Origin of the sequence: Nocardiopsis sp. JB363 (assembly GCF_900143625.1) — a bacterium.
Lineage (GTDB): Bacteria > Actinomycetota > Actinomycetes > Streptosporangiales > Streptosporangiaceae > Nocardiopsis.
Genome location: NZ_FRFF01000173.1, coordinates 1 through 52,743, shown reverse-complemented (window position 1 = coordinate 52,743; position 52,743 = coordinate 1). Strand labels below are relative to the sequence as shown.

54 protein-coding genes and 1 tRNA gene are annotated in these 52,743 nt (G+C 67.7%); 33 read left to right on the top strand and 22 right to left on the bottom strand.

Features of this window, described 5'->3' with window-relative positions; translation table 11 throughout:
- The coding region (locus tag BQ8420_RS32080) for a hypothetical protein (RefSeq protein WP_087102670.1) at nucleotides 1-686 on the top strand (686 nt) is incomplete at its 5' end.
- Nucleotides 687-735: 49 nt separating this feature from the next.
- Nucleotides 736-1,443, top strand: coding sequence for a hypothetical protein (locus tag BQ8420_RS27355; RefSeq protein WP_200816118.1), 708 nt, complete (start codon nucleotides 736-738; stop codon nucleotides 1,441-1,443).
- A 41-nt stretch (nucleotides 1,444-1,484) separates the two neighbouring features.
- On the opposite strand, the gene BQ8420_RS27350 is transcribed toward BQ8420_RS27355, so the two are convergent.
- From BQ8420_RS27350 to BQ8420_RS27340, 3 genes are all read right to left on the bottom strand, one after another.
- Entirely contained in the window at nucleotides 1,485-2,945 is a 1,461-nt protein-coding gene (locus BQ8420_RS27350; RefSeq protein ID WP_087102666.1) for an amidase, read from the bottom strand.
- Between the two features lie 77 nt (nucleotides 2,946-3,022).
- A complete protein-coding gene (locus BQ8420_RS27345; RefSeq protein WP_087102665.1) occupies nucleotides 3,023-3,274 on the bottom strand; it encodes a hypothetical protein in 252 nt (83 codons plus the stop codon).
- The gene (locus tag BQ8420_RS27340) at nucleotides 3,267-3,620 is read right to left on the bottom strand and encodes a hypothetical protein (protein ID WP_143847593.1); all 354 of its coding nucleotides are present in this window, start codon (nucleotides 3,618-3,620) and stop codon (nucleotides 3,267-3,269) included. Before BQ8420_RS27340 ends, BQ8420_RS27345 begins: the two co-directional genes overlap by 8 nt.
- 273 nt (nucleotides 3,621-3,893) lie before the next feature.
- Here BQ8420_RS27340 and BQ8420_RS27335 point away from each other — a divergent pair, with 273 nt between their 5' ends.
- Nucleotides 3,894-5,141: an amidohydrolase gene (locus BQ8420_RS27335; RefSeq protein WP_087102661.1), complete on the top strand. Its 1,248-nt coding sequence runs from the start codon at nucleotides 3,894-3,896 to the stop codon at nucleotides 5,139-5,141.
- 83 nt (nucleotides 5,142-5,224) lie between these two features.
- Here BQ8420_RS27335 and BQ8420_RS27330 read toward each other — a convergent pair whose 3' ends face one another.
- The 4 genes from BQ8420_RS27330 to BQ8420_RS27320 all read right to left on the bottom strand — a co-directional run bounded on the left by BQ8420_RS27330 (nucleotide 5,225) and on the right by BQ8420_RS27320 (nucleotide 9,744).
- The gene (locus tag BQ8420_RS27330) at nucleotides 5,225-6,289 is read right to left on the bottom strand and encodes a DUF6924 domain-containing protein (RefSeq protein WP_143847591.1); all 1,065 of its coding nucleotides are present in this window, start codon (nucleotides 6,287-6,289) and stop codon (nucleotides 5,225-5,227) included.
- A gap of 1,701 nt (nucleotides 6,290-7,990) precedes the next feature.
- A complete protein-coding gene (locus BQ8420_RS31675) occupies nucleotides 7,991-8,617 on the bottom strand; it encodes a hypothetical protein (RefSeq protein ID WP_143847589.1) in 627 nt (208 codons plus the stop codon).
- 52 nt (nucleotides 8,618-8,669) lie between these two features.
- The gene (locus BQ8420_RS27325) at nucleotides 8,670-9,239 is read right to left on the bottom strand and encodes a flavoprotein (RefSeq protein ID WP_200816117.1); all 570 of its coding nucleotides are present in this window, start codon (nucleotides 9,237-9,239) and stop codon (nucleotides 8,670-8,672) included.
- Between the two features lie 49 nt (nucleotides 9,240-9,288).
- Complete coding sequence (locus tag BQ8420_RS27320; protein WP_235006518.1) at nucleotides 9,289-9,744, bottom strand: NUDIX hydrolase; 456 nt, start codon at nucleotides 9,742-9,744, stop codon at nucleotides 9,289-9,291.
- Nucleotides 9,745-9,774: 30 nt separating this feature from the next.
- Here BQ8420_RS27320 and BQ8420_RS27315 point away from each other — a divergent pair, with 30 nt between their 5' ends.
- From BQ8420_RS27315 to BQ8420_RS27285, 7 genes are all read left to right on the top strand, one after another.
- A complete protein-coding gene (locus tag BQ8420_RS27315) occupies nucleotides 9,775-10,554 on the top strand; it encodes a GntR family transcriptional regulator (protein ID WP_087102654.1) in 780 nt (259 codons plus the stop codon).
- A 510-nt stretch (nucleotides 10,555-11,064) separates the two neighbouring features.
- Nucleotides 11,065-11,421 (top strand): hypothetical protein, encoded by a 357-nt coding sequence (locus BQ8420_RS32935; RefSeq protein WP_235006517.1) that lies wholly within the window; start codon nucleotides 11,065-11,067, stop codon nucleotides 11,419-11,421.
- Nucleotides 11,418-11,849, top strand: a complete 432-nt coding sequence (locus tag BQ8420_RS27305; RefSeq protein WP_235006516.1) for a hypothetical protein — start codon at nucleotides 11,418-11,420, stop codon at nucleotides 11,847-11,849. The genes BQ8420_RS32935 and BQ8420_RS27305 overlap by 4 nt, the downstream gene beginning before the upstream one ends.
- A 221-nt stretch (nucleotides 11,850-12,070) precedes the next feature.
- Nucleotides 12,071-12,811: a GntR family transcriptional regulator gene (locus tag BQ8420_RS27300; protein WP_087102650.1), complete on the top strand. Its 741-nt coding sequence runs from the start codon at nucleotides 12,071-12,073 to the stop codon at nucleotides 12,809-12,811.
- Nucleotides 12,812-12,924: 113 nt separating this feature from the next.
- Nucleotides 12,925-13,332: a plasmid replication, integration and excision activator gene (locus BQ8420_RS27295; protein ID WP_087102648.1), complete on the top strand. Its 408-nt coding sequence runs from the start codon at nucleotides 12,925-12,927 to the stop codon at nucleotides 13,330-13,332.
- Nucleotides 13,333-13,435: 103 nt separating this feature from the next.
- Nucleotides 13,436-13,687, top strand: coding sequence for a hypothetical protein (locus BQ8420_RS27290; protein WP_087102647.1), 252 nt, complete (start codon nucleotides 13,436-13,438; stop codon nucleotides 13,685-13,687).
- Complete coding sequence (locus BQ8420_RS27285; protein WP_087102645.1) at nucleotides 13,687-15,108, top strand: FtsK/SpoIIIE domain-containing protein; 1,422 nt, start codon at nucleotides 13,687-13,689, stop codon at nucleotides 15,106-15,108. The genes BQ8420_RS27290 and BQ8420_RS27285 overlap by 1 nt, the downstream gene beginning before the upstream one ends.
- Here BQ8420_RS27285 and BQ8420_RS27280 read toward each other — a convergent pair.
- Entirely contained in the window at nucleotides 15,069-15,305 is a 237-nt protein-coding gene (locus BQ8420_RS27280; protein WP_087102643.1) for a hypothetical protein, read from the bottom strand. The two genes, BQ8420_RS27285 and BQ8420_RS27280, sit on opposite strands and share 40 nt — an antisense overlap.
- An 86-nt stretch (nucleotides 15,306-15,391) precedes the next feature.
- Nucleotides 15,392-15,631 (bottom strand): hypothetical protein, encoded by a 240-nt coding sequence (locus tag BQ8420_RS27275; RefSeq protein ID WP_087102641.1) that lies wholly within the window; start codon nucleotides 15,629-15,631, stop codon nucleotides 15,392-15,394.
- A gap of 41 nt (nucleotides 15,632-15,672) precedes the next feature.
- Here BQ8420_RS27275 and BQ8420_RS27270 point away from each other — a divergent pair, with 41 nt between their 5' ends.
- The 3 genes from BQ8420_RS27270 to BQ8420_RS27260 are packed head-to-tail and all read left to right on the top strand — an operon-like array spanning nucleotide 15,673 to nucleotide 18,789.
- Nucleotides 15,673-17,358 carry a replication initiator gene (locus BQ8420_RS27270; RefSeq protein ID WP_087102639.1) on the top strand — a complete coding sequence of 562 codons (1,686 nt, stop codon included), beginning with the start codon at nucleotides 15,673-15,675 and terminating at the stop codon, nucleotides 17,356-17,358.
- A complete protein-coding gene (locus tag BQ8420_RS27265) occupies nucleotides 17,355-17,564 on the top strand; it encodes an AlpA family transcriptional regulator (RefSeq protein WP_036554814.1) in 210 nt (69 codons plus the stop codon). The genes BQ8420_RS27270 and BQ8420_RS27265 overlap by 4 nt, the downstream gene beginning before the upstream one ends.
- Nucleotides 17,565-17,589: 25 nt before the next feature.
- Nucleotides 17,590-18,789 carry a site-specific integrase gene (locus tag BQ8420_RS27260; RefSeq protein ID WP_087102637.1) on the top strand — a complete coding sequence of 400 codons (1,200 nt, stop codon included), beginning with the start codon at nucleotides 17,590-17,592 and terminating at the stop codon, nucleotides 18,787-18,789.
- Between the two features lie 115 nt (nucleotides 18,790-18,904).
- Here the strand turns inward: BQ8420_RS27260 and BQ8420_RS27255 are convergent.
- Together BQ8420_RS27255 and BQ8420_RS27250 are read right to left on the bottom strand one after the other, a co-directional pair.
- Nucleotides 18,905-18,978, bottom strand: a tRNA-Pro gene (locus BQ8420_RS27255).
- 75 nt (nucleotides 18,979-19,053) lie between these two features.
- Nucleotides 19,054-19,974 carry a metallophosphoesterase gene (locus BQ8420_RS27250; protein ID WP_087102634.1) on the bottom strand — a complete coding sequence of 307 codons (921 nt, stop codon included), beginning with the start codon at nucleotides 19,972-19,974 and terminating at the stop codon, nucleotides 19,054-19,056.
- A gap of 98 nt (nucleotides 19,975-20,072) precedes the next feature.
- Between BQ8420_RS27250 and BQ8420_RS27245 the strand changes: the two genes are divergently transcribed.
- A complete protein-coding gene (locus tag BQ8420_RS27245; RefSeq protein WP_087102632.1) occupies nucleotides 20,073-20,525 on the top strand; it encodes a GatB/YqeY domain-containing protein in 453 nt (150 codons plus the stop codon).
- A gap of 78 nt (nucleotides 20,526-20,603) precedes the next feature.
- On the opposite strand, the gene BQ8420_RS27240 is transcribed toward BQ8420_RS27245, so the two are convergent.
- Nucleotides 20,604-23,009 carry a penicillin-binding protein gene (locus tag BQ8420_RS27240; protein WP_087102630.1) on the bottom strand — a complete coding sequence of 802 codons (2,406 nt, stop codon included), beginning with the start codon at nucleotides 23,007-23,009 and terminating at the stop codon, nucleotides 20,604-20,606.
- Nucleotides 23,010-23,448: 439 nt separating this feature from the next.
- Between BQ8420_RS27240 and BQ8420_RS27235 the strand changes: the two genes are divergently transcribed.
- Nucleotides 23,449-23,760, top strand: coding sequence for a WhiB family transcriptional regulator (locus BQ8420_RS27235; RefSeq protein WP_087102628.1), 312 nt, complete (start codon nucleotides 23,449-23,451; stop codon nucleotides 23,758-23,760).
- A gap of 5 nt (nucleotides 23,761-23,765) precedes the next feature.
- Here the strand turns inward: BQ8420_RS27235 and BQ8420_RS27230 are convergent, their stop codons facing one another.
- Both BQ8420_RS27230 and BQ8420_RS27225 read right to left on the bottom strand, forming a co-directional pair.
- Nucleotides 23,766-24,938 (bottom strand): ArsA-related P-loop ATPase, encoded by a 1,173-nt coding sequence (locus BQ8420_RS27230; RefSeq protein WP_087102676.1) that lies wholly within the window; start codon nucleotides 24,936-24,938, stop codon nucleotides 23,766-23,768.
- Between the two features lie 32 nt (nucleotides 24,939-24,970).
- The gene (locus BQ8420_RS27225) at nucleotides 24,971-26,008 is read right to left on the bottom strand and encodes an ArsA-related P-loop ATPase (RefSeq protein ID WP_087102626.1); all 1,038 of its coding nucleotides are present in this window, start codon (nucleotides 26,006-26,008) and stop codon (nucleotides 24,971-24,973) included.
- A gap of 147 nt (nucleotides 26,009-26,155) precedes the next feature.
- Between BQ8420_RS27225 and BQ8420_RS27220 the strand changes: the two genes are divergently transcribed.
- The 4 genes from BQ8420_RS27220 (at nucleotide 26,156) to BQ8420_RS27205 (ending at nucleotide 28,680) form a co-directional block, all read left to right on the top strand.
- On the top strand, nucleotides 26,156-26,329 hold the full coding sequence (locus tag BQ8420_RS27220) for a DUF4177 domain-containing protein (protein ID WP_143847587.1): 174 nt from the start codon (nucleotides 26,156-26,158) through the stop codon (nucleotides 26,327-26,329).
- Nucleotides 26,330-26,791 carry a RidA family protein gene (locus BQ8420_RS27215; RefSeq protein WP_087102622.1) on the top strand — a complete coding sequence of 154 codons (462 nt, stop codon included), beginning with the start codon at nucleotides 26,330-26,332 and terminating at the stop codon, nucleotides 26,789-26,791.
- Nucleotides 26,792-26,869: 78 nt separating this feature from the next.
- Entirely contained in the window at nucleotides 26,870-27,709 is an 840-nt protein-coding gene (locus BQ8420_RS27210) for an NUDIX hydrolase (RefSeq protein ID WP_087102620.1), read from the top strand.
- A 164-nt stretch (nucleotides 27,710-27,873) separates the two neighbouring features.
- The gene (locus BQ8420_RS27205; RefSeq protein ID WP_087102618.1) at nucleotides 27,874-28,680 is read left to right on the top strand and encodes an MBL fold metallo-hydrolase; all 807 of its coding nucleotides are present in this window, start codon (nucleotides 27,874-27,876) and stop codon (nucleotides 28,678-28,680) included.
- A gap of 120 nt (nucleotides 28,681-28,800) precedes the next feature.
- Here BQ8420_RS27205 and BQ8420_RS27200 read toward each other — a convergent pair whose 3' ends face one another.
- Nucleotides 28,801-29,475: a Crp/Fnr family transcriptional regulator gene (locus BQ8420_RS27200; RefSeq protein WP_200816120.1), complete on the bottom strand. Its 675-nt coding sequence runs from the start codon at nucleotides 29,473-29,475 to the stop codon at nucleotides 28,801-28,803.
- A 288-nt stretch (nucleotides 29,476-29,763) separates the two neighbouring features.
- Here BQ8420_RS27200 and nth point away from each other — a divergent pair, with 288 nt between their 5' ends.
- The 3 genes from nth (at nucleotide 29,764) to BQ8420_RS27185 (ending at nucleotide 32,695) form a co-directional block, all read left to right on the top strand.
- Nucleotides 29,764-30,507, top strand: a complete 744-nt coding sequence (nth, locus tag BQ8420_RS27195) for an endonuclease III (protein ID WP_200816116.1) — start codon at nucleotides 29,764-29,766, stop codon at nucleotides 30,505-30,507.
- A 331-nt stretch (nucleotides 30,508-30,838) separates the two neighbouring features.
- Complete coding sequence (locus BQ8420_RS27190; RefSeq protein WP_087102614.1) at nucleotides 30,839-31,492, top strand: CoA pyrophosphatase; 654 nt, start codon at nucleotides 30,839-30,841, stop codon at nucleotides 31,490-31,492.
- 24 nt (nucleotides 31,493-31,516) lie between these two features.
- Entirely contained in the window at nucleotides 31,517-32,695 is a 1,179-nt protein-coding gene (locus BQ8420_RS27185) for a MarP family serine protease (RefSeq protein ID WP_087102612.1), read from the top strand.
- 175 nt (nucleotides 32,696-32,870) lie between these two features.
- On the opposite strand, the gene BQ8420_RS27180 is transcribed toward BQ8420_RS27185, so the two are convergent.
- Both BQ8420_RS27180 and BQ8420_RS27175 read right to left on the bottom strand, forming a co-directional pair.
- Complete coding sequence (locus tag BQ8420_RS27180; RefSeq protein WP_087102610.1) at nucleotides 32,871-33,425, bottom strand: ATP-binding protein; 555 nt, start codon at nucleotides 33,423-33,425, stop codon at nucleotides 32,871-32,873.
- Nucleotides 33,426-33,438: 13 nt separating this feature from the next.
- Nucleotides 33,439-33,786: an STAS domain-containing protein gene (locus BQ8420_RS27175; RefSeq protein ID WP_087102608.1), complete on the bottom strand. Its 348-nt coding sequence runs from the start codon at nucleotides 33,784-33,786 to the stop codon at nucleotides 33,439-33,441.
- Between the two features lie 235 nt (nucleotides 33,787-34,021).
- Here BQ8420_RS27175 and BQ8420_RS27170 point away from each other — a divergent pair, with 235 nt between their 5' ends.
- The 5 genes from BQ8420_RS27170 to BQ8420_RS32930 all read left to right on the top strand — a co-directional run bounded on the left by BQ8420_RS27170 (nucleotide 34,022) and on the right by BQ8420_RS32930 (nucleotide 38,349).
- Nucleotides 34,022-36,325 (top strand): DEAD/DEAH box helicase, encoded by a 2,304-nt coding sequence (locus tag BQ8420_RS27170; RefSeq protein WP_200816115.1) that lies wholly within the window; start codon nucleotides 34,022-34,024, stop codon nucleotides 36,323-36,325.
- A 198-nt stretch (nucleotides 36,326-36,523) separates the two neighbouring features.
- Complete coding sequence (locus BQ8420_RS27165) at nucleotides 36,524-36,688, top strand: DUF4244 domain-containing protein (protein ID WP_087102603.1); 165 nt, start codon at nucleotides 36,524-36,526, stop codon at nucleotides 36,686-36,688.
- The gene (locus tag BQ8420_RS27160; protein WP_143847585.1) at nucleotides 36,666-37,022 is read left to right on the top strand and encodes a TadE family type IV pilus minor pilin; all 357 of its coding nucleotides are present in this window, start codon (nucleotides 36,666-36,668) and stop codon (nucleotides 37,020-37,022) included. Before BQ8420_RS27165 ends, BQ8420_RS27160 begins: the two co-directional genes overlap by 23 nt.
- Complete coding sequence (locus tag BQ8420_RS27155) at nucleotides 37,019-37,378, top strand: Rv3654c family TadE-like protein (protein WP_087102599.1); 360 nt, start codon at nucleotides 37,019-37,021, stop codon at nucleotides 37,376-37,378. The genes BQ8420_RS27160 and BQ8420_RS27155 overlap by 4 nt, the downstream gene beginning before the upstream one ends.
- A complete protein-coding gene (locus BQ8420_RS32930) occupies nucleotides 37,375-38,349 on the top strand; it encodes a hypothetical protein (protein ID WP_160049460.1) in 975 nt (324 codons plus the stop codon). The genes BQ8420_RS27155 and BQ8420_RS32930 overlap by 4 nt, the downstream gene beginning before the upstream one ends.
- Nucleotides 38,350-38,610: 261 nt before the next feature.
- On the opposite strand, the gene BQ8420_RS27145 is transcribed toward BQ8420_RS32930, so the two are convergent.
- From BQ8420_RS27145 to BQ8420_RS27125, 5 genes are all read right to left on the bottom strand, one after another.
- Nucleotides 38,611-39,312, bottom strand: a complete 702-nt coding sequence (locus BQ8420_RS27145; protein WP_087102672.1) for a type II secretion system F family protein — start codon at nucleotides 39,310-39,312, stop codon at nucleotides 38,611-38,613.
- 180 nt (nucleotides 39,313-39,492) lie between these two features.
- A complete protein-coding gene (locus tag BQ8420_RS27140; RefSeq protein WP_087102594.1) occupies nucleotides 39,493-40,170 on the bottom strand; it encodes a type II secretion system F family protein in 678 nt (225 codons plus the stop codon).
- Nucleotides 40,158-41,462: a TadA family conjugal transfer-associated ATPase gene (locus BQ8420_RS27135; RefSeq protein ID WP_087102592.1), complete on the bottom strand. Its 1,305-nt coding sequence runs from the start codon at nucleotides 41,460-41,462 to the stop codon at nucleotides 40,158-40,160. The genes BQ8420_RS27140 and BQ8420_RS27135 overlap by 13 nt, the downstream gene beginning before the upstream one ends.
- Nucleotides 41,459-42,670, bottom strand: a complete 1,212-nt coding sequence (gene ssd, locus BQ8420_RS27130; protein ID WP_087102590.1) for a septum site-determining protein Ssd — start codon at nucleotides 42,668-42,670, stop codon at nucleotides 41,459-41,461. Before ssd ends, BQ8420_RS27135 begins: the two co-directional genes overlap by 4 nt.
- Before the next feature lie 1,014 nt (nucleotides 42,671-43,684).
- On the bottom strand, nucleotides 43,685-44,497 hold the full coding sequence (locus tag BQ8420_RS27125; protein WP_087102589.1) for an oxidoreductase: 813 nt from the start codon (nucleotides 44,495-44,497) through the stop codon (nucleotides 43,685-43,687).
- 206 nt (nucleotides 44,498-44,703) lie between these two features.
- Between BQ8420_RS27125 and acs the strand changes: the two genes are divergently transcribed.
- From acs to BQ8420_RS27095, 6 genes are all read left to right on the top strand, one after another.
- On the top strand, nucleotides 44,704-46,674 hold the full coding sequence (acs, locus tag BQ8420_RS27120) for an acetate--CoA ligase (protein ID WP_087102586.1): 1,971 nt from the start codon (nucleotides 44,704-44,706) through the stop codon (nucleotides 46,672-46,674).
- Nucleotides 46,675-46,867: 193 nt separating this feature from the next.
- Nucleotides 46,868-47,371, top strand: coding sequence for a phage holin family protein (locus BQ8420_RS27115; RefSeq protein ID WP_087102584.1), 504 nt, complete (start codon nucleotides 46,868-46,870; stop codon nucleotides 47,369-47,371).
- A gap of 10 nt (nucleotides 47,372-47,381) precedes the next feature.
- Entirely contained in the window at nucleotides 47,382-48,290 is a 909-nt protein-coding gene (locus BQ8420_RS27110; RefSeq protein ID WP_087102582.1) for an alpha/beta fold hydrolase, read from the top strand.
- Nucleotides 48,291-48,297: 7 nt separating this feature from the next.
- Nucleotides 48,298-48,801: a DUF309 domain-containing protein gene (locus BQ8420_RS27105; protein ID WP_087102580.1), complete on the top strand. Its 504-nt coding sequence runs from the start codon at nucleotides 48,298-48,300 to the stop codon at nucleotides 48,799-48,801.
- A gap of 539 nt (nucleotides 48,802-49,340) precedes the next feature.
- The gene (locus BQ8420_RS27100) at nucleotides 49,341-51,767 is read left to right on the top strand and encodes a sodium-translocating pyrophosphatase (protein ID WP_087102577.1); all 2,427 of its coding nucleotides are present in this window, start codon (nucleotides 49,341-49,343) and stop codon (nucleotides 51,765-51,767) included.
- Nucleotides 51,768-51,996: 229 nt separating this feature from the next.
- Nucleotides 51,997-52,470 (top strand): histidine phosphatase family protein, encoded by a 474-nt coding sequence (locus BQ8420_RS27095; protein WP_087102575.1) that lies wholly within the window; start codon nucleotides 51,997-51,999, stop codon nucleotides 52,468-52,470.
- The last annotated feature ends 273 nt before the right edge of the window (nucleotides 52,471-52,743 follow it).

Here is a 52,743-nt window from a genome sequence, read left to right as displayed (position 1 = left end):
GTGATGGCGACGGTCCACGCCGTTCGGCGCCGCGCGGCGGTCGCCGAACGGCGTGGACCGTCGCCATCACCGCGACCGTGACACTGGCGGTCGCCGGGATCCTCACCTGGACCGTGGTCTTCGCCTACGGGCCCTCCACCAGTATGAACACCGCTCGCGGACTGCCCGCCGACGACCCGTGCGCCCTCCTCGGAGAGGACACACTGTCCGACCTGGACGCCGAAACCTACTCGTGGTCCAACGGCGAGTACTCCAACGGGTGCGCCTGGGAGACCTCGATGGCGGGGGAGGACGAGGTGTACCTGTCCCTCCACCGCGGCGTCGCCTTCTCCGAAACCGACTCCGCGACGTTGGAGGCCGCCGGCGAGGAGCACGCTCCGCGCGATCCCGGCGAGCTCTACGAGACCGCCGTCGAGTCCGCGTCCGAGGTCTTCGTCGAACTGGGCGACGAGGGAACCTCCGAACACCAGGACCGGCCCCTCTCCTACGGCGACGAGAGCGTGCTCGTCGTCCACAACATCGACTACGGGTACTCCGACAGCGTGTCCCAACGTGTCTCCCTCATCGTTCGCGAGGGCGACGTGGTGAGCACCCTCTCCTTCCACGTGACCGGTGAATTCGCCGAGATCGACCTCAACGAGTCCGAAGGCCTGCTCACCGAGGCGGCCGACGATGTCTTCGGCTGAACGACCCTCCCCCTCCCTCTCGGACCACACCCAGAACAGGAGACCCGCCGTGTACGACGGACCACCGCAGGGGTTCCCACAGGCCGCGTCCGCTCCGATGCGACCCCGGCGATCGACCGGGCGGACCGTCGCGATCACCGTGGCGGCGACGCTCGGCGCGTACGTGTTGGTGGTCGGGGTCGCCGGAGCCGTGATCGTCGGCACCGGATCCGGGGCGTCCGGAGCGGGGAACGAGACCGAAGGTCTGCCCTCCGAGCCGTGTTCCGCGGGGGGCGGTTCCCAGCTCGGCGCCCTCTCCGCGAGCATGCCGAACGCGAACTTCGGTGAAGCCCGCTCCACCTGCCAATGGTGGGTCGAGTACTCGGACGGGACCCCGGGCGTGCTGTTCGTCCGGTACCGATTCGCCACGGACGACGACGAGAGACCACTCCGTGACGAGTCGGACGCCCAGGAGCTGTACGAGACCGAGTCCGAGAGACTGCTCGACGGTGACGACAGCGACTACTGGTCGGTGGAGGTCTCGGAGGCCCGTGAGCTCGAACTCGGGGACGAGTCCGTGGTGTCCCACTACCAGGAGGGGAGCGACGACATGGTCGGCAACGCCGATGTGCTGGTTCGGGTCGGTGACGTGCTGGTCTCTGTCGAGGCGTCCGAGGCGGTCGAGTCCCCGGAGCACCGGACGGGTCGGGTCGACTTCACCGAGGACGAGGAGACCCTGATCGCGATGGCCGAACACGCCGTCACGCTGGTGGAATGACTCGGCGGGGCGATCCGGTCGCCACCGAACGCGGTGGTCCCCTACTCCGCGGCGACGGTCGTCACCGGTCGGACCTCCTGGCCCTCACCGGACCTGATGTCGGGCCTCTGGTCCACGCAGCGCGTACGGTCCTCGAACGCCTTGGCGTAGCGCAGCAACTCCACGTCACGGTAGTGACCCGCCGCCATCTGGAACCCCACGGGGAGACCCGTACCGGTGAATCCGGCCGGTACCGCCAGAATCGGAAGTCCGGTGGCGGAGAGCACCCAGGCCGAGCGCATCCAGTCCAGGTAGCCGGCGGTCTCCATGCCGTTGATCGAAGAGGGGTAACGCGACCGGGCGTCGAAGGGCAGCACCTGCGCGGCGGGGCTCACGAAGAGGTCGTAGCGCGAGTAGAAGTCCCGCACGGCGGCGGCCAGACGGGTCCGTGCGAGGGTGGCGTCGATGATCTGGCTCGTCCGCAGCGCCAGTCCGCTCTCCACGTTCCAGACCACCTCGGGCTTGATGAGGTCCCGGTACTCGCGGATCAGCGGCCCGAACGCGGTGGCGAAGTTCAAGGCGCGGGTGGTCAGGAAGACCTCGTCGGCGTCGGTGAGGTCCGGCGCGGCCTCCTCCACGATGGCCCCGGCCTCCTCGAAGACACGCAACCGTCGGGTCAGCACGTCCAGGACCTCGGGCTCCACGGGAACACCGAGCCCCAGGTCCGGGCTCCAGCCGATCCGCACGCCCCGCAGGTCACCGACGATCGGTTCGGAGAAGTCGTCCCCGGTCAGCGGCGCCGCGGGCACGACCCGGTCCGAGGGGCCCGAGACCGCCGACATGAACAGGGCGATGTCGGACACCTCACGGGCCATCGGTCCGGTACGGCCCAACCACGCCTGGTCGTCGACCGGTGTGGGTGAGGGGATCACCCCGTAGGAGGGGCGGAAGCCGACCACGCCGCAGAACGAGGCGGGGATGCGCAACGAGCCGCCCACGTCCGAACCCTCACCGAGGGGTTGGATGCCGACGGCGATGGCCGCGGCCACCCCACCGGAGGAGCCGCCCGCGCTGAGCGTGGGGTCGTAGGGGTTGGTGGTGGTACCGAAGACCTCGTTGAAGGTGTGCGAGCCCGCCCCGAACTCCGGGACGTTGGACTTGCCGGTGGCGACCACACCCGCGGCGCGCAGCCGGGCGACGACGAGGTCGTCCTCCTCGGGCACGTGGTCGGCGAAGATCCGGGAGCCGTTCGTGCTGCGCATCCCCGCCACCGCGTGGGTGTCCTTGTGGGTCATCGGGAGACCGTGCAGGGGCGGGGTCTTCGCTCCGGACGCGGTGAGTCGGTCGGCGGTGTCGGCCGCGTCTCGGGCCCGCTCGGGGTCGACCGTGACCACGGCGTTGATCGCCGGATTCACCTCATCGATCCGCTCCAGGTGGGCATCGAGCGCCTCCCTGGCGGAGACCTCCCCGCGCCCGATCGCGCTCACCAGGTCCGCCGCCGACATCCGCAGGATCTCGTTCATGGTCGCTCTCGGACTCCTTCACCACTCGGACGTCCCCGAAGGGAAGCGGATTCAGCCGTGTCCGACCGGCCTACCACTCAACCGAACCAGGTGACCTGGACAACCACGATGCGTTCGCCCCGAACGTCCGTCAGGTAGGTCAGCATCAGTTCGCCGCGTAGTTCAGTACGAACTCCCGGCATGGCACCGGAGAAGGCGGCGCCTTCCAGAAAGATCATGGATTCGCGGACGGCGAGCTCTGTGGCGAGAGCGGACACCGCCCGGAGCGCTTCTTCGGGCAAGCTGTCGAGCAGTGTCTCGGGATCGTGTTCCCAGTGCCAGTCAGACACGCTCGGCCTCTTCATGGGCCGCCCTGACGATCTCACCCGCGGTACGAATCGCCTGATTCCGGACCTCGGGGTCGGTGTCGTGGACGGACCTCTCGGCCTCTTGGAGGCGTCGGGCGGCCTCAGGCCTTCGTGCGATGGCGACCGTGGCCGCCCACTTGCGATAGAACATCCGGATCGGAATCACGCTGTCCCGCTCGCCGCACTCGGTGAAGGCGCGTTGCATCTCGTCGAAGAACTCTCCCAGACGAGAAGGCGCGACGGTGGCCACGGCCTGGCGAAGATCAGGGAGTCTCTGCGGGGGCTGCGGGATGATCGCATCGGAGCCGTCGACGAACGGAGTAGTCACCCGTGCCTCCCGGAGGTCCTGACAGTGCGTGGTGTCCAGCAAGGTGAACACTACCGGGCCTTCGCCACCGTCATCCATCGTCTTCGCCGTCACCACGGCTCTGGTGATCCAGCTCGTCCTGGTCCCGGCCGCGCCGGGAGCGCCCTGGTTCGCCACTGAACCGTGAGCGCCGGTGACAATGTGGTCGATGTGGCTTCGGCGCGACCGTTGTGCCGTCCACACCACCGGGTACGCCCGTCGTCCGGGGCGCCGTCACAGAGGGAGAACCGTGAAATGACCGCTCATCCTGAGACCACCGGCCCCGCCGACCCGGCCCGCCTGGACACCGAACGCATGCATCGGATCTACCGGCACCTGCACGCCAACCCCGAACTGTCCATGAAGGAGTACGCGACCGCCGACTTCATCGAGGCCGAACTCGACGACCTCGACATCGCGCACTTCCGTTGCGCCGGCACCGGGGTGGTCGGAGTCGTCCACAATGGCGAGGGCCCCGTGGTGGCGTTCCGCGCGGACACCGACGCGCTGCCCATCCGTGAGGAGACCGGCCTGGAGTACGCCAGCGAGGCCGTCGGCACGCTCGACGACGGGACCGAGGTCCCGGTGATGCACGGCTGCGGCCACGACACCCACATCACGTCCGCGCTCACGGCCGCCCGTGTCCTGGTCTCCGACCTCGACGCGTGGTCGGGAACGCTCGTCCTGGTGTTCCAACCCGGTGAGGAGACGGCGGTCGGCGCACGCGCGATGGTCGACGACGGCCTCTGGAACCGGGCCCCTCGCCCCGACGTGGTCCTCGGTCAGCACGTGATGTCGTTGCCGGCCGGTGCCGTGACGGTCAGCCACGGTGCCGCGATGTCCATGGCCGACTCGCTGAAGGTGACGGTGTACGGCCGCCAGGCCCACGGTTCACAGCCACAGGCCTCGGTCGACCCGATCGTGCTCGGCGCGTCCATCGTCACCCGGTTGCAGACCATCGTGTCGCGCGAACTGGACCCGCGGTCCCCGGCCGTGATCACCTGCGGCACCTTCCACGCAGGGTTCAAGGAGAACATCATCCCGGGCAAAGCGGAGTTCACCCTGAACATCCGCACCTTCGAACCCGAGGTGCGCGACCAGGTGCTCGCCGCGGTACACCGCGTCATCACGGGGGAGGCGGCCGTCTCCAACGCTCCGGAGCCGCTGATCGAGGAGCTCTACAGGTTCCCGCAGTGCTACAACGACCCCGACGAGGCCGCCCGGGTCGAAGCGGCCCTGCGCGCCGGGCTGGGAGAGGACCGGGTGTCCGAAGGCGTCCCGGACATGGGCAGTGAGGACTTCGGGGAGCTCTCCGAAACCATCGACGTGCCCTCGGTCTACTGGTTCTTCGGTGGCTTCGACCCCGTGGACGGTGAGCCGCCGTCGAACCACTCGCCCTACTTCGCACCGGTCATGGAACCGACGCTCGCCACCGGGGCCCGGGCGGCGATCACCGGAATTCTGGCCTACCTCGGAGCGGGGAACGACCGGTCCGGCGACTGACGGGCCGGGGCCGGCGTCGCGTGATCACGCCGGCCCCTGTTCGCTTGTTCCTCAGCCCCGGTGGCTCCGGGAGGAGCGTGCCTTCACAGGACCTCTATACCGGGTTCGTGTTCCGTCTCCCAGTACTGGATGGAACCCTCGCCACAGGCGAACTCCTCGAAGTCCATGTTGGCTATGGACAGGTTGTTCTCGATCGCCTGGATCGCCCCCGGCGCGGCCCTGAAGGACCTGCCGGGCCGCGTCCACAGATCCACCACCAGCAGCGGATGCCGGGGATCGCGCATGGTCAGCTCGTCCGCGACCATCAGGAACGAGTGGGAGTCGCGGGGTGTCAAAGCCATGAGCTGCTCGAAGGACAGCCCGGTGTGGCTGGTGTCGTCCACTGTGCGGACGTAAGCGTAGAACGCGTCGGGGTCGTCCCCGGGCGGCTCGACGCCCTCGTCGGAGACGGGGGCGCGTACGGCCGCCACGACGGTGTTCCAGGCCCCGTCGTCACCATGGTGGGTGCGCACGACGAGCGGATCCTCGCTCACGGGGAGCCGCGTCGGACGCCCCGCGCAGGGGCGGTAACGGGGAGGAGTGGTCAGCAGGTCCAGGTCGGCGCCGAACACCGAGTCGGGATCATCGGGCAGGGCGGTCGCGTCGGCGCTCAGGTCTTCGTGCCCGGAATCGAATACCAGGTAGAGCATCGCCGTCTGGCGGGCTCCGATCCGCAGCACGAGTTCGTGGGGGACGAAAGGGTTCTCCTGCTCCTCGTCGTCGCTCCCAGGAGAGGGCGTGAAGGCCAGGAAGGGCCGGTGCGCGGGATCGGCCATCGTGCGGCCGTCGGCCAGCAGCACCAGGTCCGGGCGCCAGGGGCCGGCCTGTTCCAGGGCCGAGTGGACCTCGGCGGTGGTGGCGTCCCGCCAAGCGGGGTCGTCCACCAGGAGCAAGCGCTTGTCGCTCTGTGCGAGGACGATCCCGTCGTCCTCGCGCCCCGGGCGGGGGAGGGGCGGGGACGGACGCGCACCGGGCAGGTCGATCAGGTGCGAGAGCGTGTCTTGCCAAGCGTCCTGATCGTCATAGGCGGTGCGCACCACGAGGAAGCCCGGGATCTCTTCCTCTCCCTTGGTGACGGGCGGAAGGAGGGGCAAAGGAGGGCGTCGCATGGGAGGCACCTTGCGTGGAGAAGGAGTGGAACGGTCTCCTGAGTACCAGAACGCGGTGACAAAGCACGCAGAACAAAGAAAAGTGGCCGCTCGGTAGTAAAAACCACCGAACGGCCACTCTTCGACCAGGAAGGACTGTCCTGGTCACTTGTCGGGGTGGCGGGATTTGAACCCACGACCTCTTCCCGTACCGGGGGCATCCGGTGGCCTGTGGGTCGATCCCGGAAACCGTCGCTGACCTCGTCCTTCGTCCCGGTCGGTTCTCACCGCTTCCGGTACCCTCCCAGAGCCATGTGCACTGAATGTGCATTGCTCTCGACCCCAGCCACAGGACATTAGCCCCAGGTGTGATGGGCCTGTCCCGCACACCTGAACCAAACTCCCTCGGCCCCAGCCTTCGGTAACCATCGTCTTCGGTCCGGGGTGCCCGATGGCGCCGGGGCCGGCACCCCAGACAGTCCGTGTCGCGCCATCGGGTGCCCCGGGACCTGAACACGTCATCAGTTGAGGAAGCCGACAACAGCTCTGACGGCTGACCTCGCACTTCGTCTACCTGCACTGATGCCGCCCGTCTCCCCACGATTCCCCGTGCTTCCCCGAAGTTGACCGCCTCGTGTGGCACGTGCGTGGCACGAAAGCTTGCCCCTACGGATGGGAAGGCGGGGGACTCCGCTGATGCTGTAGGGGCGCTCCTCGTGGGCTCCACGATCCCTGCGCTGTCAACACTCCACGCGCCTCGATTCCGCGGATCCACGAGAACACCATCATCAAAGCTCAGTGAGAAGGGACGCTGTAAGGTGAAAGCACTCTCTCTGCATGTGGTATAATATATGTTCGCCTACTTCATAGAGTTAAATCATGTACGAGGTGGCTATCTCTAGCCACTGTGCGTGTCCCGATGCGCCAGGCAAATGCGATGCCTAAATTTTTCTCGGGAAATGCACCTTTAGATAAGGTGTATTTTTCGTGTCTGAAATCTTTCAGATAATTCCCGATATTGGTATCGTTGAGCTTATTGTGTTGGCTACTGCTTGGACTATCCACGTTTTGTCTCGGCATGCCGTCCGCTTGATCTTGGGTGCCATGGCTATCAGGAAGGCAAATCCTTCGCAGGTACCTGATGTCATGAATTCTCTATCTGAGTGGAACACCCGCTCCAGTAAGAAACGAACCTAAAAGCCTACTGCTCTCGGGTGGGCGGAGTAGTTGGACCTGATTACAGAAGCGGCCGGTGACCTGGGCAGAAGTTTCGACTTCTCTCACGGTTTCCGGTTGCTCCTTGCTGCTGCGGCACCGATTGTGTAACGGAGGGGCGTCCGCCACCTGCACGGCCCTCAGGGTGCGCCAGGTCTGAACGATGGTACTCGCCACCACTTCCACAACCATGGGCATCGGCAATCACGGTTCGGACCGAGGTGCCCGATAGCGCCGAGGCCGATCACCCAAGACGGTCGCATTCCGCTATCGGGTGCCTCGGGATCGAGCACGCCAGTAACCATGAACCAGTGGTCCTGGTGCCGTTCCTGGTGCTGGGAAACCAATTCCGGCGCTTCGTCCGTTCTTCGGCTGCCGACCGAGCGAGAGACCGGGCGGCAGCCCGCAGCTCTCGCCGGACGGTGAGCCGCCGCGGCGGCGCTTGCGCCGTCGCCTTGATCTCATATAGACCAATTCGGCACCACAACTGAACCAGAAAGACCATTTTCAGGAGAAAATTATCAAAGATATGAAGGAAATTGTGCCGATAAAACCAAGGAACAGGATCCAGCATAGGACAGTAATGACATTTTTGCCGATTCTTCCAATCTCCATGTATTCGCGGCCTACCAGGTAGAGCACCTTGCTAAATGGAAGAAAAATAGCCACCAAGAAAATAGTGGAGACTAAAGTAATTGAAAACTTAGCAAATTGAGATGGTAGAGAAACGATCCCTGCACTATTTCCTAATAGGAGCATCTCAAGGATAATGAGAATGGCTAGTATTGAGAATATCAAGAACGCGGACATGATCTCCGGCACATCTAGTTTGGACATTCTTTTCCGGAGGTCCTTTATTCTTCCAGAGGCCTCAGAAAGGGAGTCTGCTTCCTGTTCTATTTTCCGCAAGGCGAGCGACTTTTGGCGATAGAAGAAAGAGTACCTTCGATTTTTCTTTATCAAGTTTTTAATCTGTATCGCTCGAGCGTGGATCCTCTTCTCTGTTTTTTCAACATCGAGAGCGAGATCCTTCCTCTCTCTAGATTCCAAAAGTGTGTATTTTGCCTCAACTAGCACCGCAACTATCAAAACTGGCACGACCTGAGCCAGAAGTCCGCTCGTATTGGCATCCACTGTGCGCCACTTCCGTGTTATTATTGGTTATTCTTCTGCTTGCATTGGAATATTATTCTTTGAAATCGCCCTCGCTGGAGCGCATTTCCGCCTGACGAAGAGCCAGGAGCCATGGGAAGTCCTTGGCGATACATGATCCACTTCCCTGTTCGTGGGGAACGAATGAATCCGGGCCAATCAGAACGGAGGCATGTTCAGTGTTTAGTCTTTTTACACTCTCTCTGAAGGGCGACCTGTTGGCGTAGGCAGAGTTGATAAACGGTAGGATCACGGTCGGAACTCTAAGGCCTATCGCCTCGTTCACCACGTCCAAGACGTAGTTGTCCGCGATCCCGTTGGCCAACTTGTTGATGGTGTTGAACGTGGCCGGGGCGATGATGATGGCATCCGCTTTGGGAGAGCGGGGATCCCCCGGTGTACGGTGCTGACTCCGTACCGGCCGACCGGTCTGCTTCTCTAACGCCTGGATGTCGATGAAGCTGACTGCGGCTGGCGTGGCCATGACTTGAACTGTCCAGCCTCGGTCTTGGGCCAGGCCGACCAGAGTGCCGACTTCGGAAGCCGGTCCTGCCGCGCACACCGCCACATAGAGCGTCTTCTGGTCACCCATGGAATCAGGCACCGGCCCTTTCCGCGAGAGTCTCTGTCTCAGAGCATGATCGGGGAAGTACTTACTGGCTTGAGGAGAGTTGTTTCCCGTCGTGGGTGCGAATATGAGGGAGATTCGGTTCTAGAGCGTCTAGAAGGCGGACAGCGTAGACCTCGCCCATGTGCTTCTTGACCTCGTCGGGAGTGAACCACTCGACGGCGGTTGCCTCGCTCGTGGTGCTCTCCTCGCCTCCTGACGGCTTACAGAGGAAGACGAGAGCGACGATTCCGCGGGCCATGTTCTTGTAGACACCCGTAAGTTGCTCCACCTCGACGTGGATGCCGGTCTCCTCCAGGACCTCTCGGACAACGCCGTCTTCGGGGGTCTCGTCCAGCTCCAGGACTCCGCCCGGTGGCTCCCAGGTGCCGTTGTCCCTGCGCTGGATCGCCAGCATGCGCCCGTCCTCGCGTATGACGGCTCCTGCCACGGACACCGAGTGCAGCGGCGTTGACGGCTTGTCTCCGGTGCTGTTACTCATGTACAGGAGCATAGGAGGAACAGAAGGACTATGGCGAGCACTGTAGGGGCGAAGTCGGCGAAGCCCCGGTATCTCCAGATCGCGGACGACATCGAAGAGCAGATCCGGGCCGGCCGCCTGGCTCCTGCTGAGGAGATTCCGAGCGAGACGACGCTGATGGAGCGCTACGGCGTCTCGTCGGGTACGGTCCGCAAGGCGGTCGCCCAGTTGCGGACGTCGGGCCTGGTGGACACGTATCAGGGCAAGGGCTCCTTCGTGAAGTCCCGGCCTCCCGTCAGACGCAAGTCCTCGGATCGGTTCCGGCGCTCACACCGTCGTGCGGGCAAGGCGGCCTACATCGCGGAGACCGAACAGGCGGGCGTGAAGCCCACGGTGCAAGTGCTCTCCATCGGCCCCGTGTCGGCTCCGGCAGAGATCGCCGAGCGCCTGGCCGTGGACGAGGGCGACAAGGTGCTTGCCCGGCGTCGGCTCTACTTCAGCGACGGCACACCCACCGAGGAAGCGACGTCCTACCTGCCGTGGGACGTGGCTCGGGATATCCCGGAACTCTTCGAGGAGAATCCTGGGGGTGGTGGCATCTACGCCCGGTTGGAAGAACACGGTCACGAGTTCGTGGAGTACACCGAGACCGTGCGGGCGCGTCTGGCGACCAAGCAGGAGGCGAGTGCCCTCGCGCTCAGCCCTGGCTCCCCGGTTATCCATCTGACCCGCAACGCCGTGACCGCCGAGGGACGTGTCGTGGAGGTGTGCGACACCATCATGGCCGCTGACCAGTTCGTGCTCGACTACCGCATCCCGGCCACGGACTGAGGGTCTTGCTGGCGTCCCCGGGGAGGCGTCTTCGACACAGAGGGTTGACTCATGTACAGGAGTACGTCACTCTTATCTACATCACTCATATACATGAGTGAATGGGTTCAGCTCATGTATAGAAGTTGGGCCTTGGGTTCGTTGATGTGACCGGTGCCCCTGCCATCGCGGCGGGTGTCGCCGCCCCAATCCCCTCGGGAGCGTGCTTCGTGGAATCCGTCGCCGTATCCGCTCCGAAGCGGTGCAGGTCCTGCCGTGGTCGCGGGTGGAAATCAATCCGTTCTCGGCGGCTGGTCGTGGTTCGCTCTTCTACTGCACGTGAACCCACTATCCGTATGGTTCCCTGCACAGCATGCCAAGGGAGCGGAACGGGCTCGTGATGAAACGGGGCGCGGACTCCTGCGTCGGGTGGCTCCCGACTCGTCGGCGGTTCCGCCTCATAGACAGCAGACCCCCGCGACGCGGGCTAGGCGTCCGGGGGCACGGCCAACCTGAGGAAAGCAGGCTGACGTGAGAGACCTTATCGCCCTGATTCGGGCGCTGGTGACTCTGATACGACCGACCCGACAGGGCAGGCACCACCGCAGCGGACCCCCTCCGTTCCGGGTGCCCGCTCCCGCGCGAGTGGAGTTGTGGCCCGCTCCGGAACCCATCGTGATGGACGGCGACGATCCCCGTTCCTACTCCCTGGTGCGTGGCCCCTATGCGCATGTGGAGCGTCGTCGCTCGACTCAGCGGGCCGAGCGAGACCGGCGGGGGATCGACCTGCTGGTGCAGATCGCGCGTTCCTCCCCTGCCCTGGACGACATGGCCGAGTTGCGTGACCTGGTGCGCACGGCCATCGCTGTTGGGGCGGTGCGGCGATGAACGGCGACGGACGCGGCACGGTAATCGACCGCGCAACCCTGATGGCGTGGGCTCGTGCCCAGGGTGTGCGGGTGCGTGTGGCCTGTGAGGACTGGGAGTCCATCACCTACGAGACCCTGTCCCGGCAACAGGACGGCACGTCTCTGGTCCAGCGGCATCGATGTGTGCTGCCCGAACCCGTGACACGGCGACGGCTGCTGATGTCCTACGTGGTCGGGCTGTGTCACGGGGTTGACGGGGCCGAGTGCAACCATGTCCGGCGCATCGTGCCCCCGGTGCTGTCCTCGTCGGATGAGGCGGCTCGGCGTGACGTGGCCTTGGTCGCCGCCGCTCTGGTGGAAGTCGAACGCCGGGCGGTGTGCGGGGCGACGGTGGACAATCTGCGGGTCTACACCGTCGAACGCGCCGTGCACTGGCGGCCCTTCTGAGAACTCCCGCGTGCCCTGCCGTCTCTCCGAGGCCACGGGGTGGGGCGCGCGGGTCTCGTTCTGTTTCACACGGTGATGTGCGCGCCTGTGTGGCGTGCTTCCCGCCGTGCTTCCCGCCGTGCTTCCTGATCACGGGTTGGGGCTCAAATGTGCCCCTGCCTGCTGACAGGGCCGGACCACGCAAGTAAGCTACTCGACCATACGAGTACTAGAGTAACCAGGTGGACATCATGTCGAGTCTGGAGTTCGCTCCGCCCAAGTACGTACAGATCGTGCGGGCGATCCAAGAGCGCATCGAAGACGGTACGTATCCCGTGGGGGAGATGCTTCCCTCGGAATCCCGGATGGTGCGTGAGTTCGGGGCCGGGCGTTCCACGGTGGTGCGGGCTTTGCAGATCCTGAGCATGCAGGGGTGGATCGAGCGCGAACACGGGCGCGGGTCGTTCGTACGGGGCGTCCCGCAGCAGACCTCCGAGCGCTCCCACGCCGGTGCCAGTGCCTTCGACGCCTCCGAGGAGGCCAGGAGCAACCGCATTCTCAAGACGGGCCGCACTCCCGTTCCCGCTGCCGTGGCTGAGGCGGTGGGCGTGCCCGAGGGTTCCCCGGCGATCATGCGTCAACGCCTGGTCCTGGATGACGGCCAACCCAGTGAGCTGGTCACCCTGTGGTTCCCCCTCGACGTCGCGGACGGCACCGACCTGGGCGACGAACAGCCGATCAGCATCGGCGCGCGTGAACACGTGCAGATGGTCAAGCAGGTGCGGCCTTCCCGGGTCTCCGAGCGACTGTGCGCGCGGATGGCGACGGACGAGGAGACCGAGCGTCTGGGGCTGGACGAGGGGACTCCCGTGCTCGGCATCACCGCGCGGATACTGGACGCCTCAGAAAAAGTGATCGCGGTCGCTGAGGTGGTTCTTCCCGGTGACCTGCACGAACTGGAGGACTCCTACCCGGCGGGGTAGCTGCGGGCGAACACCGGCCACTTATCTACTTGTCCGATCAAGTGTGGCCGGTTACCCTGAACTCAACTTGACCGGACGAGTGGTTGAGTGATTATCAAGTGGAAGGCTGATCGATGGCTATTCAGGGTGCGTTGCCGGTCGCGTTCGGGACGGTGTTCCCGCACGGTGCGTTCGCGTTGGGCGTGGAGGCGATCACGGACTTTGAGACCAAGCGTCCGCAGATGGACAAGGACACCGGTCTGCCGCTGTGGGCGGTGGACGTGATCGACGCCGACCCAGAAGCGCGGGGCAAGGCCAAGTCGGTCAAGGTCAAGGTCGCCGCTGAGGTCTGCCCGACCCTGCCGGACGAGGTCCCCGGGCTGCCGTTCCGCCCGATCGAGTTCGAGGCGATGGCGGTCATGCCCTACGTCGACGACAACGGCCGCCGCCCCCGGGTCGCGTACTCACTGCGGGCCCGTGGTGTGAAGGCTCCCGGCGGCGGCGCTGGTGGTCGCCGTGCTCCGGCCAAGGAAGCGGCCTGACCGCCTCCTGGCACGTAAGCGGGGCGGCCTGGTGCTCCAACACCTAGCCGCCCCTGAACCCCTCCCGTTACCTGCGAAAGCTTCGTGAAGAGGTGTCTTCAGTATGTCCGATTACCCCACCGACCTGTCCACTCTGACCGGTCCGCAGTTGGTCCGGCTGTTCCTGGACGCGGTCGACTCCCGGCCCGCCACGGATGCCGAGCGCGCCGAGTTCTTCGACTTCAAGGCCCGGGTGTTCGCCACACTCGCGGACCTGGACGACAACCCGGACGCGGTCAAGGCCGCTGCCCGTGCCCGCGCCGACCGTGACCGGATCCTGGCGCGGATCGAAGACGCGATGGGTGGTGAGCTGTGATGGCGAAGATCGGTGCTGCTCACACCCCTCCGACGCTGCCGACCCCGGCTCAGGGGGTGCGGTGGTCGACCCCGATCGTGGAGACGCCGGGGATCGTGGTCCTGGGCTCCTGGATCTGGCGGCTGGTCCGGTTCCTGGTGTCCCTGCCGTTCCGCTTCCCCGTCATGGTCGCCTGCTTCTCGGCGTCCTTCGCCGCCTGGTGGTGGCTGGACTGGCCCGGTCTGGCCGGACTGTGGGGAGCGGCTGCGGTCGCCTCCCTGGCGTGGTGGCGCACCTGGCCCGACTCCTACCGGACCTGGGTCACCCTGCGCATGCTGGCCTGGTGGCGGCACGTGTTCGTCTACCGGCGCTACTGGCAACCGGTGTTGGTGATCTCCGGGCTGGCCGAGTCCTACCAGGAACGTCGCTATCTCCCCCGGATTCGCCGCGTCACCTGTGACACCTGGGCTGACCGGGTCCGGGTCTCCCTCGTCGCCGGGACGTCTCCGGCGGACTTCGAAACTCGGGTGGCTGAGCTGGCGCACGGGTTCGCCGCTCCGTCGTGCCGGGTGATCGTGAACTGGCCGAGGGACATCACCTTGGAGTTCCCCCGGCGCGACACTCTGGCCGAACCCCTCGGCGCCCTTCCGGTCCCCGACGTCCCGGAACTGGACGCGCTCCACGTGGGCCAGAGGGAAGATGGCTCGCCGTGGCGGCTGCGGCTGCACGGCACACATGTCCTGGTGGCCGGGGTGACCGGGTCGGGGAAGGGTTCGGTGATCTGGTCGGCCATCCGGGCGATGCTCCCCGCCGTCGCGGACAACACCGCGCAGGTGTGGGCGATCGACCCGAAGCGTATGGAACTCGCCTACGGGCGGGACCTGTTCGCGCACTATGCCGATGACGGTGAATCCGCGGTGGCGGTGCTGGAACTGGCCGTGTCCCAGATGCAGGACCGGGCTCGGCGCTACGCGGGCAAGCGGCGCTCGCACACCCCCACTACGGAAGACCCGTTCGTCCTGGTGCTCCTGGACGAGGTGGCGTTTCTGACCGCCTACCACCCTGATCGGGACATCCGGAAGCGCTCGGAGAACGCCATTGCCACCCTGACCTCACAGGGGCGTTCGGTCGGCTTCGCCGTGCTGGCCGCGTTGCAGGACCCGCGCAAGGAGGTCATGAACCTTCGGAACCTGTTTCCGGACAAGGTCGCGCTTCGACTGGACGAGGCGTCCCAGGTCGACATGATTCTTGGGGAAGGCGCTCGGGACCGGGGTGCGAACGCCCACCTGATCGACCCGACCCTGCCGGGCGTGGGCTTCGTGCGGATGGAGACCTCACCGGCTCCGGTGCGGGTGCGGGCTGCCTACGTCTCCGACACCAACATCACGGCTATGACCGACGTCTACGGCGCGGATTCGTCCTCGGACGGGGAGGCTGCCTGATGCGCACGGTACTGGGCCAGCTCGAACCGGTAGCTCAAGATGGCGCCGATCAGGATGAACAGCCAGAGGGGGAGGTGCATCGCCAACGTCAGCGTGCGGCTGGTGAAGCTGGGATCGATCACGAACATGGCGACGTGCCATCCGAGACCGACGAGGCCGAAGAGCAAGTACCGCAGTCTGGGTCGCTTGGGTTGCATGCGGTGGGGGACTCCCGCTGTGTGGTTGTGGGGGTGGGCTGATGCCGACTCCTATCCGATGGCGACATCACGGCTATGACCGACGCCTACGGGGTGGGTTCCTCTTCTGCGGGAGAGGTGGCCTGATGTTCCAGGTACTCACACATCGAGCGCCGGTACTTCCGGGTGTCACGGACCAGGAACCACAGGAACAGCAACCAGCAGAAGGGGAGAACCTTCCACCGGTCGTCCTCAAAGGCCCACATCCACCAGCCCAAGAAAGGGATGAAGACCAGGCATCCAACCCAGTGGAAGATCATGCCCGACTTCGGCCGCTCGGGTTTCACGCGGTGCGGTCCCTCCGGTTCCTGATGTTGGGGGTGGGCTGATGCCGACTCCTACCGGTAAGTCGACACGGGCTGAGCGCCTGGCGCAACCCCTGGCCCGTGAGGTAGCCGAACAGGTCGCCGCCGACCACGGGGTGTGCATCCGGCCCGTGTCCCTTCGACGCACGAACATCACCACTGGTGCCACCGAGGTGATCGACGTCCCGTGCGGGTCCACCCTGGAATCCCGGTGTCCGGCCTGTGCGAAGCGGAAGAGGTCGCTTCGGCGGACTCAGTGCGAAGAGGGCTGGCACCTGGCGGAAGAACCCGTGGTGCAGCCGGATTTGCCTTCCGAGGAGCAGCGCGGGTGGGTGGAACAGCGGGCGGTGGTGACAGCCGAACGTGACCGGCTCGCCTCCACGGGCGCGGCATCGGCTGAGGACCTGGCGCGGCTGGACGCGGCGATCGTGGACCTGGACGAGGAGATCACCGCCTCTGGCCTACGCGGATCGGTCACCCGCTCCGCCTCTTCCGAGTCGGGGCCGCGTCGGGTCCGCTCGACCAAGCGGCGTCAGGACGTGCCCGATCTACCCAAGCGACCCATGACGAGGAAGACGGTCGGGCGAGCCTTCACCGACCCTGCCTCGGGCAAGGTCTTCCGTCCCTCCCTGTTCATCACGCTCACGCTCGACTCGTACGGGCGGGTGCGCTCGGACGGAACCCCGGTCGACTTCTCGACGTATGACTACCGTCGTGCGGCTCGGGACGCACTGCACTTCTCCAAGCTCGTCGACCGGTTCGTGCAGAACCTTCGGCGGGTGGCCGGGTTCGACGTGCAGTACTTCGCGGCCGTGGAACCGCAACGGCGTCTGGCCCCGCATCTGCACATGGCCACGCGGGGCACGATTCCGCGTGCCGAGCTACGGCAGATCGCTGCGGCGACGTATCACCAGGTGTGGTGGCCCCCGGCTGATCAGGTCGTGTTCGAGGGTGACCGGCTTCCCGAGTGGGACGAGGAGACAGGTGTCTTTGTCGACCCGTCGACAGGCGAAGTCCTGCCCACCTGGGATGAGGCGCTGGACGACCTCGATGACGATCCTGACGCGGAACCCCATCACGTGGTCCGGTTCGGCCGTCAGGTGGACGCCAAGGGCGTGGTCGCGGGCTCGGCGGATGCTGACCGGTGTGTGCGCTACCTGGCGAAGTACCTGACCAAGGACATCGCCGAGTGCCATGCCGCCGAGACGGCACGTCAGGAACAGCACGTGGACCGACTCCTGGACGCGCTGCGCTTCGAACCGTGCTCGCCCCGGTGCTCGAACTGGCTCCGCTACGGAATCCAGCCCGAGAACGCCAAGGCGGGGATGCGTCCTGGGTTCTGCCGGTCCAAGGCTCACCGACGCGAACACCTGGGCTACGCGGGTCGCCGTGTCCTGGTCTCCCGGAAGTGGTCCGGCAAAACCCTCGCTGATCACAAGGCCGACCGCCTGACCTGGGTCCTGGACGCTCTGGGCATCGACCCCATAGGCGAGGACCAGGGCGACGACACCGACCCCCGGCCTCCGGTGCTGACCTCGGCCAGCTCCGGTGACTACGCCTGGGAACTGGCGCAGCCCACTGACCCTGACGTTGCTCCCCGCGAACAACGCCTACTCAGGGCTGTCGGCGAAGCACTCAAACGCCGTTCCCAACTCGACGCTGCTCGGCAGAACGATCTTTCGGCAACTCCAGAGACGAGGGTGGCATGAGTGCAGCGACGGCCCGTGTGGACGTTCCCGAACAGCGTCGGGCCGATGTCCTGTGGTCGGTCAAGGATGCCGCCGCCTACCTCCGTGTACCGCCGAAAACCCTCTACGAATGGCGCTACAAGGGCGACGGGCCTCCCTCTCACCGAGTCGGCCGGTACGTCCGCTACGTGCCCGCAGAGGTCCATGCCTGGGTCCGATCCCAGTAACCCCAACCCCCGAGAGGAACCCCCTATGGCTCGCGCGTGGGTCTACGACCGCACCAAGGACAAGGCGTACGTGGAGGCGGTGAAGAAGGCCAAGGCGACCAAGCGCACACCTCCCGCGCGCTGGATGGTCCGCTATTACGACCCCTCTGGCCGGATCAAGAGCGGCGGCACGTTCAAGAAGAAGCCGGACGCGGAGAAGAAGCAGACCGAGATCGAGAACAGCCTTCATGAAGGCTCCTACCGCAACCCCCACGACGCCAAGGTCACTGTGACCGAGATGGCTGAGAAGTGGCTGAGCACGCGCACCGACATCAAGCGGTCGACCTGGTGGAAGTACCGGGGCCTTCTGGACGCGCACGTGCTGCCTCGCTGGGGAGAGCTTCCGATCTCGGCGGTGCACTCCGAGGACGTCGCCGTGTGGGTGGCCGAACTCCAGAAACCGCGGGACGAGGGCGGGGCCAACCTGGGCGCCTCACAGACCAGGCACGCCTACGGTGTCCTCTCCATGGTCCTGGAATGGTGTGTGCCGCGTCGCCTGCCCGCCAATCCCGCACGCGGGGTGCCGCTTCCGAAGCCAAGTGAGGCCGAACACGTCTACCTCGATCACCTCCAGGTGGAGGCGCTGGCGGACGCGGCCGGATCGCTGCGGACCAAGTACGGCCAGATCGCCGCCGCCGCGAACATCAACCGGCCCCTCATCCTCCTTCTCGCCTACACGGGCCTGCGCTTCAACGAAGCCGCCGCGCTGCGAGTCGGCAGGGTGGATCTGGAGACACGGCGCATCCGGATCGTGACGGCCTTCGCCGAGGTGGAGGGCAAGCTTGTCGAACAGTCGCCCAAGACGGGCAAGAGTCGGACCGTGCCGATCCCGAAGTCCCTCGTCGCGGAGCTGCTTCCGCTCGTGCAGGGGCGGCCGGACACGGCGCTGGTGTTCACCACCAAGCGGGGGAGCGAGGTGCGGCTCCGCAACTGGCGCAACCGGGAGTTCGGCAAAGCACTCAAGGCCGCTGCGCTCGACGGGATGGGTCTGACTCCGCACAAGCTCCGGCACACGGCCGCGTCACTCGCTATCGCGGCCGGTGCTGATGTGAAGGTGGTGCAAGCGATGCTCGGGCACGCCACCGCGACCATGACCCTCGATCGGTACGGGCATCTCTTCCCCGACCGCCTGGACGAGGTGGCCGAAGCCATGGACGCTGCGCGGCTGCGGGTGCTCGCTGCCTGAGGCCGGGGGACACGAGACCCCCGCCATGTGCAATGAATGTGCACTGCGGCGCTGAGGGCTCCATGCCCACAAAACGAAGAACGGGTGCCCACCTGTGTGGACACCCGTTCCTTTGTCGGGGTGGCGGGATTTGAACCCACGACCTCTTCGTCCCGAACGAAGCGCGCTGCCAAGCTGCGCTACACCCCGAAGCAACATCCCCAAGTCTAGCGGATTCGGGGAGTGCTCGCGACGCGGTTCACGCCACATTGTTCCGGACGCGGATCAGGCCCCCGCGACCAGGTCCAGCAGGGACGCCTCGGGGCGGCAGCAGAACCGCACCGGTGCGTACGGGGACGTGCCCAGGCCGCCGGAGACGTGCAACCACGCCTTCCCGTACTCGTTCAGCCCCCAGGCCCGCTTGCGGTCGATCCCGCAGTTGGTCACCAGGGTCCCGTAGAACGGCAGGCACAACTGACCGCCGTGGGTGTGCCCGGCCAACAGGAGTTGGTACCCGTCGGCCTCGAACCGGTCCAGGTTGGTGGGCTCGGGCGAGTGCAGCACCCCCAGCCGCACGTCGGCGCTCGGGTCGGCCGGTCCGGCGATGGCCTCGTACCGGTCCAGCTTGATGTGCGAGTCGTGCACGCCGCCCAAGGCCACGTCCAGCTCGCCGACCTTCAACGAAGCCTTGTGGTTGTTCAGGTCCAGCCAACCCGACGCCGACATCGCGGCGCCCAGCTCACGCCAGGGCAGGTCCGGCACCCGACGCTTCCCGTAGTCCTTCTTGCTGGTCCGCCACAGGTACCGCGCCGGGTTCTTCAGCTGGGGAGAGAACATGTCGTTCGACCCGTACACGAACGCGCCCGGGCGGTCCAGGAGCGGCCCGAGCGCGTCGATGAACGGCTCCACCGCGTCCGGGTGCGCCAGGGAGTCGCCCGTGTTGATCACCAGGTCCGGCTCGTACTCCTCAAGCCCACGGATCCAGTCGATCAGCATCTTCCGCCCGGGCGTCAGGTGCGCGTCGGACAGGTGCAGGATCCGCATCGGGGGGCTGCCTGCCGGCAACAGGGGGAGTTCGTACCTGCGCAGCCGGAACCAGTTGCGTTCGATGACCGAGGCGTACCCCAGTCCGGCCACACCGACCGCGCCCGTGATCGCGGCCGCACGGCCGATCCCGCGCAGAAGTCGTCTGTTGTCGACGCCCATCCGGACCTCCTTCTTCGTCAATGGATCGTCTCAGATCCGGAACCGTCCTGTGCGCAAACCGTTGGTCCGCGGGGGAACGACGGTCATAGGATCAAGTCATGTCCGAACTCAAAGTCCGCCTCAAGTCCGACCTCACCACCGCCATGAAGGCGCGTGACAAGGTGCGCACCGCGACCCTGCGGATGGTGCTCGCCGCCATCTCCACCGAGGAGGCGTCCGGTTCCACCCAGCGTTCACTGAGCGATGACGAGGTCACCAAGCTCCTGGTCCGTGAGACCAAGAAGCGCCGCGAGGCCGCCGAGGCCTTCGACAAGGGCGGCCGCGTCGACGACGCCGCCAACGAGCGCGCCGAGAGCGAGATCCTTTCGGACTACCTGCCCAAGCCTCTCACCGATGAGGAGGTCTCCCAGGTGATCACCGCCGCGATCACCGAGACCGGAGCCTCCGGCATGAAGGAGATGGGCAAGGTCATGAAGGTGGTCAACCCACAGGTCGCGGGCCGCGCCGACGGCGCCCGCGTGGCCGCGGAGGTCAAGAGCCGGCTGGCCTGACGAACGGACTCGAAGAGCTGAAAGGGGCGGGGTGATCAGATCACCCCGCCCCTTTCGACGTGCGCGTTCGCGCTCCGGTCAGTCCTGGTCGCTCCGGCCGTTCACCGGCCCGGCCGGCAGGACCGGATGCCAGTCGGCGCCTCCGGGGGCGCCATCGGCGCTCTCCCGACCGGTGCCGTCACTGAGGAACACGTTGACCGTGGCCCCATCCGGCAGATGGCTGCCGGGGTCCGGGTTCACCGCGGCCACGGAGCCCTCCGCTTCGGAGGATCGCAGCGTCGTCCCCGACACGTTGGCGGAGTAACCGGCCTCCTCCAGCGCGGACACCGCCGCGGACTCCGGCATGCCGACCACGTCGGGCACACCGCCGTCGTCACTGGCCGGGCTGGCCTCTTCGTCCCCGTCATCGTCGTCGTCATCGTCCTGCGGGGCACGTGGCTCGGAGGTGGAACCGAACCGGCCCGGCGCGGACGCCAGCTGCTCGGTCTCCAGACCCTCGTGGGCCCCGCGCATGGTCTCCTGCCAGATGGGCCCGGGGATCGTGGCCCCGTACACCGTCCCGAAGTGCCGGTCGCCGATGGTGACGTTGCGCAGCGGGTACTGCTGCGGACCGCGCGGGTCACCGACGAACACGGTGCTGGCCATCTGCGGGGTGAACCCGGCGAACCAGGCGGCCGCCGAACCGTCGGTGGTACCGGTCTTGCCCGCGGCGGGTCGACCGATGCCGAGGCTGGCGGCGGTACCGCCGTTGAAGGGCTGCGTCAGCAGGTAACTGGTGCCGTCGGCGACGTCCTCATCGATGGCCTGGTCGCACTCGGGCTCGATCTCGATGGTGCTGCCGGACTGGTTGTCCTCGATCCTGCTGATGGCCTGCGGTTCGCAGTACTGGCCGCCGGCCGCGAGGGTGGCGTAGGCGTTGGCCACCCGCAGCGGGGAGACCTCCTCGCTGCCCAGGGTGAAGCTGCTGTTGGCCAGCGAGTTCTCGTTCTCCGTGAACAGGGTGCCGTCGGCACGTTGCAGACCCAGCTTCTCGGCCATCTCCATGGTGTTGCACAGCCCGGCCCGAGCCTGCAACTGCGCGAAGAAGGTGTTGGAGGAGGCCTTGGTGCCGGAGATCATGTTGTGGTTGCCGGCGTTGCTGTCACCGGCGTTGCTCAGCGACCAACTCTCCAGGCGTCCACCGTTGCAGGCCGTCTGCCCGCTCACCGTGGTGGAGCTCGGAGAGTTGAACGAGGTGCTGAACGGCAGGCCCTGTTCGAGGGCCGCGGCCAGGGTGAACGCCTTGAAGGTCGAACCGGCCTGGAAACCGCTGCTGCCACCTCGGTCGGAGTCGGTGGCGAAGTTGATGGACGTCTCGCCGAGTTGGCTCTCGTCCGGACCGTAGTTGCGGCTCTGCATCATGCCGAGGATGTGGCCGGTACCCGGCTCGACGACCGCCTGCGCGGCCACCTTGCGGGACTCGTTCTCACGCGGGACCCACTTGTCCACGGCGGCCTGGCCGGCCTCCTGGGTCTGCGGGTCCAGGGTCGTGTGGATCTCCAGACCCGCGGTGCGCAGCCAACGGGCCCGTTCGGTCTCGTTGGGGCCGAACCGCTCGTCCTGTTCGATCTCCTGCACCACGTAGTCGCAGAAGAACGGCTGGTCGCTGGGCACACACCCGTTGGGCGGGGTGTCCAGTTCCAGTTCGAGCTTCTCCTTCTTGGCCTCGTCGGCCTCGGCCTCGGTGATGGCGCTGGTGGCGACCATGCGGTCGAGGACGACGTTGCGTCTCTCCTCGGTCTGCTCCGGGAAGAAACGGGGGTTGTACAGGTAGGGATAGCGGACCAGGCCGGCGATGGTCGCGGCCTGGTGCAGCTCCAGATCGGCCGCGGACACCTGGAAGAAGTGCTGGGCGGCGGACTCGACACCGTAGGCGCCGTCGCTGAAGTAGGCGATGTTGAGGTAACCCTCAAGGATCTCGTCCTTGGTCATCCGCTGTTCCAGGGCGACCGCGTAGCGCAATTCCCGGATCTTGCGGGCGACCGTCTCCTCGCGGGCGTGATCCAGCTCCTCCTGGGAGGTGGCCGCCTCGATCTGCACGTTCTTGACGTACTGTTGGGTGATCGAGGAAGCACCCTCGGTGTTCCCACCCATCGTGCGGACGGCGGCGCGCAGTGTGCCCGACACGTCCAGGCCACCGTGCTCGTAGAAACGGGAGTCCTCGATCGCCATGATCGCGTCGGTCATGTTCGGTGAGATGTCGTCGATGTCGACGAGCTCACGGTTCTGGTCGAAGATCTCCGCGATCACGCCGCCGTCGGCGTCGTAGATCGTGGAGCGTTGTGGAGGTGGGGGAGTCTCCAGTTGGCTGGGCATGTCGAGGAAGCCGCTGGCGACGTTTCTGGCCGTGATCCCCAGGCCCCCGACCGCCGGCAAGGCCAACGCGGCGACCAGAAGGCCGGCGATCGCGCCGATGACCATCAGTTGGCTGATTCTTTGAAGCAATGTCCCCTGACCCACCCCATCAGAATAAGTGACCGCGAACGCGATAAAGCGGTGCGATCGGTGTCGTACTCCGCAAGTTCACGCGGAATCGACCGTGCCGTCGCACAAGCCGTGCCCCATGACCATCTTTCCACGGTTATCGCTGAAAGATCCCGGTGCGGTTCGGCCGATGATCACCTCCGCGCTGGTTGCGGGAGAGTGGCCGACCGATCACGCAATGGCCCGCTCGGGCCATATCCATGAGATGGAATGGGGGTCGACTGGGTTCTGTTGGTGAAGCGGTCCGAACCGTACTTTCGAGTTACGGGCGTTTGGTGACACTGAGGATGCCACCGACCCCGCCCGGTGACGGGAGGCCACCGTGCTCCCCTCCACTCAACCAGAGCACATCGACCACCCGTGACCATGGGACCCATCACACGTCTGGGAAGTGGGCCACATGTGGACCGATCAATGGACGACGCAGGCTCTGTGCCGACGAATCGATCCTGACACGTTGTTCGTGCCGGGCGCGGCGCAGAACCAGGTCAAGATCATCTGCCAGGGCTGTCCCGTGCGCACCGAGTGCCTGGCCGACGCCCTCGACAACCGGATCGAGTTCGGGATCTGGGGCGGCATGACCGAACGAGAACGCCGATCCCTCCTACGCAAACATCCGGGCGTCAGTGACTGGGGGCCGTTGCTGGAGGGCGCCCGTCGCGAGGGCAGCGGTGACCTGGCCCACTACGCGCAGACACGCCAGAGCGCCTGAACCCCCTACCGTTCCTCTCCCCCCAACGCCGAGCCGATCTCCCGCAGCCCCGTCAGGTCGTGCACGTCCTCCGCGTGGGCGGCCACCTCCGTCATCCGGACCTCCGGGTGCGTGGACGACATCCGTTCGCACAGCCACAGTTCCCGCTCGCGCTCGCGCACGCGTTCGGCGTGCAATCGCAACGCGGCCACGGCCAACGGATGCGCGTCCGCCAAGGAGTCCGCCGCGGTCTCGGCCCGCTCCGCGCCCAGATCGGCACCGGGTCCCGAAGACAGTGGATGGGTGCGATTCACGACCAGACCCGCCAGGGGCATCGTGTCCTCGGCGAGTCGCTTCACGAAGAAGGACGCTTCGCGCATGGAGTCGGTATCGGGCACCGCGACCACCACGAACGCGGTCCCCGGAGCGCGCAGCAGCCGGTAGGTGCGTTCGGCGCGCTCCTGGAACCCGCCGAACACCGTGTCGAACGCGGAGACGAAGGAACGCAGGTCGTTCAGGAACTGGGCGCCCACGATCTTGCCCACCACCGAGCCCACCATGTTCATCCCCGCGCCCAACAGTCGGAACGCGCCCGAACCGGCCGGACTGAGGAAGCGGATGAGCTTGCCGTCCAGGAACCGTCCGAGCCGCTTGGGCGCGTCCAGGAAATCCAGGGCCGACCGGCTCGGTGGGGTGTCCACGATGATCAGGTCCCACTCGTCGGACTGACGCAGCTGCCCCAACTTCTCCATCGCCATGTACTCCTGCGTGCCGGAGAAGCTCGTGGAGAGGGTCTTGTAGAAGGGGTTGGTCAGGATCTGGCGGGCCCGTTCCGGATCGGCGTGCTCCCGCACGACCTCGTCGAAGGTCCGCTTCATGTCGAGCATCATCGCGTGCAGGCTGCCCTGAGGCTCCGGGGCGCCTTGGGCGTCCTCGTCGTCCTGGGTGTCTCGCCCACCGTGTCCGGCGGTGACGGGACGCGGCAACGGAACCGGACGCGGAGTGTTGTCCAACTCCGCCAACCCCATGGACTGGGCCAGGCGCCGGGCCGGGTCCACGGTGATCACCACTGTGCGCCGACCCCGTTCGGCCGCGCGCAGCGCCAGCGCCGCGGCCGTGGTGGTCTTGCCGACACCACCGGCGCCGCAGCACACCACGATCCTCGTGCCGGGGTCGTCGAGCAGCGCGTCCACGTCCATCCGCTTCGGATCGAACCCTTGTGCCCCGCGGGTCACCCGCGCACCCCCTGCTCGTTCAGCCGGCCGGCCAACCCGATCAACGCGGACCGGTCCATCCCGCCCTCCACCCGGGGCAGCTCCACCAGGGGACGCCCCACGTCCTCCAACTCACCCCGTACCCGCAGTTCCAGCAAGTGCCGCAACGCGTAGGCCCGCACCTCCCCGGCGAGGGCGGTGGACAGGCCCGCCGGGTCGTCCAACCCCGCGGCCCCGAGCCCGTCGGCGAGCGCCACGTCGTCCAGCTCTCCGACGGCCGCGGCGGCCAGTTCCGCTTCGTTCAGCAACGTCGGGCGGACCATGTTCACCAGGACGGCGCCCGAGCGCAGCCCCAGGGCCTCGATCTCGGCGATCCCGTCCCTGGTCTCCTGGGCGGGCATCTCCTCCAACAGGGTCACGAAGTGCACCCGGGTCCGTTCGGAACGGATCACCGACATGGCGCGTTCGGCGTGCTTGTGGATCGGTCCCACCTTCGCGAGACCCGCCATCTCGGAGTTCACGTTCAGGAACCGGCCGATGCGACCGGTGGGCGGGGCGTCCATGACCACCGCGTCGTATCGGTGGGGGCCGCCGGAGGAACGACGTCCGCCCTCGCGCCGCCGGACCGCTTCGGTGGCTTTCCCGGTCAGCAACACGTCCCGCAGCCCGGGGGCGATGGTGGTCGCGAAGTCCACCGCGCCCAGCTTGGTGAGGGCCTGCCCGGCCCGGCGTATCCCGTAGAACAGCTCCAGGTATTCCAGTAGCGCCGCCTCGGCGTCGGCCGCCAACACCGATACCGAACCACCGCCCGACGCGGACAGCATCACGCGTTCCTCGTAGGGCAGGGGCGCGCTCCCGAGCAGGGAGGCCACCCCCTGCCGGCCCTCCACCTCCACGAGGAGGACCCGCCCGCCGTCGGCGGCCAGAGCCAACGCCAGCGCGGTCGCGGCCGTCGTCTTCCCGGTGCCGCCCTTACCCGTCACGATGTGCAATCGGGCGCCGGCGAACGCTTCTCCTGGGCCACCGCCACGCGGTCCGTATTCACGTTCGTTCACCCCACGGAGTCTATGCGGGCCTCTTCGTCGGCGGCGGGTGGTGGGTGTGCGGTTCACCTGGTCGGCCCGAGGGGCTCAGGTGAGTAAGGTGGCGGCGTTGAGGTGCGGTCCTTCAGGCCGCCGCTGACCGAGAGGGGTAGAGACCAGATGACCAAGTGGGAATACCAGAGCGTCGCATTGCTGTCGCACGCCACCAAGCAGATCCTCGACGGTTGGGGCGAGGACGGCTGGGAGCTCGTCAGCATCGTCCCCGCGCCGCTGCCCGAGGGCGCCGACCCGCGCAACCAGCAGTACGTCGCTTACATGAAGCGGGCGATGTAGATGGCCACACCCGAAGAGCGGATCGCCGAACTGGGCCTCACCCTGCCCGAGGTGGTGCCTCCGGTCGCCTCGTACAAGCCCACCGTCCGCAGCGGTGACCACGTGTACGTCTCCGGCCAGCTCCCCTTCGTGGACGGAAAGCTGCCCGCCACCGGCAAGGTGGGTGCCGAGGTCGACGCGCAGACCGCGCAGGACCTGGCCGCCGTGTGCGTGCTCAACGGCATCGCCGCGGTGCGTGCGGAGATCGGTGACCTGTCCAAGGTCGTGCGGGTCGTGAAGGTCGGCGGTTTCGTCGCCAGCACCCCCGACTTCACCGGTCACCCCGGTGTGATCAACGGGGCCAGCGACCTGCTCGGTCAGGTGTTCGGCGAAGCCGGGGTGCACGCCCGTGCGGCCGTCGGAGTGGCGGCCCTGCCGTTGGACGCGCCGGTCGAGGTTGAGATGATCGTCGAGGTCCGCTGACCGACCCGGAGACGTATCCGAGGTCCCGGTGGGTACGCGGGCCACAGCGTGGCTTTCGCGAACGACAGGAGTGCCCCGATGACCGAGAACGAGGGTGTGGTCCGGCCTCGTCCCGCCGCCACCGTGATGCTGATGCGTCCGATGCCGGCCGTCGCGGGCGCCTCGGAGGAGCGGCCCATGGAGGTCCTGCTGATGCGCAGGGTTCCCTCCATGGGCTTCGCCCCGGGCGCCTACGTCTTCCCCGGAGGACGGGTCGACGAACGTGACGCCGACGGTGACCTTCCATGGACCGGACCGGCTCCCGAGGAGTGGTCGAGGACCCTCGGTGTCGACGTGCCCATGGCCCGCGCCCTCGTCTGCGCCGCGGTCCGCGAGACCTTCGAGGAGACCGGGGTGCTGCTGGCCAGTGAGCCGGAGCACGCGAGCGACACGGCCATCACCCTGGACACCGACACCGAGGACTGGGAACGGGACCGGCTCGGCCTCATCGACCGCTCGCGTTCGTTCACCGAGGTGCTGTCCCGGCGCGGTCTGGTGCTGCGATCGGAGTGGTTGCGCGCGTGGTCGAGATGGATCACGCCCGCGCGGGAGCCGCGCCGTTACGACACCTGGTTCTTCACCGCCGAACTGCCCCCGGGGCAGCAGCCCCGTGACGTGGGCGGGGAAGCCGACCACACCCAGTGGGTCGACCCCGCGGTGGTGGCCCCCGAGTGGTACGCGGGACGGATGCCGATGCTGCCGCCCACAGTCATCGTTTGTGCGGAGCTGGCGGACCATCGGACCCTCGAAGGTGTACGAGACGCCCAACGGGATATCGTTCCCCTCGAACCGGAGGTTCGGGAGATGGACGGACATCTTCGTGTCGTCGCCCCGGACGGCAGGGACTTCCCGCTGCCGAAACCGACCACGACGTACTGAGACCACGACGCCCTGAGACCGACGTCGCGGAGACTTTCGACCGTGTGACGGACACGGAGAGGCCGTTCGACGGTAGGGGGCGACCGGTCGCGGATAGGTATCCCACCATGTTCCCTTGGTCGTCCTTCAGACCGGTCCGGTTCCTGCGAGCGAAACGAGGTGCGATGAGGATCGACGGTTCCGGGACGCTGCGCGCCGGTTGCGTGCTGTGCCCCAACCCTGGCCCGATGACCCTGGAGGGAACCAACACCTGGATCCTGCGTGAACCAGGGGCGCGGGGGGTCGTGGTCGTCGACCCCGGGCCGCACGACGAGCGGCACCTGGAACGGGTGGCGCGGACCGTGCAGGAACAGGGCGCCCAGGTGCAGATGACGCTGTTGACCCACCGGCACTTCGACCACACCGAGGGTTCGCGCTACTTCGCCGAGCTGACCGGCGCCCCCGTGCACGCCGTCGACCCCGGGATGCGGTTGGGCGGGTCCGGGCTGGAGGACGGTCAGGTGATCACCGCCGACGGTCTGGAGCTCCGAGTCATCGCCACCCCCGGGCACACCGACGACTCGGTCTGCTTCCTACTGGAGTCGGACAGCGCGATCCTCACCGGCGACACGATCCTGGGTCACGGGACCAGCGTGATCGACGGGGACGACGGCCTGGCCCCCTACATGGACTCGATGTACCGTCTGCGCGACCTGGTCAGGGCACACGGGGTCCGGACGCTGCTGCCCGGGCACGGGCCGATCCTGACCTCCCCGTCGGCCGCCATCGACTCCTACATCGACCACCGTGAGGCGCGCCTGGAGCAGATCCGCGACGCGGTGCGGGCCGGCGCCACCAAGGTGGAGGAGATCATCGACCGGGTCTACCCGGACGTCGCGGAGAGCATCCGGCCCGCGGCGGCCTCCTCGGTGCGGGCGCAACTGCGCTACCTGGCGGTCAAGGGCGAGCTCCCCGAGGACGTCGAGAACTGACCCGGAATCGCGGCTCCGACCCGGATCCGCGGCCTCGAACCGGTCGACCTCCACCCCCGAACAAAGCTGCGGCCGTCACCCCGAAGGGCGACGGCCGCACAGCGTTCTCGGGCGCTCGCTCTAGCGGGCGCGGCGGCGCATCCGCTCGACGTCGAGCAGCACCACGGCCTTGGCCTCGATCCGCAGCCAGCCGCGCAGGGCGAACTCGGCGAGGGCCTTGTTGACCGTCTCACGGGAGGCGCCGACCAACTGGGCGAGCTCCTCCTGGGTGAGGTCGTGGTGGACGTGCAGGCCGTCGTCGCCCTCCTTGCCGAATTTGTCGGCGAGTTCGAGCAGGGCCTTGGCCACACGGCCGGGCACGTCGGTGAAGACCAGGTCGGCCATCACGTCGTTGGTGCGACGCAGCCGGGCGGCCAGCGACTTCAGCAGCTGCAGACCCACCTGTGGGCGGCTGGCCAGGAACGGCCGCAGGTCGTCGTGGCCGAGGCCGGCGAGTACGGAGTCGGTGACGGCCACGGCGCTCGCGGTGCGCGGGCGCGGGTCGAACAGTGAGAGTTCACCGAACATCTCGCTGGGGCCGAGCACGCCCAGCAGGTTCTCGCGGCCGTCGATGGCCGTGCGGGTCAGCTTCACCTTCCCGCTGAGGATGACGTACAGGCGGTCGCCCTCGTCACCCTCGTTGAACAGGGTCTGACCGCGGCCGAGACGCACCTCGTTCACCGAGGAGCGGAGCGCGGCCGTGTCCTCCTCGTCCAGCGCCTCGAACAGAGGAGCTTTCCGGAGCACCTCGTTGATCTCGTCCACACGTCCTCCTAAAAACTGACCGTCAACAGTGTGACGTATATCGCAACCCGATGGGAAACCAGGTTGTTACCTCGGCTTGTCCGCCGGGAGACAACGTGCCCACAACAGCCGACGTCAGCCCGTATGATCCTAGTCGCCATCGGCCTGTCTCAAGGCGATCCGCGCCGTATGACCGGGACATTGGTCACATAATCCCGATCAAGAGGCCGAAACGTCGACGCGCCGTCGGTTTCCGGCGCTCCGGGCCTACCCTTGTGGGAGGACGCCTACCCTGTGACGATGCCTCGTGACACCCCTGACGCACTCGCGGATGAGCCCACACCCACCGGTGAGAGCCGGTTGGCGCTGGTCCGCCGCGCACGGAAGATGTACCGGGAGCTCTCCGAGCTCTATCCGGACGCCCACGCCGAACTGAACTTCACCACTCCCTTGGAGCTTCTGGTCGCGACGATCCTGTCGGCGCAGTGCACCGACAAGCGGGTCAACCAGGTCACTCCGGCGCTCTTCGCGCGCTACCCCGACGCCGAGGCTTACGCTTCGGCCCGGCGTGAGGACTTGGAGGAGATGATCCGTTCGACGGGGTTCTTCCGAGCCAAGGCCAACAGCCTGATGGGTTTGGGTCAGGCCTTGTGCGAACGGCACGGCGGTGAGGTTCCTGGAAACCTCACAGACCTGGTCAAACTACCCGGTGTAGGGCGAAAAACCGCAAACGTACTGCTCGGTAACGCCTTCGATGTGCCGGGTATCACGGTGGACACCCATTTCGGGCGACTCGTTCGGCGTTTCGGCTGGACCGAGGAGCAGGACCCGGTCAAGGTCGAGCACGCCATCGGAGAACTCTTCCCCCGCAAGGACTGGACGATGCTGTCCCACCGCGTGGTCTGGCACGGCCGACGGGTCTGTCACGCGCGCAGACCCGCCTGCGGAGCCTGTGCGGTGGCGCATTGGTGCCCGTCCTTCGGAGAGGGCCCCACGGATCCCCCGACCGCCGAGAAGCTGTTGCGCATGCGTTCGTTCGCCTGAGCCCATTGCGAGGCCCGTCCCGAGACCCGACCCGGAACCGGCCCTCACCTGCGCGGTGGGGGCCGGTCCCCGGGAAGCACTCGGCGACAGTTTGTACCCTGATCACGTGAGTGCGCACACATCGGCCCCCGAGACGGGCCTCGGGCGGGTCCGACCCTGTGCTCCGGCGGACCCCGACACCGTGGTGGAACACTGGAGTTCCCACCACCGGATGACCGGTTGGGAACCACCCGGATGAACATCCCGGACGGGCTCGCACGACGCATGCCCCGCGAGACGTCCGCACCCTGGCCAAAGACGACGGTGCGATGATCCCGGAACAGGTTCCCTCATGAACTCGACCCCGCTCTGGCTGTCCGCCCTCGCGGACGCCGCTCGAACGATGCCGGTGCCCGAACCCATGCACCCGCCGGCGCGCGGCGGCCGCGAGTCGGCCGTCCTCATCCTGTTCGGCGAGACCGACCGCGGACCCGACCTGCTGCTCATCCAGCGCAAGGAGGGACTCCGCCGCCACGCCGGACAGCCCGCCTTCCCCGGAGGGCGGATCGAACTCACCGACCCCTCACCCGAGGCCGCCGCCGTGCGCGAGGCCGAGGAGGAGACCGGGGCGATCCCCGCGGGGATCGACGTGGTGGGTCGGCTGCCCGAGCTCTACCTGAGCTTCAGCGACTTCCGTGTCGCCCCCGTGCTCGGTTGGTGGCGTGAACCCTCCGAAGTGCGCGCCGCGGACATCGACGAGGTGGCCGCGGTCTCCCGCGTCCCCGTCGCCGACCTCGCCGACCCGGCCAACCGGGTCAAGGTTCGCTACGGCGACGGGCCGATGTGGGGTCCGGGCTTCCGCGTGGACGGAATGCTCGTGTGGGGCTTCACCGGACAGATCATCGACGGTCTGCTCGCGCTCGGCGGATGGGAACTTCCGTGGCGCGTCCGGGGTCTCACCGATGAGTTCGAAGCCACCCCGCAAGGTCTGCGTCCGGTCGGTTAACCGCTCAACTTTTGGAGGACAACCGTGCTCGACGCGGTTCTGGTCGTCCTGTTGCTGCTGTTCGCGGTGACCGGCTACCGACAGGGATTCATCGTCGGGGTGTTCAGCTTCGTCGGTTTCATAGGCGGGGGCGTGATCGCGGCCCTGACGGCTCCCGGGCCGATCCAGAACTGGATCGAGGATCCGGGGCGGCAGGCGTTGCTGGCGATCGCGGTGGTGTTCCTGGCCGCCGCGCTGGGCCAGTTCCTCGCCTCCTACCTGGGCACCCTGGTGCGCAACAGGGTCACCTGGGACTCCGCGCGTGTCGTGGACGCACTGGGCGGGGCCCTCATCAGCGGTCTGTCCGTGCTGCTCGTGGCCTGGTTCGTCGGCAGCACGGTCGCCAACTCGGCGCTTCCACACGTCTCCCAACAGGTCAGGGACTCGCGCGTCCTCCAATCGGTGGACACGCTCATGCCCGACGCCGCCCACCAGGGGTTCTCCACCTTCCGGCAGGTGGTGGACCAGAGCGCGTTCCCACAGGTCTTCAGTGGCCTGGGCACCGGTGAGCTCGCCGAGGTCGAGCCCCCCGACCCGGACGTTCTCACCACCCCCGAGCTCATCGAGTCGAGCCGCAGCGTGGTCAAGGTCCTCGGTACCGCTCCCTCCTGCCAGCGGCGCGTCGAGGGGACCGGGTTCGCCTACGGGGAGGACCGCATCATGACCAACGCGCACGTGGTCGCCGGGGTCACCGACGACATGCGCGTGGTCACCAGGGACGGCCACCAGTTGCCCGCCACCCTGGTGCTGTTCGACGCCCAGCAGGACCTGGCGGTGCTGCACGTGCCCGACCTGGACCTTGACCCGCTGGACTTCAACGCCGAGGCGGACCAGGGCGACGACGCGGTCGTGGCGGGATTCCCGCGCAACAGCGGATTCACCGCCGTGCCCGCGCGTATCCGAGCGGAGCAGACCGCGCAGGGATCGGACTTCTACCACTCCCAGCAGGTGAGCCGGGAGATCTATCAGGTGCGCGCGGTGGTGCGCCCCGGTAACTCCGGTGGCCCGTTGCTCGCCCCGGACGGAACGGTCTACGGGGTCGTGTTCGCGGCGGCCACCAACGAGGACGAGACCGGTTACGTGCTGACCGCCGACGAGGTCGCGGAGAACGCCCAGGAAGGGCTGGCCGCCACTTCCGAGGTCTCGTCCCAGACCTGCGACTGAGCCGGCCGCAGCGCGCCGCACAACGCCGTCCCGGGCCCGCCCCGGGGCGGTGGAGGACGGCGGGGGCACAGGAACGGCCGAACGAACACGAAGGGGGCGCCTTCCCCATCGGGAAGGCGCCCCCTCGTAGTGTCGTCTCGGCGGCCCGGTCATGGCTTACGGGTGCCGAACACCGTCAGTTCGAGCTCGGATCCTGAGGTTGGTCGGTGCTGAGCGGCCAGCTCATGCGCACCACCGTTCCCAGGTCCTGCGGTTCGATGCTCACCTCGTCCGCGAGACCGGTGATCACCGCCAGGCCGAGGCCGGGGGAGAACCCGGATATGCCCCCGGGAGGGGTGTCATCGCCATCGAGGAAAAGGCCATCGAGTATGGGTTCGACGTTGTCGGTGGGCTCCTCCGAGTCCTTGGAGGGGGCTCGATCGGAAACCACGACCTCGAATCGTCGTGTGGCGCTCCCGTTGGCGCGTGGTGCTCGGCTCGTGGTGTCGGTGCGGGGCTCCGACACCGGATCAGGTCCGCTCCCGTCGATCAGCTGGAGCAGGATCGGCTGCGTCGGGCAGTGCAGCTTGTGCGCCGCTACCGCCCGAGAGCAGGCCTCACCGACCGCCAGCCTGATCTCATCGATCGCGGAGGCGGCGATTCCCGCCCGCCGTGCGACGGTGGCGGCCATGAGCCGCGCCGTGCGCACGTGAGCGGGGAGCGCGCTGATCGTGAGCGTGATAGTTGCCATCGCTCGCTCTGGGCTACTTCGACGAGCGCTTGTCGATGGCTTCCTGCACCGTGTCATGGATGCCGAACACCTTGGTCAGGCCGGTGATCCGGAAGATCTTCAGGATCCGCTCCTGGGTGCACACCAGGTCCAACGTTCCGTCGTGAGCACGGACGCGCTTCAGCCCGCCCACGAGCACACCGAGGCCCGTCGAGTCCAGGAACTCCACCTTCTCCATGTTGACCACGAGGTAGAAGTTGCCCTTGTTCACCAGGTCGATCAGCAGCTCGCGAAGTCGGGGCGCGGTATAGACATCGATCTCACCCTCAACGACCACGATCTCGGTGTCGCCCTCGGTGTAATGATCAAGCTTCAAGTCCACAAGTCCTCCAGCGCCGAACCGCGAATTCTCGCGAATGGTCTCTGCCGGGCGTTACCCCACCAGCACGCATTCAACCACGGGTGTCCTGAGTGTCTGCCCGCCATGGGGACGGGAAAACGGTGACCCCGCGCAACTCTTCCCTCGGATGTCACACTGAAACCGATGTCCATCGTTGCCCAAGCCATGTCCGAAGGGCCGTGTGCTCTTTGAACGTGTCCAGTGAGGAGGGTTCTCGATGAGGCGATCGGAGCCCATGCTCCCCGGTGTGTGGCGTGACGACACCCGGTACCCGCAGGTCACCCACATCGAGCATGTGGCCCGGAACGCGGGAGTGAGCGGGGAGTGGCCGGAATGGACAGCTCCCCACCTGGTCGAACGGTTGGCCGAACGGGGGATCACGAGCCCGTGGTCCCACCAGACGGCAGCCGCAGATCTCGCACGTTCGGGCCGCGATGTGATCATAGCCACGGGCACCGCCTCGGGAAAGTCGCTCGCCTTCCTCATGCCCGCTGTGGACGCGATCGACGCAGGTGGAACGGTGCTCTACCTCTCACCGACCAAGGCGCTCGCCCAAGATCAACTCAGGTGGATTACGGACCTGGGACTTTCGGGCATGCGTGCGGCCGTATATGACGGTGACACCGCCCCCGAGGAACGCACCTGGGCACGCGAACACGCCGGATATCTACTCACCAACCCGGACATGTTGCACCACGGGATGCTCCCCAGACACGGCGCGTGGGCCCGCTTCCTGCGCCGACTCCGCTACGTGGTGATCGACGAGGCGCACCGGTACCGCGGGGTGTTCGGGTCGCACGTCGCCCAGATCCTGCGGCGTCTGCGCAGGGTGTGCGCCCGCTACCGCTCGGAACCGGTGTTCGTGCTGGCGTCGGCCACTTCGGGCTCCCCGGCGGAGAGCGCCACCCGGCTGACCGGTGTACCGGTGACCGCGATCAGCGAGGACGGCTCGCCGCGGCCGGGTCTGTCCGTGGCCCTCGTGGAACCGGAGATGACCGACCTCACCGGTGAGCAGGGCGCGCCGATCCGACGTACCGCACCCTCCCAGGCCGCCGAGATGTTGGTCGACCTGGTGCGGGACCGGGTGCGCACCTTGGTGTTCGTGCGTTCCAGACAGGGCGCGGAAGTGGTGGCGCTGACCGCCCAACGGATGCTCACCGAGCAGGGCGAACACGACCTGGTCGAACGGGTGGCGGCCTACCGTGGCGGCTACCTGGCGAGTGACCGGCGGGACCTGGAGGAGGCGCTCCGTTCGGGGGAACTGTTGGGTCTGGCCAGCACCAACGCCCTCGAACTCGGCGTGGACATCAGCGGATTGGACGCGGTGCTCATCGCGGGATGGCCGGGGACACTGGCCTCCCTGTGGCAGCAGGCCGGGCGCGCGGGCCGGCGCGGCAACGACGCGCTCGCCGTGTTCATCGCCCGGGACGACCCCCTCGACACCTACCTGGCACACCACCCCGAGGCTATTTTCGGACGATCTGTCGAGGCCACCGTCCTCGATCCGGAAAACCCGCACATCCTCGGTCCGCACCTGTGCGCGGCCGCTCAAGAACTTCCGATCACGCGTGCCGACTTCGACCTCTTCGGAGAGAGCGTGGCGGAGCGACTCGACGATCTGGTGGCACGAGGTCTGCTGAGAAAGCGTCCACGGGGCTGGTTCTGGACCAGCCATGAAAGAGCCAGTGACCTCGCCGATATCCGGGGTTCGGGTGGCCCACCGGTACAGATCGTCGACACCGGCAGCGGACAACTGCTCGGTGAGATCGACGAGGCCGCCGCGCACGGCACCGTCCACCCGGGCGCCGTCTACCTCCACCAGGGGATCACCCATCTGGTCGATGACCTCGACCTGGCGGAGGGCGTAGCCCTGGTGCACACCGCCGAGCCGCCCTACAGCACGTGGGCCCGTGACACCACGGACATCACCATCCGCTCGGTACTGCGGCAGGAGACCTGGCCGAGCGGAGCGAGCGTGCACTTCGGCGAGGTCGAGGTGGCCCGCCAGGTGGTGGGGTTCCTCAAACGCGACGTGCGCACCGGTTCGGTCCTCGGGGAGCAGTCCTTGGACATGCCCGAACGCACCCTGCAGACCCGCGCGGTCTGGTGGACGCTGACCGAGACGGGCGAGAACCGGCTGCGCAAGGAGGACGTGGGACTGCTCGGCGCCGCCCACGCCGCGGAACACGCCTCCATCGGCATGCTGCCCCTACTCGCGACCTGTGATCGCTGGGACATCGGTGGCGTCTCCACGTCCCTGCATCCCGACACCGGTCGCCTGACGGTGTTCGTCTACGACGGTTACGAGGGCGGAGCCGGGTTCGCCGAACGCGGCTACGCCGCCGCCCGCGAGTGGCTTACGGCCACCCGGGCGGTGATCGCGGACTGCGAGTGCGAGCAGGGGTGCCCCTCCTGCATCCAGTCGCCCAAGTGCGGCACGGGCAACGAGCCGTTGAGCAAGTCCGGCGCACTGCGGCTCCTGGACGAAGTCCTCGGCGGGGCCCACGAAGCGGGCGACTGACCGGGTACCGCGAATGTCTCCGTTGAGGGTCGGACTCGGGGCTTCTCCTGGGTGGGTTTTCCAGGGTGCGCGAAGTTATCCACAGGCTGTGGATCGGCACTTCCCTCCCGACTCTGGACCGCCCAACCTGGAAGTGGGGCGGAACCTCATCCGCCCCGTCACCAGGGAGGTTCCGTGTTCCCCTGCCCGTGCCCGACCATGCCCGTCTCCCTCGACGACCGAGGGCTGACCACGGCCGAATACGCCATCTGCACCCTGGCGGTGGTGGCGTTCGCCGGCCTCCTCTACGTCATCCTCACCGGCGACGCCGTCCAGACCGCCCTCACCACGACCATCGTCGATGCGCTCGGCTCCGACCGCTGACCGCGGCTCCACGACGATGGAGACGGCCATGGTGCTCCCCGCTCTGCTGCTGGTGCTCGGCATCGCACTCGGCGCGGTCGGCGCGGCCGCGGCCCAGCTCTCCTGCGCCGACGCCGCCCGGATCGGGGCCAGGGCGCTCGCCCGGGGTGAACCACCCGAACGGGCCCGTGCCCTCGCGTTGGCAGCCGCCCCGAACGGCGCCCACATCGACCTGACCACCGACGACGACATGGCCCTTGTCACCGTGCGGGCCCGTGTCCATCTGGGGCCCGCCTTGACCCCACCCGTGGGGATCGACGGCAGCGCCGCGGTCCCCCTGGAACCAGGCCTGTGAAGGGCGACGACACCGGTGTCGGCACCGCGGCGAGCGTCTCCGTGTGCCTGGTGCTGATGTTCCTCACCTACGCGGGATTGACCGGCGCCGGGCTCGTCCTGGAACGCGAACGGGTGGGTACCGCCGCCGATCTCGCCGCGCTCGCGGCGGCGGCCCGAGCCCACCAGGGGGAGGGGCCGGCCTGTGCGGTCGCCGTGGAGACCGTCGCGGCCAACGACGCGGAACTCGACGACTGTGCGCTCGACTTCCACACCGTCACGGTGACGGCCGCTCTACCTTCGTCCCTTCTGCCCATGACCCTGCGGGCCGTCGCCCGAGCCGGCCCCGCCCATGACCCCACCGAGGAGGTGGAATGACCGCCCACTCCGCTGTGCTGTGCGCTCTCCTACTCTGTTTTCCCCCGCCGCCCAACGACGGAGTCACCCCCTGTCCCTCGACCGCGCCGGCGACGACCCTCGCCATGGAGCCCCCCGAATCCCCGCCCACGCAGGCACCGCCCCAGGCCACCGATCCCCCGAAGGCACCTGATGTGGATACCGGAACGGGAGCTCTCGGCCCCCTGCCCGACTGTGTCGCCGCCCTGGAGACCGCAGAGACCGAGGGCTCAGGCGGGGGAGACACCGAGGAGCGCGAGCGGGCGGGCGAGGAGCCGGGCGGAACCCGGGGAGAGAACACCGCCCCGTCCGCCACGGCCCCTTCGGGGGGTGGAGGGGAGGACGGTGGAACGGCGGGACCCTCGCCGGAGGCGGGCCCCGACAGCGGAGTCGACCCGGAGGAGGGCACGGAAGACGAGGAGGACGAGGAGGACACGGGAGAGGAGAGCGAGGGCGCGGACGCCCCGGATCCTGGGGCGGCCGAGGATCCGGGCCCGGTGGCCACCGGTATCGAGCACGATGCGGAATCAGCGCCCGAGCCCGAGCCCGAGCCGAGCCCGTTGGGGGAGGACAGCGGTGCTCCGACGGAAAGCACCCTCTCCTCCCCGACACCCGAACCACGGCCGACGGAGAACGGAACGGTGAGCCGGGCCTCCGCCACCACGCGCCCGATCACACCCGCGCCCAAGCCCACGCCCATCGGCGACTCCCCGGACGTCGGGGATCGACCACCGAGCAAGAAGGTGGAGGAGACGGAACCCGTGGACGGTTTCGCGTTCGAGGAGACCTCGGCGACCAGTCCGTTCGGGCGTGCGCTCGGGGTCACCTCGACCACCGTGCTGTTCCTGCTCGGCGTCGCCACCCTCGGGTTGCGCCTGGCCGTCGGGTGGCCGCGCTTCCCGCCGCTCTATCTGGGCCGGCGTCGCCTGGGCGGTGACCTCGACACCCGCTGATCCGGGCCCGGGCCGGAGAGGCCACCACACATCCTCACAGTCAGCCGAGGTTCGCCCCGTCGCGGCGTTCGGCACGGCGCCTCGCCGCGTTGGCGAAGAACCCGAATAGGAACCACTATGAGGGCTTTCCACCGCCTTGCGACGCACCGTCCTGAACGCCGCTCCGTAACGGGCGAACCCCGACCGACACGGCATCAGGGGCGCCCGGACGTGCCCGCACACGGTTCCCGGCGCCCCGTTCCTCATCCCGGTGTCCCTCCCTCAAGGGGTCAGGGCCGAACCCAGCAGTTCCGCGGCCATCGGCACCAGTCCGATCAGGACGAAGGCCGGCAGGAAGCACAACCCCAACGGCGCGACCACCAGCACCCCCAGGCGTTCGACACGGGCCGTGGCCCGGGCCCGTAGCGACCGGCGCAGGTCGCAGACGTGGCGTTCGATCAGGTCGGCGACCGGGGCGCCCGTATCGGCCGCCCGGGCCAGGTCTCGTCCCACCGCCACCAAGGGCTCGGGCAGGGCAGAGCGCCGCCAGGCCGAGGCCGGTTCCGCGCCCAACCGCAACCGTTCGGCGACGGCGGCCAACTCGTCTCCCAACGGACCCCGGGCGGCATCCGACACCGCGGTCAGACACGCGGGAAGGGTCGCGCCCGCCCGGATGCCCGAACCGATCAGGCCGATCAGCACCGGCAGGTCACCGGTGATCGGGAGCCTGCCGGGGTCGACCCGCATTCGCGCCGCTCGCCACCACAGCCAGACCACCCCGCCGAGCACGACGGTCCCGGCGACCACTCCCAAGAACGCGGCCACCGACACCACCGCGATCGCGGAGGCCGCGATCCGGACGGCGGGCCCCGCCGGTCGCTTCCGCCGGCGTGGTGGACTCTCCCGTGCTTCGCCCGGCCTCGGGCGGAACAGCACCCCTACCGCGATCGTGGCGCTCGCCACCGTCAGTACCTCGAAGAACATCTCCACCCCTCTTCGGTCGCCGCACACACCACCGACGCCACGGCCGCACAGGCGTGGCCCGGTACCGAACACGGTCGGGATCACCGGTCTCGGCGACGCCGGTACCGGGACGGGCCTCGGCCCGTCAGCGATTTCGACCCGCCGTCGTCGACGACGGACGGGTCCCACCTCCGGTTCGGTTCACGGGCGGTCCACGGCGCCCCGAACCAGCCGCTGAGTCCACCAGGCACCGATGAGGTCCAACAGAAGACCACCGCCCAGACACAGCAGCCCCACCGGTGTGGTGAACAAGAATTCCCAGGGGGCCCCGCCCAGGCCCGCCGACATCGCCAGGCCGACCAGGGGAAGACCACTCAGCATCACGGCGGTGGTCCTGGGGCCGGCCGTCCGAGCGGAGGCCTCAGCCCGCAACTCCTCCTGCTCGGTCAGGTTGGCCGCGAGGTCGTCCACCACCGCGGCCAGACCGGCACCGGTCTCCGACGCCACCTCCCAGCACGCAGCCAGGTACGCCAGCTCCCACAACCCCTCCTCACGTCCGGCCATGCGACGCAGGGACTCGGCGTCGGCCGGTTCTCCCACGAGTGGTCCGGCCTCGATCACGGCTACCCGAAGTGCGAGTTCGGGTGGCTGGCCCGCGCGGAGTTCGGCGGCCATGACCCGACAGAGGATGATGACGGCCCGCCGGCGTTCGGTCTCCACCCGGTGGGCCGCCAGGGGAGACCGGAACGCGGGCATCGACCACCACCGAGGACGTGGTCGTGGCAGGACCGTCGCCAGTCGGTACCGTCCGGTCCGGGGCAGTGCCCACAACAGTGCCGCCGCAGGCGCGCACACCATCAGAAGGATCACCGGCGCCATCCCCGGCCCAACCGCTCGGCCAAGTCCGCCGCCCCCGCGTGTTCGACCCGACGGCCCTCGGGGGTGAACTCCACCGCGGGTTCGGCCCGGACCAGTCCGGACTCCTCACGGCGCAGGGTCCGTACCTCGGCCAGACGCCGCCCCCGCCGGTCCCGGACCAGGTGCAGGACGAGCACCCCGGTGGCGGCGAGTTGGCTGTGCACCGCGCCTCGGTCCATCCCCGCGGCGCATCCCATCGCCTCCACCCGCGCGGGCACCTCCCCCGCCCCGTTGGCGTGGAGAGTGCCGGCGCCGCCCTCATGCCCTGTGTTCAAAGCACCTAGCAAGGAGACGATCTCCGGGCCCCGGGCCTCACCGACCACGAGACGGTCGGGGCGCATCCGTAGTCCCTGACGAACCAGGGTCTCCAGAGACACCTCACCGCTGCCCTCGATGTTGGCCGGCCGGGTCTGCAACCGAACCACGTGCGGGTGGTCGGGTCGCAGCTCGGGGGAGTCCTCGGCCAACACGATCCGTTCGTCCGGTGGCACCAGGGACAACAGACATGACAGCAGGGTGGTCTTGCCCGTCCCGGTGCCGCCGCTGATCAGGAACGGAATCCGTCGGGCGATCAGGGCCCGGAGCAGTTCGGCCCCGCAGGGGGTCAGCGTGCCGCACGCGATCAGCTCGGGCAGGCCGAAGACCCTGTTCGGTGGCATCCGCAGCGACACGCACGCGCTCTCGGCGGCGATGGGTGGCAGCACCGCGTGGAGCCTCGCCCCACTGGGCAATCGGGCGTCCACGTACGGCGAGGCCGCGTCCAACCGGCGACCGGCGCGGAACGCCAACCGTTGGGCGAGCCGACGCACCTCGTCGGCCGAGTCGAACCGGACGTGCTCGACCCGTCGCAACCCTCCACCGGTGTCCACCCACACCTGGTCGGGGCCGTTGACGAGGATGTCGGTGACGTCGGTGGTCATCAATTCCTCCAGCGGCCCCGCCCCGTACAGGTCGGCGCTCAGCGCCCGAGTGAGTTCGAGCATGTCGGTGCCGCCCAGGAGGGTTCCCTCGGCGCGCAGGGCGGTGGCCACGTTGGCGGGTGTGATCGGGGATCCACTGGCCACGAAGCGGTTGCGCACCCGCTCCAGCAGGCCTTTGCGCTGCTCCGCGGAGATCGGTCCCGGCGCCGCGGGGTCCCGCGTGGTTCCGGGGCCCGTGCCCGCCCCGCGTGGTGGAACCGAAGCCGGGTCCGGGGACCCAGCGTCGTCGGAGGCGGTCGGGGAACCGTGCCATAACCGTTCGATCCGCCTCATCCCGCCTCCCGCAGCCCGGAGAACGTCCCGACCACACGGTCCGCGTATCGGGCCAGTGGTGATCGGGGATGCCGCGCGGGCACCTCTCCCGCGGTCAGGGCCCGGGAGAGCCCGGGTTCCGGCGGCAGGTCCGCGTGGAGGTCCACCCCCAGACTCCCGGTGACCACCGAAGTGGACAGGCCACCGCGTGAACCGCGCACCACGAGCCGGAGCCGATCGGTTTCCTGCCGCAGCGCGTCGACCATGCGGGCGGCCGACACCACCGCGTATACGTCGGCGGGCACCACGAGGAGCACGAGGTCGGAGTGGTTGAGGAACACACGGGTGGCGGCGTCGAAGGACCGAGGCAGGTCGATCACCACCAAGCCGGAACCGCGCCGGGCCGAGGCCAGCACGGACCGGGCCGCGCCCACGGGTAGCGAGGTCCCCTGCCCGCCGGCGCCTCGCGCCCAGGTGAGGACGTCCACCAGGCCCGCACGGGGAAGCCCGTCCCGCAGAGCCCGCCAAGAGGTACGGGAGCGCTGGTTCACCAGATCGTTCCAACCGGTGTGCGGACTCTGCGGGGTGTGGTCGCAGCCCAGGTAGATGTCGGGTCCGCAGCCCAGGGGATCGGCGTCCAAGAGCGCGGTGGAGTGTCCGGCGCGCTCTCCGGCCAGGGCGAGGGCCACGGTGAGCAGGCTGGCTCCGGCGCCCCCGCGTCCCCCGATGACCGACACGGTGGGTGCGGGCCGACGCTCGCCGACCGCGGCGAACAGTTCGACCAGAAGCGACTCGTCGCGGGGGAGCAGGTAGATCGGTGCACCGTCGTCGAACCCGGCCCCCTTCGGGCCGGGTCCCGTGAAGCCGGGCTTCCGCGGACCGGGAGCCCGCGGACGGGACGCCGCCGATCCCGGGCCGACCGTGGCCGGTGGGCGGGGAGCGGGGCCGTCCCCGTTCGGGAGGTCCGGCGCCATGATCCGAAGGTCCGGAGCATCGGGTGAGCGGGAGGCGATCACCAACCGAGGGTGTGACGGTGGACCCGCCTCGCCCAGCGTCTCTCTCAAGTCCGCGCCGACCACGACCAGTGGCGCTCGACGCCAGGAACGCAACGCGCGTTCGGGGTCGGGGGCGACGGCCACCTCGGTCGCGGCCGCGGTGGCCAACCGAAGCAGGTCGTCAAGGAGAGCGGGGTCTGCGGTGATGATGAGGGGGCGCTGCGGAACGTCCATCGGACCTCCGGTGAGGGCGGGAACCTGCCCTTCCGACCTTGGTCGACACCGGACCGCGAAAGAAGTGGGGTGCGCGGATCTGTGGATAACTCCGAGGGATCGGTGCCGCGTGGTTCCTATGCGGCTTTTCGCCAACGCGGCGAGGCGCCGTGCCGAACGTCGCGACGGGGTGAACCTCGGCTGACGCGGCACCGAACACTGAGACCCGATCGGCCCCACCCTCGGGCGGGACGCACGTACGGGGGCTGTCGTGCGTCCCGCCCATCAGGCGAGGCGGAGCGGAAACCGCGGGCCTGCTCCCAGAGGGGGATCCGGGGCGGCCCTGGTCCGGCCCTGGGGGGACGGGTCGGCTGTTCCGCTCTCCTTGGAAGGGCCTACGGGAGTGGTCATCGAACTCCCGAGACCTTGGAGATGGTCCGCTGGTTCATGTTGATGCGAAGAACGGTCTCCGGGTCAGTCCGATCGGCATGTCCGTATTGCCGACGGTCACTCGAAAGGGACGTTCTGTCTCGGCTTTCGCCGAGGATCTCGGTCCTTCGCTCAACTTCTGGAGCAGACGCTACCACGAGTGATGCGTATGGGTTCGGGAATCCAGGGGAGAAACTTCGGTGCCCCTCTATTCGGCGCAGGAAGGTCCGTCGTACAAAGAAAGCGGACGGTGGCGCGGGTCCCATCTCGATCCAGGTCGCGGGAGCCCATGCGCGGCCGGGCCTCATAGGGCGTGCCCAAGTCTGATGGAACCGAGTCCCACCAGGTCGGACTGCGTATCGGTGAGGCCTGTGGACCCGGCGCCCCAAGGCCGGAAACGGCGCTCCGGGTCAAGGCCCGAGGCGCCGTTCGAGGTGCACGTGCAGATGCGCGTGGCATTCTTGAAAGATTGTCCAACGTTCAAGCGTGACCGAACCGATATCGAATGGTCGGTCTGCTTGTCGGTTAATGGCGGATTTTCGAAACTTGGCGGCTTTCCCGCACAAGGTCCGACATGGAGTGCGTCGAAGCGTGCTCGATCCGACTTCAGCCGCGTTTGAGAGCCTCACACGTGGCCAAGGAGTCCTGGGCGCCCGTGAACACGGCACGGCAGCAGTACACGATCCAGCCGCCGACACCCTCCGGGGTGCCCTCCATGTATCCGCGCAGCGCAGGGCCGTATTCGTCCTTCAACGTCTGGTGTCCCAGCTCGGAGGCGACCAACGACTTCGGGTCCAGCCCGCGCTCGATCAGGGTCAGCCGCTCCGCGGCGCGCGCCACCAGGCCGTCGCCCCAACCGAATGGACGGATCGCCATCAGCTCCCCGTGCACCAGTGAAGAGGTGACCAGCGCGGGTACCTTCGTGCGGGACTCCAGCAGTCGGTACAGGCCCTCCAGTCGCGCGGAGGCCACAGAGGAGCTCGGCGCGGGTCCCAGGTCCAGCGGATCCTCGACCCGTTCACCTTCCAAGCGGGGGCGGCCCAGCGCTTCCTCGGAGACCGCGTCGGCGGCGGCCAGCGTGTGCAGCCGCGCCAGGGTCTGTCGGGGCGCCTTCGGCCAGGTGTCCACCATTCCGCCCAGCTCACCGCCGATGCGCAGAGCGCCCTTGATCCGGGTGTCGTAGACGTGCCCCTCACGGATCTCGTCCATCGAGACCTCGGCGCCCTCCAACGCCGCCGACGCGCACGCGCCACGCAGGGAGGATTCCAGGGACACGTCGTTGCTGCGCCGGCGCAGGATCCGGTGGTCCCTCAGCCGGTCGACCAGGGTTCGCGTCTCATCGACCGCGTCGCTCACCCCAGGCAGCTCGGCGATCCGGGACAGTGGGTCGGACAGGGAGGCAGAACTCGATTCGCTCACGTCTCCCAACACTACGCGGCGGTAATACCGGCCGTTCACATGCCCGGCCAGGTCATGGGAAGACCGTTCATCGCGGACCGACGACCGCTCGTCGACCGTTCGGCGCTCGCCCGGCGCCCACCGCCGCTGGACCAAGACCCGGCTGTTCACGAGCTTCGGGTCGCATGATTAATTGGGTGTCAATCGCCAACGTAAGGAGAATCACAGTGGCCGACAGCACTCCCCCGAGCCAGGAGACACTGTCCAACCTTCTCCACGAAACCCGTAGCTTCCCGCCGCCGGCGGAGCTCGCCGCGAACGCCAACGTCAAGGCGGACGCCTATGACGCCGCGGCCGCCGACCGACTCGGCTTCTGGGAGGAGCAGGCCCGCAGGCTCCAGTGGGATCGCGAGTGGGACACCGTTCTGGACTGGGACCCGCCCTACGCGAAGTGGTTCGTCGGCGGCAAGATCAACGCTTCCGTCAACTGCGTGGACCGTCACGTCGACGCCGGACTCGGTGACCGCGCCGCCATCCAGTGGGAGGGCGAGCCCGGTGACAGCCGCACCCTCACCTACGCCGACCTCAAGGACCAGGTCTCCCAGGCCGCCAACGCCATCACCGCGCTCGGTGTGGAAAAGGGCGACCGGGTGGCCATCTACATGCCGATGATCCCGGAGACGGTCGTCGCCATGCTCGCCTGTGCCCGCATCGGTGCCGTGCACATGGTCGTCTTCGGCGGATTCTCCGGCGATGCCATCGGCCAGCGCATCGACGACAGCCAGGCCAAGCTCGTCATCACCGCCGACGGTGGTTACCGACGCGGCAAGCCCAGCGCCCTCAAGCCCGCCGTGGACGAGGCCGTCGCGAACCGGCCCGATGTCGAGAACGTCCTCGTGGTCCGTCGCACCGGCCAGGACGTCGAGTGGACCGACCGTGACGTGTGGTGGCATGACGCCGTCGGCTCCGCGAGCAGCGAGCACACCCCGGAGGCCCACGACGCAGAGGACCCGCTGTACATCATGTACACCAGCGGGACCACGGCCAAGCCCAAGGGCATCCTGCACACCACCGGCGGGTACCTCACCCAGGCCTCCTACACGCACTGGGCGGTCTTCGACCTCAAGCCGGAGACCGACGTCTACTGGTGCGCCGCCGACATCGGCTGGGTCACCGGCCACTCGTACATCGTCTATGGACCGCTCTCCAACGCGGCGACCGTGGTCATGTACGAAGGCACCCCGGACACCCCGCACAAGGGCCGCTTCTGGGAGATCATCGAGAAGTACAAGGTCACGATCGCCTACATGGCGCCCACCGCGATCCGTACCTTCATGAAGTGGGGCGACGAGGTCCCCGCGAAGTACGACCTGTCGAGCCTGCGCGTCATCGGCTCGGTCGGTGAGCCGATCAACCCCGAGGCCTACATGTGGTACCGGGAGCACATCGGCGGCGGCACCACCCCGGTCGTGGACACCTGGTGGCAGACCGAGACCGGCGCCATCATGGTCAGCCCGCTGCCCGGTGTCACCTCGGGCAAGCCCGGTGCCGCGATGGGCGCGATTCCGGGTATCGACGCCGACGTCGTCGACGAACAAGGCCGATCCGTGCCTGACGGCGAGGGTGGCTTCATCGTCATCCGCGAACCCTGGCCGGCCATGCTCCGCGGTATCTGGGGCGACGACCAGCGCTACAGGGACACCTACTGGTCGCGCTTCGAAGGCCTCTACTTCCCCGGCGACGGTGCCAAGAAGGACGAGGACGGTGACATGTGGCTGCTCGGCCGCGTGGACGACGTCATGCTCGTCTCCGGCCACAACATCTCCACCACCGAGGTGGAGTCCGCGCTCGTCTCCCACCCGAAGGTCGCCGAGGCGGCGGTCGTCGGAGCCGCCGACAAGGTGACGGGTCAGGCGATCGTCGGCTTCGTCATCCTGCGAGGCGGTAACGAGGAGGTCCCGGACGAGCTGGTCCAGGAGCTGCGCAACCACGTCGGCACCTCGCTCGGACCGATCGCCAAGCCCGCCCGTCTTCTCGCGGTTCCGGAACTGCCCAAGACCCGATCCGGCAAGATCATGCGGCGTCTGCTGCGCGACATCGCCGAGAACCGGGACGTCGGTGACACCTCCACCCTGACCGACTCGTCGATCATGGACGTGATCGCCAAGCAGCTGCCCTCGGTCAAGAAGGACGGCTGACGCGGAGTCGGACCACCGAAGGACCCACGGCGCCCCTCCCCCTCCCCCGGGGGTGGGGCGCCTTCGATCGCTCACTCACCACCGGAACCGAAGCACGCCGTTTTGCGTGCCGTGAGAGACATCAGTGGTACGGCATGTGCGAAGATGCGGAGGATCATCCGCGTGTTCGGACCGAGAGAAGGGAACCCCCACGATGGTGGACAAGCCGGGTACCGGCCGACCTGGCGATGCCGGAGACCCCGAACGTTCCATCGGTGAACTGGTCACCGACGCCACCGACAACCTCTCTCGGCTGGTCAAGCTCGAACTCAGGCTCGCCAAGCTTGAGGCCAAGGCGGACGCCGTCAGGATCGGCAAGAGCGTCGGTGAGTTCGGCGCCGCCGGTGTCATCCTGCACCTCGTCGCGATCCTCTTCTCCATCACCGCCGGATTCTTCCTGGCCGAGGTCTTCGGTTGGCAGTACTGGACCTCCTTCCTGGCCGTCACCGGCTTTTACCTGCTGATCGCGCTGATCTTCGTCCTGTTCGCCGTCATCAACCTGCGCCGTCGCCAGGGCCTGGCCCGTACCGCGCTCACCACCTCCCGACTGGTGGGCATCCTGCGTGGGGAGATCCGTCCGCCCAAGGACGAGGTCGAGACCACCACCGCCGGTGGGGCCACCGCCGCGGGTGGGGCCACCGCCGTCACGAACAGCTAGCGACCCGCGGGTGCTGGACGACTCGGCCGCCTATGTGGACGGTCCCTGGACCCACCGGACGGTCGGCGCCGCCGGAGCCCGGTTCCACGTGGCCGAACTCGGTGAGGGTCCGCTCGTCCTCCTCCTGCACGGCTTCCCCCAGTTCTGGTGGGCGTGGCGGGCTCAGATGACCGCCTTGGCCGAAGCCGGGTACCGGGCCGTCGCCGTGGACCTACGGGGCTACGGGGCCAGCGACAAGACCCCGCGGGGATACGACCTGGTGGGTCTGGCACAGGACATGGCCGGCCTGATCCGTGCCCTCGGCTCCGCCGAGGCCGTCGTGGTCGGACACGGGGTGGGCGGGCTGATCGGGTGGACCATGACCGCCTACCATCCGGGTGTGATCCGAGCCCTGGCGGCGGTGTCGGCGCCCCACCCCCGACGCGCCGCCCGCATCCTCTTTCCACCGGGGCCGGGCACACGGCACATGCTCCGCGCCCAACTGCCGATCCTCCCCGAACACCGACTGCTCGCCGACGGCTGCGTGCGCGTGGGCGAGCTCCTCGACGCCTGGTCGGCCCCGGGATGGCCGGACCGAGAGGCCGAGGAACGCTACCGGCTCGCCTTCTCGATCCCGAAGGTCTCGCACTGCTCGTTGGAGTACCACCGTTGGATCTTCCGGTCGGCGTGGCGCGCGGACGGACTCCGGTACGCCCACCGCATGCGTGCACCGGTGCGCGTCCCCGTCCTCCAACTGCACGGTTCCCTGGACCCGGTCTGTCCACCGAAGGTCGCTCGGTCCTCGGGCCGACTGGTCGCGGGCCCCTATCGATGGGAGTCGGTGGTCGGTGCCGGCCACTTCCCACACGAGGAGCGGCCGCGTCATGTCGACGATGCTCTCGTAGGGTGGGTGCGGGAGATCGACGGCGAGCGGCGGTGAGGCAGCGATGACGACAGGGACCGAGGAAGAACGAGACCGTAACGAGGTCGGCCGGGCACAGAACCAGCGGCCCCGTGATCGGTACGGGCGCCCGATGCCACACGGCAGTCAGGGTGAGGTCGAACGTGTGCCGGACGACGCCGAGTTCACCGTGGAGGAGGGCCTGAGCGAGGCTCAGCGGCTCTTGGACCAGGGATACGCGTTCACCGCGCACGAAGTGCTCGAAGCGGTCTGGAAGTCGTCCCCGGAACAGGAACGGGAGCTGTGGCGCGGACTGGCGCAGACCGCGGTCGGGGTCACCCACGCCCAGCGCGGTAATCGCGTGGGCGCGGCACGGCTGTTGCGCCGAGGCGCCGACCGGGTGGAGGAGTTCGGTCCGGACGCTCCACACGGCGTGGACGTGGCGGGGATCGCCGCTTTCGCGCGGGACCTGGCGGAGGATCTCGACACCGGTCGTGCGACCTCCGGGGACGATATCGACCCCTCCGGAATGCGGCTCCGCTCGGCTTAATTCCGACCGGACCGAAACCCGCTTCCCACGCGGTATGACAGGGGTTCATGAGGCCCCTGAGGCTCCTGCGGTCACATTGACTACCGAGGGTCATTTCTGATTTATGCCTGGATGCGTGCTTTGCCGTAAAAATGGTGCTATCGCATTATGCGACATTATGTGAGGCTAAAAAGCCGAACAAGGCCATTAATCCGAATCCCGAGATCACCATGGGATCACATCTTCAACCCCACTTGGGGAAATGGCGAACCGGCCCTCTTATTTACACTCCCGCGTGCGTACAATCCCCGGATCACCGCTCGTGGGTTCGTCACGCGGGCGGCGTGCACCACACAGAAAGGTGGCACCGCTTCGACCCCGACCCGCGTGATGTCGCCCCAGCTCAATACCCCTGTGGGCGGTGGAACGCATACGGCGGTGCGCGGCACCGGAGCCCAAGAGGCGGCTGTTCCGCACACCTTCGATGAGGGGGCCGAAAAGGATGTGCCCGTCTCAAGGAGGACGGATTGTCTGGGCTCAACCTCGCCACGGAAAGTGGCATGGCCTTGGCCTTGGAAGGCAGGGACCTCACCCTCGTCATCGTCGTCATGGTGGTCGCGCTCCTCGCGCTCGCCATAGCGGGGATGCTCGTACGTGAGGTACTCGCCGCCGGGCAGGGCACCGACCGAATGCGTAACATCGCGGTCGCCATTCAAGATGGCGCCGCGGCCTACCTGAAACGACAGTTCCGTACTCTCGCGGTCTTCATCGTCGCCATTCCGCTTCTACTGCTTCTACTGCACGCCGACACGTGGGCCATCGCCATCGGCCGATCGTTGTTCTTCGCCCTCGGCGCCGGACTCTCCGCGGCCACGGGCTTCATCGGAATGTGGCTCGCGGTCCGCGGCAACGTCCGCGTGGCCGCCGCGGCCCGTGGCGGTGGAGAGGAGGACGGCCGTACCGCCATGCGCATCGCGTTCCGCACCGGTGGTGTCGCCGGCATGATCACCGTCGGCCTCGGTCTGCTCGGTGCCGCGCTCGTGGTCCTCATCTACCGGGAGAACGCCCCCATCGTGCTGGAGGGCTTCGGCTTCGGCGCGGCCCTCCTCGCGATGTTCATGCGTGTGGGCGGTGGCATCTTCACCAAGGCCGCCGACGTCGGCGCCGACCTCGTGGGCAAGGTCGAACAGGGCATCCCCGAGGACGACCCCCGAAACGCGGCCACCATCGCCGACAACGTCGGTGACAACGTGGGTGACTGCGCCGGTATGGCCGCCGACCTGTTCGAGTCCTACGCGGTGGTCCTCGTCGCCTCGCTCATCCTCGGCCGTGTCGCCTTCGGCACCGAGGGGCTCGTCTTCCCGTTGTTGGTCCCCATGATCGGTGTCATCACCGCCATCATCGGAATCTTCATCGTCGCGCCCAAGGCCAAGGACAAGACCGCGATGACCGCGATCAACCGCGGCTTCTTCATTTCCGCGGCCATCTCCGCCGTCCTCGTCATCGGCACCGCCTTCTGGTACCTGCCCAGCAGCTTCGACCAGCTGAAGGGCGTCAGCGACGGAGTCCTCGAAGAGATCGCCGCCGCGGGCACCGACCCCGACCCGAGGTTCATCGCCATCGTCGCGGTCCTCATCGGACTGGTACTCGCCGCCGCCATCCAACTCCTCACCGGCTACTTCACCGAGACCGACAAGCGCCCCGTCAAGGACATCGGTCAGAGTTCCGAGACCGGCGCGGCCACCGTCATCCTGTCCGGTATCTCGATCGGCCTGGAATCCGCGGTCTACTCGGCCCTGCTCATCGCCGGTGCCGTCTACGCCGCGTTCCTCCTCGGCGGCGGCTCCATCACCCTCAGCCTGTTCGCCGTCGCTCTCGCCGGCACCGGGCTCCTCACCACCGTCGGCATCATCGTCGCGATGGACACCTTCGGTCCCGTCGCGGACAACGCCCAGGGCATCGCCGAGATGTCCGGCGACGTCGAGGGCAAGGGCGCCGAGGTCCTCACCGGCCTCGACGCCGTCGGCAACACCACCAAGGCGATCACCAAGGGCATCGCGATCGCCACCGCCGTCCTCGCCGCCACCGCACTCTTCGGAGCGTTCCGCACCTCGGTCCAGGAACGCCTCGGCGAAGGCGAGGTCTTCTCCCTGTCCCTCGACCATCCGGACGTCCTCGTCGGTGTCATCATCGGCGCGTCCGTCGTGTTCTTCTTCTCGGGACTCGCCATCATGGCGGTCGGCCGGGCCGCCCAGCGGGTGGTCCTGGAGGTGCGCAACCAGTTCCGCACCCGTCCCGGAATCATGGACGGCAGCGAGACCCCCGAATACGCGCGAGTCGTCGACATCTGCACCAAGGACTCCCTGCGGGAGCTGGTCACGCCGGGTCTCCTCGCGGTCCTCGCCCCGATCGCCGTCGGTTTCGCCTTCGGCTACGCGCCACTCGGAGCCTTCCTCGGTGGCGCCATCGCCGCGGGTGTGCTCATGGCGGTGTTCCTGTCCAACGCCGGTGGCGCTTGGGACAACGCCAAGAAGCTCGTGGAGGACGGACACCACGGAGGCAAGGGGTCGAACGCCCACGAGGCCACCATCATCGGTGACACCGTCGGAGACCCCTTCAAGGACACCGCCGGCCCGGCCATCAACCCACTGCTCAAGGTAATGAACCTGGTCGCGCTGATCGTGGCGCCCACCGTGGTGATGTACGCGGACAACGTCGTCCTCCGGGTCGGCGTGACCGTCGTCGCGGTCGGCGTGCTCGTCGGTGCGGTGCTTTGGTCGAAGAACCGCGGGTCCGGCACCGAGACCGACCTCGCCGAGATCGGTGGGCACACCACACCGAAGGGAGCCCCGGAGTCCGGTGGCGACCCCGAGACCACTGGAGACGAGAAGCCCGTGGCGGGAGACGACACCTCCGGTGACAAGGGTGAGGGCACCGAGGGGAACCGGAAGGAGGAGGCCCGCGCCGGCGACACCGGAAAGGGCTGACCCATGAACCCCGGGTAGGGAGCCCTCCTGTCTCCCGCCCTTCGTCGAGCGGCCGTCCGGGACCCCCGGGCGGCCGCTTCGTGCACGCACTTACCCTGGTGGAGCGGATATCGGTGCTGGGACAAAGGAGTTGTATCGAGGTGTCGGGAGCAAAGGGTCTGTTCATCATCCTTGGGGCCATGTTCGGCTTCATGGCGTTCATGGCCGTGGTCGCCACGGCGGTGACCCCATGAGCCGCACACTGCTCCTGATGCGCCACGCGAAGGCCGAGGACGGGTTCGGGGCGATGGACTTCGACCGTGCCCTCGACGACAAGGGGCGGGACCAGGCGGAGCGAGTCGGACGACTTCTCCAAGAGAAGGGGTACGCGCCGGACCACGTCATCTGTTCCGCTGCCGCGCGCACGCGGCAGACGCTGGACGGGGTGCTGGGCGCCATGGACCTGTCCCCGGAGGTCGACCACACCGAAGCCGCCTACCTGGCCGGTCCGGACAGCCTCCTGGAACTCGTCACCTATGTGGACCCGGCGGTGAACACCCTCCTGGTGGTCGGACACAACCCGACCATCGCCCAGGTGGCCGCGTCGTTCGTCGGCAGTCAGGCCATGACGGCGTTCTCTCCGGCCACCGTCGCCGCGGTGGATGTCGAGGTGGAGTGGCTCTACACCGCACCTGGGACGGGCACCGGCCAGGTCCTGAACTGATGTGACCCACGGCACGCAGTCTTCCGGTTGCGTAGGTCCACCGCCGGGGGTAATGTTCTCCGAGTCGCCTCCGAACGGCCCAAGGCCGCGAGGGGGACTAGATCTTCTCGATCGAAGCGAACACGGGTTCTCCGTGGACGTGATCGGATCTTCGAGTCAGACACTTCCTCTTCTTCACCGAAATGGTTCGGGCACTCCCCGAGACATGTAAGATGATGAGAGTCGCTTCAAAAGCCCAGCGGAAACGCAAAGCAGAAGAAGCACAACGGGGCC

Coding starts and splice junctions, on each gene's coding strand:
- BQ8420_RS27350 (WP_087102666.1), bottom strand. CDS start 2,945: ATGAACGAGATCCTGCGGATGTCGGCGGCGGACCTGGTGAGCGCGATC.
- BQ8420_RS27335 (WP_087102661.1), top strand. CDS start 3,894: ATGACCGCTCATCCTGAGACCACCGGCCCCGCCGACCCGGCCCGCCTG.
- BQ8420_RS27330 (WP_143847591.1), bottom strand. CDS start 6,289: ATGCGACGCCCTCCTTTGCCCCTCCTTCCGCCCGTCACCAAGGGAGAG.
- BQ8420_RS27320 (WP_235006518.1), bottom strand. CDS start 9,744: ATGAGTAACAGCACCGGAGACAAGCCGTCAACGCCGCTGCACTCGGTG.
- BQ8420_RS27315 (WP_087102654.1), top strand. CDS start 9,775: ATGGCGAGCACTGTAGGGGCGAAGTCGGCGAAGCCCCGGTATCTCCAG.
- BQ8420_RS27305 (WP_235006516.1), top strand. CDS start 11,418: ATGAACGGCGACGGACGCGGCACGGTAATCGACCGCGCAACCCTGATG.
- BQ8420_RS27295 (WP_087102648.1), top strand. CDS start 12,925: ATGGCTATTCAGGGTGCGTTGCCGGTCGCGTTCGGGACGGTGTTCCCG.
- BQ8420_RS27290 (WP_087102647.1), top strand. CDS start 13,436: ATGTCCGATTACCCCACCGACCTGTCCACTCTGACCGGTCCGCAGTTG.
- BQ8420_RS27285 (WP_087102645.1), top strand. CDS start 13,687: ATGGCGAAGATCGGTGCTGCTCACACCCCTCCGACGCTGCCGACCCCG.
- BQ8420_RS27280 (WP_087102643.1), bottom strand. CDS start 15,305: ATGCAACCCAAGCGACCCAGACTGCGGTACTTGCTCTTCGGCCTCGTC.
- BQ8420_RS27270 (WP_087102639.1), top strand. CDS start 15,673: ATGCCGACTCCTACCGGTAAGTCGACACGGGCTGAGCGCCTGGCGCAA.
- BQ8420_RS27265 (WP_036554814.1), top strand. CDS start 17,355: ATGAGTGCAGCGACGGCCCGTGTGGACGTTCCCGAACAGCGTCGGGCC.
- BQ8420_RS27260 (WP_087102637.1), top strand. CDS start 17,590: ATGGCTCGCGCGTGGGTCTACGACCGCACCAAGGACAAGGCGTACGTG.
- BQ8420_RS27250 (WP_087102634.1), bottom strand. CDS start 19,974: ATGGGCGTCGACAACAGACGACTTCTGCGCGGGATCGGCCGTGCGGCC.
- BQ8420_RS27245 (WP_087102632.1), top strand. CDS start 20,073: ATGTCCGAACTCAAAGTCCGCCTCAAGTCCGACCTCACCACCGCCATG.
- BQ8420_RS27235 (WP_087102628.1), top strand. CDS start 23,449: ATGTGGACCGATCAATGGACGACGCAGGCTCTGTGCCGACGAATCGAT.
- BQ8420_RS27230 (WP_087102676.1), bottom strand. CDS start 24,938: ATGGACGTGGACGCGCTGCTCGACGACCCCGGCACGAGGATCGTGGTG.
- BQ8420_RS27220 (WP_143847587.1), top strand. CDS start 26,156: ATGACCAAGTGGGAATACCAGAGCGTCGCATTGCTGTCGCACGCCACC.
- BQ8420_RS27215 (WP_087102622.1), top strand. CDS start 26,330: ATGGCCACACCCGAAGAGCGGATCGCCGAACTGGGCCTCACCCTGCCC.
- BQ8420_RS27210 (WP_087102620.1), top strand. CDS start 26,870: ATGACCGAGAACGAGGGTGTGGTCCGGCCTCGTCCCGCCGCCACCGTG.
- BQ8420_RS27205 (WP_087102618.1), top strand. CDS start 27,874: ATGAGGATCGACGGTTCCGGGACGCTGCGCGCCGGTTGCGTGCTGTGC.
- nth (WP_200816116.1), top strand. CDS start 29,764: ATGCCTCGTGACACCCCTGACGCACTCGCGGATGAGCCCACACCCACC.
- BQ8420_RS27190 (WP_087102614.1), top strand. CDS start 30,839: ATGAACTCGACCCCGCTCTGGCTGTCCGCCCTCGCGGACGCCGCTCGA.
- BQ8420_RS27180 (WP_087102610.1), bottom strand. CDS start 33,425: ATGGCAACTATCACGCTCACGATCAGCGCGCTCCCCGCTCACGTGCGC.
- BQ8420_RS27170 (WP_200816115.1), top strand. CDS start 34,022: ATGAGGCGATCGGAGCCCATGCTCCCCGGTGTGTGGCGTGACGACACC.
- BQ8420_RS27165 (WP_087102603.1), top strand. CDS start 36,524: ATGCCCGTCTCCCTCGACGACCGAGGGCTGACCACGGCCGAATACGCC.
- BQ8420_RS27160 (WP_143847585.1), top strand. CDS start 36,666: ATGCGCTCGGCTCCGACCGCTGACCGCGGCTCCACGACGATGGAGACG.
- BQ8420_RS32930 (WP_160049460.1), top strand. CDS start 37,375: ATGACCGCCCACTCCGCTGTGCTGTGCGCTCTCCTACTCTGTTTTCCC.
- BQ8420_RS27145 (WP_087102672.1), bottom strand. CDS start 39,312: ATGTTCTTCGAGGTACTGACGGTGGCGAGCGCCACGATCGCGGTAGGG.
- BQ8420_RS27140 (WP_087102594.1), bottom strand. CDS start 40,170: ATGGCGCCGGTGATCCTTCTGATGGTGTGCGCGCCTGCGGCGGCACTG.
- BQ8420_RS27135 (WP_087102592.1), bottom strand. CDS start 41,462: ATGAGGCGGATCGAACGGTTATGGCACGGTTCCCCGACCGCCTCCGAC.
- ssd (WP_087102590.1), bottom strand. CDS start 42,670: ATGGACGTTCCGCAGCGCCCCCTCATCATCACCGCAGACCCCGCTCTC.
- BQ8420_RS27115 (WP_087102584.1), top strand. CDS start 46,868: ATGGTGGACAAGCCGGGTACCGGCCGACCTGGCGATGCCGGAGACCCC.
- BQ8420_RS27105 (WP_087102580.1), top strand. CDS start 48,298: ATGACGACAGGGACCGAGGAAGAACGAGACCGTAACGAGGTCGGCCGG.
- BQ8420_RS27100 (WP_087102577.1), top strand. CDS start 49,341: ATGGCCTTGGCCTTGGAAGGCAGGGACCTCACCCTCGTCATCGTCGTC.
- BQ8420_RS27095 (WP_087102575.1), top strand. CDS start 51,997: ATGAGCCGCACACTGCTCCTGATGCGCCACGCGAAGGCCGAGGACGGG.